41 protein-coding genes, 1 tRNA gene and 1 riboswitch are annotated in these 55,194 nt (G+C 47.1%); of the genes, 17 read left to right on the forward strand and 25 right to left on the reverse strand.

The window, feature by feature from the left end; genetic code table 11:
- The first annotated feature begins 472 nt into the window (after window positions 1-472).
- Window positions 473-1,168, forward strand: a complete 696-nt coding sequence (locus CIK88_RS01005; RefSeq protein ID WP_094389845.1) for a Sir2 family NAD-dependent protein deacetylase — start codon at window positions 473-475, stop codon at window positions 1,166-1,168.
- A gap of 993 nt (window positions 1,169-2,161) precedes the next feature.
- Here CIK88_RS01005 and nrdG read toward each other — a convergent pair.
- From nrdG to CIK88_RS01025, 4 genes are all read right to left on the reverse strand, one after another.
- On the reverse strand, window positions 2,162-2,662 hold the full coding sequence (nrdG, locus tag CIK88_RS01010; RefSeq protein WP_094434019.1) for an anaerobic ribonucleoside-triphosphate reductase activating protein: 501 nt from the start codon (window positions 2,660-2,662) through the stop codon (window positions 2,162-2,164).
- 56 nt (window positions 2,663-2,718) lie between these two features.
- Window positions 2,719-4,962, reverse strand: a complete 2,244-nt coding sequence (locus CIK88_RS01015; RefSeq protein WP_094434020.1) for an anaerobic ribonucleoside triphosphate reductase — start codon at window positions 4,960-4,962, stop codon at window positions 2,719-2,721.
- A 212-nt stretch (window positions 4,963-5,174) separates the two neighbouring features.
- On the reverse strand, window positions 5,175-6,329 hold the full coding sequence (locus CIK88_RS01020; protein WP_094389849.1) for an N-acetyltransferase: 1,155 nt from the start codon (window positions 6,327-6,329) through the stop codon (window positions 5,175-5,177).
- A gap of 29 nt (window positions 6,330-6,358) precedes the next feature.
- Window positions 6,359-6,430: transfer RNA gene (locus tag CIK88_RS01025), tRNA-Arg, on the reverse strand.
- A 94-nt stretch (window positions 6,431-6,524) separates the two neighbouring features.
- Here CIK88_RS01025 and CIK88_RS01030 point away from each other — a divergent pair.
- On the forward strand, window positions 6,525-6,989 hold the full coding sequence (locus tag CIK88_RS01030; protein ID WP_094389850.1) for a MaoC family dehydratase: 465 nt from the start codon (window positions 6,525-6,527) through the stop codon (window positions 6,987-6,989).
- Window positions 6,990-7,201: 212 nt separating this feature from the next.
- On the opposite strand, the gene secDF is transcribed toward CIK88_RS01030, so the two are convergent.
- The 3 genes from secDF to CIK88_RS01045 all read right to left on the reverse strand — a co-directional run bounded on the left by secDF (window position 7,202) and on the right by CIK88_RS01045 (window position 12,342).
- The gene (gene secDF, locus CIK88_RS01035; RefSeq protein ID WP_094389851.1) at window positions 7,202-10,231 is read right to left on the reverse strand and encodes a protein translocase subunit SecDF; all 3,030 of its coding nucleotides are present in this window, start codon (window positions 10,229-10,231) and stop codon (window positions 7,202-7,204) included.
- A 105-nt stretch (window positions 10,232-10,336) separates the two neighbouring features.
- Entirely contained in the window at window positions 10,337-11,431 is a 1,095-nt protein-coding gene (locus CIK88_RS01040; protein ID WP_094434021.1) for an endonuclease/exonuclease/phosphatase family protein, read from the reverse strand.
- Entirely contained in the window at window positions 11,428-12,342 is a 915-nt protein-coding gene (locus CIK88_RS01045; protein ID WP_094434022.1) for a rhomboid family intramembrane serine protease, read from the reverse strand. Before CIK88_RS01045 ends, CIK88_RS01040 begins: the two co-directional genes overlap by 4 nt.
- A 235-nt stretch (window positions 12,343-12,577) precedes the next feature.
- Here CIK88_RS01045 and CIK88_RS01050 point away from each other — a divergent pair, with 235 nt between their 5' ends.
- Entirely contained in the window at window positions 12,578-12,853 is a 276-nt protein-coding gene (locus CIK88_RS01050; protein WP_094434023.1) for an HU family DNA-binding protein, read from the forward strand.
- A 103-nt stretch (window positions 12,854-12,956) separates the two neighbouring features.
- On the opposite strand, the gene CIK88_RS01055 is transcribed toward CIK88_RS01050, so the two are convergent.
- The 11 genes from CIK88_RS01055 to upp all read right to left on the reverse strand — a co-directional run bounded on the left by CIK88_RS01055 (window position 12,957) and on the right by upp (window position 26,746).
- Window positions 12,957-13,751: a gluconate 5-dehydrogenase gene (locus CIK88_RS01055; RefSeq protein ID WP_094389855.1), complete on the reverse strand. Its 795-nt coding sequence runs from the start codon at window positions 13,749-13,751 to the stop codon at window positions 12,957-12,959.
- Window positions 13,752-13,762: 11 nt separating this feature from the next.
- A complete protein-coding gene (gene kduI / locus CIK88_RS01060) occupies window positions 13,763-14,605 on the reverse strand; it encodes a 5-dehydro-4-deoxy-D-glucuronate isomerase (RefSeq protein WP_094434024.1) in 843 nt (280 codons plus the stop codon).
- Window positions 14,606-14,921: 316 nt separating this feature from the next.
- On the reverse strand, window positions 14,922-15,548 hold the full coding sequence (locus tag CIK88_RS01065; protein WP_094434025.1) for an O-methyltransferase: 627 nt from the start codon (window positions 15,546-15,548) through the stop codon (window positions 14,922-14,924).
- Window positions 15,545-15,961 carry a type II 3-dehydroquinate dehydratase gene (aroQ, locus tag CIK88_RS01070; protein ID WP_094434040.1) on the reverse strand — a complete coding sequence of 139 codons (417 nt, stop codon included), beginning with the start codon at window positions 15,959-15,961 and terminating at the stop codon, window positions 15,545-15,547. The genes CIK88_RS01065 and aroQ overlap by 4 nt, the downstream gene beginning before the upstream one ends.
- A gap of 120 nt (window positions 15,962-16,081) precedes the next feature.
- Window positions 16,082-17,980 carry a HAMP domain-containing sensor histidine kinase gene (locus CIK88_RS01075; protein WP_144269557.1) on the reverse strand — a complete coding sequence of 633 codons (1,899 nt, stop codon included), beginning with the start codon at window positions 17,978-17,980 and terminating at the stop codon, window positions 16,082-16,084.
- A gap of 976 nt (window positions 17,981-18,956) precedes the next feature.
- On the reverse strand, window positions 18,957-19,958 hold the full coding sequence (locus CIK88_RS01080) for a TlpA disulfide reductase family protein (RefSeq protein WP_094434027.1): 1,002 nt from the start codon (window positions 19,956-19,958) through the stop codon (window positions 18,957-18,959).
- 3 nt (window positions 19,959-19,961) lie between these two features.
- Window positions 19,962-21,644 carry a lipopolysaccharide assembly protein LapB gene (locus CIK88_RS01085; RefSeq protein ID WP_094389860.1) on the reverse strand — a complete coding sequence of 561 codons (1,683 nt, stop codon included), beginning with the start codon at window positions 21,642-21,644 and terminating at the stop codon, window positions 19,962-19,964.
- 120 nt (window positions 21,645-21,764) lie between these two features.
- Window positions 21,765-22,406: a thiamine diphosphokinase gene (locus CIK88_RS01090; RefSeq protein ID WP_094434028.1), complete on the reverse strand. Its 642-nt coding sequence runs from the start codon at window positions 22,404-22,406 to the stop codon at window positions 21,765-21,767.
- Window positions 22,403-23,035 carry a nicotinamide riboside transporter PnuC gene (pnuC, locus tag CIK88_RS01095; RefSeq protein WP_094434029.1) on the reverse strand — a complete coding sequence of 211 codons (633 nt, stop codon included), beginning with the start codon at window positions 23,033-23,035 and terminating at the stop codon, window positions 22,403-22,405. The genes CIK88_RS01090 and pnuC overlap by 4 nt, the downstream gene beginning before the upstream one ends.
- A 2-nt stretch (window positions 23,036-23,037) precedes the next feature.
- Window positions 23,038-25,398, reverse strand: a complete 2,361-nt coding sequence (locus tag CIK88_RS01100) for a TonB-dependent receptor (protein ID WP_094434030.1) — start codon at window positions 25,396-25,398, stop codon at window positions 23,038-23,040.
- A gap of 43 nt (window positions 25,399-25,441) precedes the next feature.
- Window positions 25,442-25,548, reverse strand: a riboswitch (TPP riboswitch).
- Between the two features lie 541 nt (window positions 25,549-26,089).
- Entirely contained in the window at window positions 26,090-26,746 is a 657-nt protein-coding gene (gene upp / locus CIK88_RS01105; RefSeq protein ID WP_094389864.1) for a uracil phosphoribosyltransferase, read from the reverse strand.
- Between the two features lie 226 nt (window positions 26,747-26,972).
- Here upp and pckA point away from each other — a divergent pair, with 226 nt between their 5' ends.
- The 9 genes from pckA (at window position 26,973) to murI (ending at window position 37,188) form a co-directional block, all read left to right on the forward strand.
- Complete coding sequence (gene pckA, locus CIK88_RS01110; protein ID WP_094389865.1) at window positions 26,973-28,586, forward strand: phosphoenolpyruvate carboxykinase (ATP); 1,614 nt, start codon at window positions 26,973-26,975, stop codon at window positions 28,584-28,586.
- Window positions 28,587-29,072: 486 nt separating this feature from the next.
- The gene (locus CIK88_RS01115; protein WP_094389866.1) at window positions 29,073-30,431 is read left to right on the forward strand and encodes a DUF6242 domain-containing protein; all 1,359 of its coding nucleotides are present in this window, start codon (window positions 29,073-29,075) and stop codon (window positions 30,429-30,431) included.
- Between the two features lie 16 nt (window positions 30,432-30,447).
- A complete protein-coding gene (locus CIK88_RS01120; RefSeq protein WP_094389867.1) occupies window positions 30,448-31,119 on the forward strand; it encodes a DUF6089 family protein in 672 nt (223 codons plus the stop codon).
- A gap of 6 nt (window positions 31,120-31,125) precedes the next feature.
- Window positions 31,126-31,866 (forward strand): isoprenyl transferase, encoded by a 741-nt coding sequence (locus tag CIK88_RS01125; protein ID WP_094389882.1) that lies wholly within the window; start codon window positions 31,126-31,128, stop codon window positions 31,864-31,866.
- A gap of 47 nt (window positions 31,867-31,913) precedes the next feature.
- The gene (locus CIK88_RS01130) at window positions 31,914-34,577 is read left to right on the forward strand and encodes an outer membrane protein assembly factor (protein ID WP_371591464.1); all 2,664 of its coding nucleotides are present in this window, start codon (window positions 31,914-31,916) and stop codon (window positions 34,575-34,577) included.
- A 72-nt stretch (window positions 34,578-34,649) separates the two neighbouring features.
- Window positions 34,650-35,174 carry an OmpH family outer membrane protein gene (locus CIK88_RS01135; protein ID WP_254046600.1) on the forward strand — a complete coding sequence of 175 codons (525 nt, stop codon included), beginning with the start codon at window positions 34,650-34,652 and terminating at the stop codon, window positions 35,172-35,174.
- Between the two features lie 51 nt (window positions 35,175-35,225).
- Window positions 35,226-35,723 carry an OmpH family outer membrane protein gene (locus CIK88_RS01140; RefSeq protein WP_094389870.1) on the forward strand — a complete coding sequence of 166 codons (498 nt, stop codon included), beginning with the start codon at window positions 35,226-35,228 and terminating at the stop codon, window positions 35,721-35,723.
- A gap of 55 nt (window positions 35,724-35,778) precedes the next feature.
- The gene (locus CIK88_RS01145) at window positions 35,779-36,342 is read left to right on the forward strand and encodes an OmpH family outer membrane protein (protein WP_254046762.1); all 564 of its coding nucleotides are present in this window, start codon (window positions 35,779-35,781) and stop codon (window positions 36,340-36,342) included.
- Window positions 36,343-36,354: 12 nt separating this feature from the next.
- Window positions 36,355-37,188: a glutamate racemase gene (murI, locus tag CIK88_RS01150; protein WP_094434031.1), complete on the forward strand. Its 834-nt coding sequence runs from the start codon at window positions 36,355-36,357 to the stop codon at window positions 37,186-37,188.
- A gap of 101 nt (window positions 37,189-37,289) precedes the next feature.
- Here the strand turns inward: murI and CIK88_RS01155 are convergent, their stop codons facing one another.
- A complete protein-coding gene (locus CIK88_RS01155) occupies window positions 37,290-37,532 on the reverse strand; it encodes a hypothetical protein (RefSeq protein WP_094434032.1) in 243 nt (80 codons plus the stop codon).
- Between the two features lie 352 nt (window positions 37,533-37,884).
- Here CIK88_RS01155 and rbfA point away from each other — a divergent pair, with 352 nt between their 5' ends.
- Together rbfA and CIK88_RS01165 are read left to right on the forward strand one after the other, a co-directional pair.
- Window positions 37,885-38,220: a 30S ribosome-binding factor RbfA gene (gene rbfA, locus CIK88_RS01160; protein WP_094389873.1), complete on the forward strand. Its 336-nt coding sequence runs from the start codon at window positions 37,885-37,887 to the stop codon at window positions 38,218-38,220.
- Between the two features lie 8 nt (window positions 38,221-38,228).
- Complete coding sequence (locus CIK88_RS01165; protein ID WP_094389874.1) at window positions 38,229-39,458, forward strand: FtsX-like permease family protein; 1,230 nt, start codon at window positions 38,229-38,231, stop codon at window positions 39,456-39,458.
- Between the two features lie 81 nt (window positions 39,459-39,539).
- Here the strand turns inward: CIK88_RS01165 and CIK88_RS01170 are convergent, their stop codons facing one another.
- Entirely contained in the window at window positions 39,540-40,685 is a 1,146-nt protein-coding gene (locus CIK88_RS01170) for a glycosyltransferase family 1 protein (RefSeq protein ID WP_094434033.1), read from the reverse strand.
- Between the two features lie 424 nt (window positions 40,686-41,109).
- On the opposite strand from CIK88_RS01170, the gene CIK88_RS01175 reads away from it, so the two are divergent.
- From CIK88_RS01175 to CIK88_RS01185, 3 genes are all read left to right on the forward strand, one after another.
- The gene (locus tag CIK88_RS01175) at window positions 41,110-41,841 is read left to right on the forward strand and encodes a glycosyltransferase family 2 protein (RefSeq protein WP_094434034.1); all 732 of its coding nucleotides are present in this window, start codon (window positions 41,110-41,112) and stop codon (window positions 41,839-41,841) included.
- 122 nt (window positions 41,842-41,963) lie between these two features.
- Window positions 41,964-43,733: a phosphoethanolamine transferase gene (locus CIK88_RS01180; protein WP_094434035.1), complete on the forward strand. Its 1,770-nt coding sequence runs from the start codon at window positions 41,964-41,966 to the stop codon at window positions 43,731-43,733.
- Window positions 43,730-44,662, forward strand: a complete 933-nt coding sequence (locus tag CIK88_RS01185; protein WP_094434036.1) for a lysophospholipid acyltransferase family protein — start codon at window positions 43,730-43,732, stop codon at window positions 44,660-44,662. The genes CIK88_RS01180 and CIK88_RS01185 overlap by 4 nt, the downstream gene beginning before the upstream one ends.
- Window positions 44,663-44,718: 56 nt before the next feature.
- Here the strand turns inward: CIK88_RS01185 and CIK88_RS01190 are convergent, their stop codons facing one another.
- The 5 genes from CIK88_RS01190 to CIK88_RS01210 form a co-directional block, all read right to left on the reverse strand.
- Window positions 44,719-46,659 carry an LTA synthase family protein gene (locus CIK88_RS01190; RefSeq protein ID WP_094434037.1) on the reverse strand — a complete coding sequence of 647 codons (1,941 nt, stop codon included), beginning with the start codon at window positions 46,657-46,659 and terminating at the stop codon, window positions 44,719-44,721.
- Window positions 46,660-46,674: 15 nt separating this feature from the next.
- Window positions 46,675-48,492, reverse strand: coding sequence for an LTA synthase family protein (locus CIK88_RS01195; protein WP_094434038.1), 1,818 nt, complete (start codon window positions 48,490-48,492; stop codon window positions 46,675-46,677).
- Between the two features lie 64 nt (window positions 48,493-48,556).
- Complete coding sequence (locus CIK88_RS01200; RefSeq protein ID WP_094391571.1) at window positions 48,557-50,389, reverse strand: ABC transporter ATP-binding protein; 1,833 nt, start codon at window positions 50,387-50,389, stop codon at window positions 48,557-48,559.
- Entirely contained in the window at window positions 50,386-51,711 is a 1,326-nt protein-coding gene (gene miaB, locus CIK88_RS01205; RefSeq protein WP_094434039.1) for a tRNA (N6-isopentenyl adenosine(37)-C2)-methylthiotransferase MiaB, read from the reverse strand. The genes CIK88_RS01200 and miaB overlap by 4 nt, the downstream gene beginning before the upstream one ends.
- 666 nt (window positions 51,712-52,377) lie before the next feature.
- The gene (locus CIK88_RS01210; protein ID WP_094391569.1) at window positions 52,378-54,438 is read right to left on the reverse strand and encodes a M13 family metallopeptidase; all 2,061 of its coding nucleotides are present in this window, start codon (window positions 54,436-54,438) and stop codon (window positions 52,378-52,380) included.
- Between the last annotated feature and the right edge of the window lie 756 nt (window positions 54,439-55,194).

A 55,194-nucleotide genomic window follows, 5' to 3' on the forward strand; every position in this document is an offset into this window, starting at 1 on the left:
ACAAAAAGAAATACCAAATTTCTTTTGGATTCTCGAACGTAAGTACCTAAGATGCGAAGCATCAGAGGTACGATTAAGTGAGCAGAATACAAAAAGAAATACCAAATTTCTTTTGGATTCTCGAACGTAAGTACCTAAGATGCGAAGCATCAGAGGTACGATTAAGTGAGCAGAATACAAAAAGAAATACCAAATTTCTTTTGGATTCTCGAACGTAAGTACCTAAGATGCGAAGCATCAGAGGTACGATTAAGTGAGCAGAATACAAAAAGAAATACCAAATTTCTTTTGGATTCTCGAACGCAAGTACCTAAGATGCGAAGCATCAGAGGTAACTACAAAGCCTTTAAAGCCATACGAATAAGCGATAGAAAAAACATACGCCACAGAAAATTATATGCAGAAATGCTTTCGCAATTGCTGGAAATTTCGTACTTTCGCATCAACTAAACACTAAAAAAGCAATTGCCTTATGAAGAAAATCGTAGTTTTGACAGGTGCCGGAATGTCGGTAGAGAGTGGACTGAAAACTTTTCGCGATGCTGACGGATTGTGGGAAAACTATCCCGTAGCACAGGTGGCAACACACGAAGGATGGCTCGAAAACCCCACTTTGGTGACCAATTTCTATAATATGCTGCGAAAAAAATGTCTCGATGCCAAACCCAATGAGGGCCATAAACTTGTAGCAGAACTCGAAAAGAAATATGATGTGACTGTAGTGACACAGAATGTGGATAACCTTCACGAGGCTGCGGGCTCATCAAAAGTAATCCATCTGCACGGCGAACTCATGAAGGTGTGCAGCAGTAGGGATGTAGATAACCCGCGATATCAGCAACTTCTCACTGCCGAGAACTGTGAAGTAAAGCCCGGCACACTGGCTGGCGATGGATCGCTTCTCCGCCCCTTTATAGTCTTTTTCGGCGAAGGCGTGCCAATGATCAGTCGTGCAGCGGATGAAGCAGAACATGCGGACATCTTTATTATCATCGGTACATCGCTCAACGTCTATCCTGCAGCCGGACTTGTACAGTATGTCAGACCGGGAGTACCTGTATATCTCATAGACCCCCACCCCGTCAATGCCGGTTCCAACGTGCAGCAAATACAGGCTGGAGCCAGCGAAGGCATGCGCCAACTCTCAAAACTGCTTCTTTCAGACTAACGCAAGCTATGGATTATAGGATTCATAAGCAATAATGGTCGCGAAGTGTAAACAAGTGCTAAAATACTGATGTTTTCGCACACAGCAATTGATTCATATCAATAATATATGTTTATTTTGCGTAAAATATTCCAAAAAAGTTGCGTCGTTATGAAAATCATCGTAACTTTGCATCGTCAAAAAGAACAAGAGGTTCTTATCAGACATTCGGTTAATAGATTGTTTTAGGTTAGTAGTAATATTTATAGTTTTAGGTTTTTAGTTATTGGTAAAAAGAAAGTTTGAAATATGGATAACAGTGGTCGCCGTGAGGCTCCCATAACTTTCTTTTTTTTATAGAATTTTGTTTCATACAACATATACACGCCGCAAGGCAATCCAATCTTGAGGTTGGAAAACAAAAAGAAAGGATTTTTAGTTATACATAGGCTTTGGATGTCGCTGCTCGTGTTGAGTAGCGGCGTTTTTTTATATATTCACCCACTATATTTCTCTCGTAAACCACCATTTCATAGCCGAAACCATTTCTGTAAGTCTATGGTTTGTTCCCAGTTTGTATTCCAACATCCTCAAATAGAACAATACATGACACAAATCATGTATTATTTGAAGAGTCTGTCATAGAAGCCTCTGTTCCTATGCAGGATGGAGTCAACTTCACGCCAATACTTTTGTCCTTTCTGGTCTTGATTACAATTTTATACTAGATCTGGTTGGTTTCGTCCATTTGCATGCCTCTATGTTGATAGAGGCAAAGACTACCTATAGCCATGACTGATAGATTAAGGAAAACAAAGTACGTAAGCAAGCGTTTCTGCTTAGCGCACTTAATAATCACGTCCCAACGATATTTGAGCCAGTTTATTAAAGATGGTGGTTTCTGACATCGTCTTGCAGAGAAACAAGTTTCTTTCGATATATCGTCAACTAAGTATTATAGTAACAACAGAAACTCAGCAAAGTCGCCAAGGTTTTAATTTGTGTCTAAGGACATTATACTTCGACGTCGGGATGAAATTCCACCACCTCTCCTTTGGCAAGTGATGCTGGTACATCAACAAGGCGCTGGTTGCTACTTCCACGGAAAAGGAGGTCTTCGTCGCGCAAGGATTTCACAAAGGGACCATCAACCAAAACGTCTATTTCATCGAGCAACTGCCGATAACGCGGTATCTTCACGATGGCCTCAAAAGTAAAACCGGTATAACACCAAATGGTCTTTTGAGTCTGGCTACGAATGGCACGAGCCAACTCGGTAAAGCCTTCTGCCTGATACAGGGGGTCACCTCCTGAGAATGTTACGTTGGCATAAGGATCGGCTACAATGATTTTCATCACCTCGTCAGTGGTCATCGGATGTCCACCTCCTGGATTCCAGGACTGAGGATTGTGACAACCAGGACATTCGTGATGACAACCGGCACAATAGATAGAGGTCCGGAAACCCGGACCATCTACCATTGTGTCTTCTATGATATCAAGTACTTGTATCATGAGTGATTGACTGTTTGTTTCGTAGAAATCAATCCAACAATTATGTTGCTGATGGATTATTTCTCGTCGAAAAGATTCTGCTGTTGCGAACCTTCAATATGGGTCACACGATCATTCAACTCGCAAAGTTTGCCGTGATTCCAACGATCGGTAGTTCCTACGAGGTAACCGGTAATGCGCTGCAACTTATCAATATGCTTGCTACCGCACTTAGGACATACTTCCAGGTGTGAATCGGCATTCTCATATCCGCAGTCCATGCAACGGTTACGATTGTGGTTCACCGAACCGTAACCCATATTCAACTGGTCCATCATATCTACAACATTCATGATAACCTGTGGATTGTGGGTGGCATCACCGTCGATTTCAACATAGAAGATGTGACCACCACGAGTCATTTCGTGGTATGGAGCCTCTACTTCCGCCTTATGACGAGCTGAACATTTGTAATAAACGGGCACGTGGTTAGAATTGGTATAATAATCACGATCGGTCACACCAGGGATTGATCCGAACTCGGCACGATCCTTCTTGGTGAATTTACCACTAAGGCCTTCTGCAGGAGTAGCAAGAACAGAGTAGTTGTGCTGATAGTGCTCAGAGAAATCATTGGCGCGGTCGCGCATGTAACTCACAATCTTCAGACCCAGTTTCTGAGACTCTTCGCTCTCGCCATGATGCTTTCCTGTCAGTGCTACAAGGCATTCTGCCAAGCCGATGAAACCAATACCAAGGGTGCCTTGGTTGATGACGCTCTCGATAGTATCATCAGAATTCAGTTTGTCTGCACCAATCCAAAGACTCTTCATCAACAGTGGGAACTGTTTAACAAAAGCGGTTTTCTGGAACTGATAACGCTCATCGAGTTGCTTAGCAGCTATTTCCAACTCTTCATCGAGTTTAGCAAAGAACTTGGCGATACGAGCCTCCTGATCTTTCACATCCATACATTCGATGGCAATACGCACGATATTGATGGTTGAGAACGACAAATTACCACGACCAACAGAGGTCTTTGGACCGAAACGGTTCTCGAATACACGAGTGCGGCAACCCATAGTGGCAACCTCGTTCATATAGCGCTTGGGGTCATCGGCACGCCATGCATCACTTTGGTTAAAGGTAGCATCGAGGTTGAGGAAGTTGGGGAAGAAACGACGAGCGGTCACTTTACATGCCAGCTGATACAAATCGTAGTTAGGATCTTGTGGCAGATAGTTGACACCACGCTTCTTTTTCCATATTTGGATTGGGAAGATGGCAGTCTCGCCATTACCCACACCCTGATAAGTAGAGTTGAGCAATTCACGCATGATGCAACGACCTTCAGCCGAAGTATCGGTTCCATAGTTGATACTTGAGAACACAACCTGATTACCACCACGTGAGTGAATGGTGTTCATGTTGTGAATAAAAGCTTCCATAGCCTGATGTACGCGACTGACAGTTTTGTTGATAGCATGCTGACGCACACGGTCTTTACCCTTCAAACCATCAAGATCCTGCTTTAGATAGTCAATCAGCGGCTCATGATACAGGTCTGCAAAACTCTCACCATACAAATCTTCGAGCGCTTTCAGTTCCTCTATATACGATAGGCGTACGTAGGGAGCCAAATAGAAATCAAAGGCAGGAATAGCCTGTCCGCCATGCATTTCGTTTTGTGCACATTCCAGAGAGATACAAGCCAGTACGGCAGCAGTCTCAATGCGCTTAGCAGGACGGCTGGCGCCATGTCCGGCAACAAAACCTTTAGTGAGAATATTGTCGAGAGGATGCTGACAGCAGGTGAGGGACTTCGTGGGATAGTAGTCCTTGTCGTGGATGTGCAGATAGTTGTGCTCCACTGCATCGCGGCTCTCAGGTGAGAGCAAATAGTCATCGACAAAGGGTTTAGTGGTTTCAGATGCAAACTTCATCATCATACCGGCAGGGGTGTCGGCATTCATATTGGCATTTTCACGTGTCACGTCGTTGTTCTTGATGTTGACAATATCAAGGAACACGTCGCGAGTCTTAGCCTTACGGGCAATGGAACGTTGGTTGCGATAGGCAATGTAGCGCTGTGCAACATCCTTTCTCGAACTCTTCATAAGCTCCATTTCTACCGAGTCTTGAATCTGCTCTACCGTCATCTGAGCACTGCCACGTGCGGCAATGCGGTCTGTAATAGTCTGTAGAAGGCTATCATCTTCACCTTTCTCTGTACTGATCATAGCCTTGCGAATAGCGGCCATAATCTTTTGCTCGTTAAATCCCACGATGCGTCCGTCGCGCTTTACTACTGTCTGTATCATGCTTTTATAACTTTTGGAATTATGAATTGGTTATTGGGTTATTATTTTCCGTTTGCAAAGATACAAATAAATATTATAAGATTTTCGTTTTGGACAACTTTTGTTGTGTTAATAAATGTCAATTCGCTAACACACAATAAGTTATAAAACACAAATGGGAAACTTTTGAAAAATTCCCCATTTGTAAGTTTTCCGAAAAGAAAACCCTATACTTATACAAGTTGTTTACGATAGCAACGATGCCTACGGTGCTGTCTGGCATCAAGATACTGCCATTGGCTGCGCACATTCTCATTGGTTTCCATCTGTGGCATAGCCTCTGCCCACTTGAAGCCATAGCGTTGAATCTGCTGAATGAGGTCGTCAAAAATGAGCGAATTGGCACCCTTGGCACGATATTCTGGTAGCACGCCGATAAGCAAAAGGTCGGCAGTATCCGTCTTATGCCACTTCAATGCACGCAAAAGATGCCACCAACCGAATGGTAACATACGCCCATCACGCGTTTGGCGAAGTGCTTTAGTAAACGAAGGGAAAGCTATTCCGAATCCTATCATTCGATGATCAGGAGTGTTCCAATCCTCAATACTGGTCACCAATTTCAAGTCCGCAATCTTAATATACTGTTCCACAAGCTGGTCAATCTGCTTCTCTGAGAGTTGGCTGTAACCATAAAGGTCCTTGTAAGTGGCATTGATAATATCAAATACTTCACGTCCTTTACCTCCTTCAACAAGTTCCTTTCTTGTAAATTTATGTATTTGAAGATTGTAGCGCTTGCGTATCATCTGGGCAATTTTATGGAATTTCTCAGGCACCACTTCAGGCACTTTCACCCGATATTCCATATAGTCATTGTCTTTGACAAATCCTTCCAACTGCTCCATATGTTTTATATAATAAGGGTAGTTGTAGTTGATATACATCGTGGCATCTTCATCGAATCCTTCAATCAGCATACCTTCACGATCCATATCAGTAAATCCGAGTGGCCCAGCTATTTCATTCATGCCTTTCTGGCGTCCCCACTGCATGACAGCATCCATCAGTGCACGGCTCACGCAAGCATCATCGATGAAGTCGAACCATCCGAAACGCACCTCCTTGCGGTTCCATCGCTCATTAGCCCGATGGTTGATGATGGCTGCAACGCGTCCCACAACCTTCCCGTCTCGCATAGCAAGATAGTATTCCGCCTCGCAACATTCGAACGCCGTATTACAGTCATGTCGCAAAGTATTCATCTCTTCGGAATAAAGAAACGGAACAGCCTGCTTACACTCACGATACATCTCGTAGTAAAACTGCACAAACTGTTTCAATTCCTGACGTGTGGTTACTTTCTTTATTTCTATATTAGTCATCATCGCCTTATGCTTAGTAGTAGATTCGATAGTACCCCGACCGAGAATCGAACTCGGAACTAAGCTTTAGGAGAGCCTTGTTATATCCATTTAACTATCAGGGCAGCCGAAATGCGACCACAAAGGTACGAAATATAATTGTAATATGATTATTTTTGAGTACCTTTGTAGCATATTTCTAATACAAATATTGATATTATGGGAAAATTAGTCATCAACTCGTATGACGAGTTTGCCGCCCATCTGGGCGAGGAATTAGGTGCTTCCGATTGGTTGCAAGTAGATCAAGATCGCATCAATCTCTTTGCTGATGCTACACTCGACCACCAGTGGATACACGTGGACGTAAAGCGCGCAAAAGAGGAGAGTCCTTACAAGAGCACCATTGCTCATGGTTACTTGACGTTAAGTCTGTTGCCATACATGTGGGATCAGATTATTGAAGTCAACAATATCAAGATGTTGGTCAACTACGGCATGACTGACATGCGCTTCGGCCAACCTGTTATCACCGGCAGTCGCGTGCGCCTTGTCACTACTCTTCATGCTATTCAAAACCTTCGCGGTATCTGTAAGGCTGAAATTAAGTTCAAGATTGAAATTGAGGGACAGCGCAAACCAGCCCTTGAGGGTATTGCTGCCTTCCTTTATTATTTCGAGTAAAGTTCTCTATCAACTGCGGAAAGAAACCGCACTATCCCATACATCAGACGTACTCATTCTATTCGAGTGACGTTCTCGACAAAGACGGTTGTAGTGGTTTCGAAACTAAGATATCAGTTCTCGTTCGACCTTCTTTCCTATTGATGAATTGAAAAAGCGAGCCCGTTTCCATGTGGAAGCGGGCTCGCTATATATATTAATAAGGTGTATCCTTATGCTTTTGCTTCTCCGGCATTATCTTCACGGATGGTCTTACCCATTACAAGGAATGCAGTAGGAGCAGCTATGAAGATAGACGATAGCGTTCCGAAGATTACACCCAGCAACATTGCGAATGAGAATGAACGGATACTGTCGCCTCCGAGAACGAAGATACACAGCAATACGATCAATGTAGTCACAGAGGTGTTGATGGTACGGGCCAGTGTCTGGTTGAGCGAACCATTAAACAATGACTGCAAATCGCGCTTTGCATAGAGGCTGTGGTTCTCACGTACACGGTCGAATACCACCACCTTATCGTTGATAGAGTAACCGATAACGGTCAGGATAGCACCGATGAAGGTTTGGTCAATCTCCAACGACATGGGGAGAATGCCCCAGCATACCGAGTACATTCCTATAACGATAAGGGCATCGAGTGCCAATGCTACAGTAGCACCTACAGAGTAAGCGAGGTTGCGGAAACGCAGCAAGATGTAGAGGAAGATGGCAATCAAGGCGATGAATACGGAGATGATAGCACCGTGAGTAATATCCTTAGCAACAGAAGGACCAACCTTTGATGAGCTAATGATAGAACCACCCTTGCGGATATCCGGGTTCTTAAAGTCTTCAACGCTCTCCTGACTAACCAGTCCAGCCTTCTTCAATGAGTTATAAAGAATAGTTTCAGCCTTGTCGTCCACCTGAGGATTGTTTGATTCGATATCCCAGTTGGTAGAAACACGAACTGTCTTTCCATCAGTACCGAGTGCGATAACGCTGGTGTTTGCCTCTTTGCCTGCGTTCTCACCAACGGTGTTGACGAATGCGCCAGCCAATGTAGTGCGTACCTGCTCAACAGGTACAGACTTGTCGAGTGTTACCACGTAGTTTCTACCACCGGTGAAGTCGATACTCTTGCTAAGTCCGCGAACAGCGAAGCTTATGCAGAACAGAACTGCCACAACAGCCCAGATGGTGAATGACTTCTTATATGCACCCATGAAGTTGAACTTGGTATTCTGCATCATGTTGCGTGAATAAGCGGTGGTGAAAGTGAGATTCTGCCACTTATCCTTCTTCATCTTGCCGTCATAAACCAGACGTGTCATGAATACAGCGGTGAAGAATGATACACAGATACCGATGATCAAAGTAGTAGCGAAGCCTCTGATAGGACCTGTTCCGAATACGTAGAGGATGATACCAGTAATCAACGAAGTGAAGTTAGAGTCGAAGATGGCCGAGAAGGCATTCGAGTAACCGAGGTTGAGTGCTTCTTTCACGGTATGTCCCTTGCGGAGTTCTTCCTTCGTACGCTCATAGATAAGCACGTTGGCATCCACAGCAGTACCCAATGTGAGCACGATACCGGCAATACCCGGCATGGTCAGGGCAGCTTGGAATGACGTCAAGATACCAAGTGTGAAGAAGAGGTTGAAGAGCAATGCAATATTTGCGAGCATTCCAGGAATGAATCCATAGAGCATTACCATATAAATCATCAGCAGTACGAAAGCTACAACGAATGAGATAGCGCCCTGCTGAATAGACTGTGCACCGAGTGAAGGACCTACGACCTCTTCCTGTACGATACGTGTAGGAGCAGGCATTTTACCTGAGTTGAGGGTGTTGGCAAGGTCTTTAGTATCTTCAATTGTGAAGTTACCAGTGATAGAAGAGTTACCACCGTCAATCTGTGTAAGGATACGCGGTGCGCTATATACGGCATCGTCAAGTACGATGGCAACAGCACGACCGATATTCTGCTTGGTAATCTGTGACCAGCGGCGTGCACCGTCAGAGTTCATCTGCATAGAAACCGATGGGTGACCCATCTGGTCGAACTCATCTTTAGCCCCGGTGATAACGTCACCTTCCAGTGGAGCGCGTCCGTTTGGCTCAGTCACTTTCAATGCGTAGAGAGCGAAGATATCACCACGAGTATTCTGTCCACCAAAGTCTTCAGCTTTAGCACCCCAACGGAGTTTGCACTCAGCAGGCAACACTTGGTTGGCAATATCAGAATAGATAATCTTGTTGACCTCTGCAGTATCGCGTGCATTAGCGTAACCTACGATGGCAAGACCATCACCCTGCATGGGCTGGAGTACAGAGAAGAGTGGGTTCTGCTTCTTTGCAGCAGCAATAGCCTTTGCTTCTTCTTTGCTTGCATTAGCTTTTCCAGCATTGAGCTTTGCTGCCAAATCGTTGGTTGCGGCCTTTGCATTTGCAGTAGTATCGGTAGCTGTTGTGTCGGCTTCTGCCTCAGCAGCACCACCTGTTACGGCATATTTCTGATTGAGCTGGCTCAGCAAAGGTACAATTTCCTTGGTGTTGTAGGTCTCCCAGAACTCCAAGTTTGCACTACCTTGCAACAATTTGCGCACGCGCTCTGGCTCTTTGATACCAGGCATTTCAACCATGATTCGTCCGCTTTGTCCTTCCAGTTTCTGGATGTTAGGCTGTACCACGCCGAATTTATCGATACGGTTGCGTACCACATTGAATGAGTTGTCCACAGCAGACTGCACTTCAGTGCGCAGTGCGCGTTCAACTTCAGCATCGCTGCTGCTGGTGCTCACTTTGCCTTTCATCTGCTGTGTAGCAAAGATGGCTGCGAGTGGACGACCGTTTCCTTCTTTTTTCCAATGTTTCACGAAGAGTGTTATAAAGTCTTCCTGACTTGTTTCCTCTTCTTTTTTAGCTTCTTCCATGGCCTTTTTGTAGGCAACGTCTGTCTTGTGGTCAGCGAGTACGTCAACAACGTCTGGCACTGAAACCTCAAGAATCACGTTCATACCGCCCTTCAGGTCAAGTCCGAGGCCGATTTCCATTTCGCGGCACTGCTTGAAAGAGTAGATTCCGCAGTACACTTTCTCGTTCATGATAGAGTCGAGATACTCCTGGCCTTTCTCTTCAGTCATGGCCGCTGCCTTATTCTCGTGGTAGCGTGTCACGAAGGAGAAGGAGAGGTAGAAGATACACACGAGTATCAGAACCAGTGCGATGAATTTTACGATTCCTTTGTTTTGCATTTTTTTATTGTTTTATTTTATTTTGTATATTTTTTCCCAAATAGTTTGCAAATATACTTATTTTTCTTCACTTAGCGAAATTTCTCGCTGAAAAACGTGTATTTTTCAAGGTTTTCCGTTGATTTTAAGCCAACAGACTATGGGATAATGGTCGCTGGCATCTATTTTATTGTCTATCTTGCAGTTGTATGGTTGTATATCGTTGGAACAGAAAATGTGGTCTATGCGGAAGTAAAATCCTTTTTGATTGTACGACCATCCGAGTCCTTTTCCTGTTGTGGTGAAGCAGTCTTTGAGTACTGTAGATACTTTGTGGCGCGAGTAGGAAATGGGGTTGTCGTTGAAGTCTCCGCAGAGTATGATAGGATACTGCTTATGTTCTTCCACGTATTGACATACTGCATCAATCTGCGGAGCACGCCTTGCCGATGATTCCGCCAGTGTGATGAGCAGTTTTTTTGATTCATGTTTGGCCTCTTGTCCCTTGATATTGCCTTTAATGATGTTCTGGTAGTTATGTCGGTCTTCTGTTGAGAGGTGTGTTCCTTCGAAGTGGTTATTGATTACCAATAGTGTATCGTTTCCCACTTGCAGATACCAAGCCACACTACCATTAGCCTCTGAGCGATAGTTGATTCGTTCTTTTCGTATGATGGGAAACTTGGTATGTATGCCAACTCCATTGATGGCAGGTCCAGGATTGAAGTGGACAGTATCGTTATAGGCAAATGTCTTCTGAAATTCTTTAAATGCATATCTTCTCCACGTATCCACATCTTCTTGCAGACAGACGATATCTGGCTGTTCATCATGCAGATATTGGCACACGGTCCCAAATCCATCTTCATATTTATAGTTGCCCCCATAGGTGCATACGTTATATGAAATGAGCTTTATTGCGCCTTCATCAGGATCTGTAAATTGCATATTGAGTGGCATATAGGTGCTGATGGGAATATATGTTGCAACATATCCGAGGATAGGGATCCACACCATTCTCCACTTGAATGTGAGCCAGAAGAAGAGGAAACACAAGTTGATGAGTAGCAAGATAGGGAATGTCATTCCAACGCACGACAATACCGGATGGTCGGCAGGATTGAGTCTATCAGAGAATCCCACGGCCAGCATGATGAGTACCAGCGCCATATTGGCGCCTGCTACCATCTTTATAGTGAACTGTTTGAGTCGCTTAATCAATTTCTATTGCTTTGTTCAAACAGTTTCTTCTTTTCCTCTTTAGTCAGACTGTCATATCCGCTTTTTCTGATTTTGTCGAGTATAGCGTCTATTTCTGCCTGCCGTGCGCTGTCTTCTTCCTTTTCTTTATGTTCCTCCCAACGTGGTGTTTCGGTAGAAGGCTGATAGTGGAAGGTGTTGCGGCGCTTATTCTCATATTGTTTCTTCATCTGTTGGAAGAAACCGTTTTGGCCATTAAATCTCTGTTCAATGTTCGGATGTTTCCGCCAGTAGCGTATGAGCAGAAATCCGAAGAGCATACCACCAAGATGTGCCATGTGTGCTATTCCGTCGCCCGGAGTATTCAATGCCGACCACACTTCTATCACGATATATCCCCCGATGAGCCATTTTGCCTTGATGGGGAATGGGAATGGAATGATAAACATTCTCTCGTTGGGGAATGTCATACCGAATGCCAACAGAATGGCATAGACGGCTCCCGACGCTCCTACTGTGGTCCACAGATTAAGGTACGCTTCGGTTGTAATTCTTCCTGACGATGTCATTACGAAATCGTATGCCGCAAGGTTTTCGTTGGCATAGTTGATGTATTGCACACCTTCCTGTATGATACCTGCTCCTATTCCACATACAAGATAGTAGATAAGGAATCGTTTTGGTCCCCAAACTCGTTCCATAACGGTTCCAAACATCCATACTGCAAACATGTTGAAGAATAGATGCATGAACGAACCGTGCATAAACAAGTATGTGACGAGTTGGTAGAACGAAAAGTCTTTGGCCATGAAGAAATGCAAACCGAATGTTGCTGTGAGATCGAGGCCTTGTTTTTCAAACACCCATGTGGCAAAGAATGCCAGTACATTGATGATGAGCAGGTTCTTTGTAATACTTGGTATATTATTCATCGTGTTGTTCCTTCGTTTTATTATATGTAAGCTCTTGTTATTTCTTTTCGGTCGCAAAATTACTAAAAATCTTGCTGTTTCGGCATGAAAAGTGCCTTGTAAGCGGTTTTTTTTAGTAAAAAACTCACTTTTTTTGATTTTTTGTTTGTTTTTTGAATACTTTCCCCTATATTTGCCAAGAAATTAAATAAGAACCGACAAAAACTATTAATAATTTATCAAAAAAATCAGAATTATGAACAAGACAGAATTGATTGACAAGATTGCAGCCGAGGCAGGATTGACAAAGGCTGACTCTAAGAAAGCCCTTGAGGCCACCGTATCCGTAATTAAGGCCGCTCTCGCCGCAGGTGATAAAGTTCAGCTCGTAGGTTTCGGTACTTTCGCCGTTGCTGAGAAGCCCGCTCGCGATGGTATCAACCCCCGTTCAGGTGAGAAGATCACCATCGCTGCAAAGAAGGTTGCCAAGTTCAAGGCTGGTGCTGAGTTTGCAGAGGCTATCAACAAGTAATCTGTGTCTTTAGACCCAACAAAGAATAGGGGACTCCGTTTTGGAGTCCCCATTCTTTTTTCAGTCGTTTCCTTTTTGGGCTGATAAGTATCAGTTTCTGACATCAGGGCTGTTTTCCGATATATGCCAGAATACCTCCATCCACATAGAGAATATGTCCGTTGACAGCATTTGATGCGTCTGAAGCGAGGAAGACAGCAGGTCCCATGAGTTCTTCAGGTTCGAGCCAGCGTCCTGCAGGTGTTTTGGCGCAGATAAAGCTGTCGAATGGATGGCGGCTACCGTCTGCCTGACGTTCGCGCAAGGGTGCGGTTTGTGGTGTTGCGATATATCCTGGACCGAGTCCGTTACACTGGATATTGTATTCACCAAACTCCGAGCAGATGTTGCGTGTGAGCATTTTCAGTCCGCCCTTAGCCGCTGCGTATGCCGAAACGGTTTCTCTTCCGAGTTCCGACATCATAGAACAGATATTGATAATCTTACCATGTCCCTTCTTAATCATGCCTGGCAATACTGCTTTTGATACGATGAAAGGAGCGTTGAGGTCGATGTCAATCACCTGTCGGAAGTCTTCTACCGACATTTCTGTCATGGGGATTCGCTTGATGATTCCAGCGTTGTTGACGAGAATATCGATAACGCCCAACTTCTTTTCGATGTCGCTAACCATAGCTTTCACCTGCTCTTCATCGGTCACGTCACAGATGTATCCGTGAGCCTCAATACCCTTAGCCTTATAGTCGGCAAGAGCTTTATCAAGGTGTTCCTGCTTGCGGCAGTTGAAAGCAATTTTTGCACCAGCCTTAGCATAGGCTTCCGCGATAGAAAATCCGATACCATAGGCAGCACCGGTAACGAGGGCTACTTTGCCCTCCAATGAAAATAGATTTGTCATATACTTATGTTTTATTTCAGATCAGTAATGAGTGAGAAGTCTTGGTCACCATAGTCGAGGTTTTCGCCGCCCATACCCCAGATGAAAGTATAGTTGTGTGTGGCAGCAGCCGAGTGTATGCTCCATTCTGGCGAGAGCACAGCTTGGTCGCCTTTCATCCAGAGGTGGCGTGTCTCTTCCACTTCGCCCATGAAGTGGCAAACGGCCTGATCTTCGGGAATCTCAAAGTAGAAGTATGCTTCCATACGTCTTGAGTGCACGTGAGCAGGCATGGTATTCCATACAGAACCGGGTGCGAGTTCGGTCATACCCATTTGCAGTTGACAAGTAGGCAACACTTGATTGACGAGCATCTTATTGATATCACGCTCGTTAGAAGTTTCGAGTGCACCCATGTGAGCCACTACCGCATCCTTTTTAGTTACTTTCTTGCAAGGATATTGCTTGTGTGCGGTAGTAGAGTTGAAGTAGAATTTCGCAGGCTGCTTAGCATCTTTCGATTCAAACACCACGTCACGGTCGCCACTTCCGATGTAGAGTGCCTCCTTATAGTCGAGTTCGAAGGTTTCGTCGCCCACCTTTACGGTTCCGGCTCCACCCACGTTAAAGATACCCACTTCACGTCGTGTAGTGAAGAAAGGAGCTTTCAGCGGATCGATAGCTTCGAGTTTTAGTGGCTCGTTGACAGGCATTGCTCCACCTACGACCATGCGATCATACATAGAATAAACCATATTCACCTCGTCTTGGGCGAATACTTTTTCAATTAGGAAATCGCGTCGGATTCGTTTAGTGTCATAGCTTTTTGCATCTTCGGGATGCGCTGCATAACGAATTTCATAATTTGTTTTCATAAGTGTGATGATTTGTTCTAGTTAAATTCGTACTGCAAAGGTACGATTAAGTGAGCAGAATACAAAAAGAAAAATTAAATTTCTTTTTTATTCTCGAACGACAGTACCTAAGACCGTAAGGTCAAAGGTACGATTAAGTGAGCAGAATACAAAAAGAAAAATTAAATTTCTTTTTTATTCTCGAACGACAGTACCTAAGATGCGAAGCATCAAAGGTACGATTAAGTGAGCAGAATACAAAAAGGTTGCCGTTTCTGCCTCTTTCTACAGAGTTTTGGCGAAAGGGCGAAACCGCAGGCAAGCCTGTGTTCGCCGCCTATAGTTTGCGAATCAGGGTCAGTCCGTCGCGCAGCGGGAGGATGACACGCTCCACACGGGAGTCCTGTCTGACATAGTCGTTGAAAGAGACGATACCGTGGGTTTGCTGGTCTTTCCCGTAGGAAGGATCCACCACATGACCGTCCCACAGGGTGTTATCGGCAAGGATAAAGCCTCCCTTGCGCACCACCGAAAGTGCCATTTCGTAGGTTTCGCGATATGTGCGCTTGTCGCCATCTATGAAAGCAAGGTCGAAGCTGACGCCGAGTCGGGGCGCTTCGGTAATGGCATCGCCAATGAGAAAGGTGATGCGGTCAGCCCATGGCGACTGTTCTATCCACGGACGGGTAAAGTCCTCTTGCTCGTCGTTGATTTCGAAAGTGTAGAGATGTCCGCCATCTTCCAGTCCTTCAGCCATTGACAAGGCGCTATAGCCACTAAACGTACCCACCTCAAGCACATTCTTGGGGCGTATCATGCCGACCAACATCTTCAGCAGTCTGCCCTGGAGGTGACCCGATGCCATGCGTCCATGGAGCAGATGGATATTGGTAGCACGCCAAAGCTTATAGAGATAGTCGGGCTCTGGGTCTGAATGGGTCAATATATAGTTGTCGAGCGTCATCCGATGAGTGCTTCAATAGCCAGACGGTAGGAGTCGAGTCCGAAACCACAGATCACTCCGCGACAGGCTGGCGAGAGATAGGAATGGTGGCGGAATGGTTCGCGCTGATGCACATTGGAGATATGTACCTCTATCACTGGACTTTTCAGCGACCTGATGCAGTCGTACAGCGCTATAGAAGTGTGGGTGTATGCACCGGCGTTGAGCACGATGCCATCTACCGTAAATCCATCTTGCTGCATGCGGTTGATGAGTTCTCCCTCTACATTGCTCTGATAGTAGTCTATCTCTACATCGGGATAACGCTGCCGCAGCGTAGGCAGATAACTTTCAAACGACGAGGTGCCGTAGATGCCTGGTTCGCGCTGTCCGAGCAGATTAAGGTTGGGACCGTTCACAATAAGTATTTTCATCTGTTTCATCTTTTTTTGCGTGGTGCAAAGATACAACATTTTTTCAAATCCAGCCCCATTATCGCGATAAAATCGCACGATACCTGGCGGCACCATGTCTCATAGAACAGAAAACTTCGATTACTTGCTCTTAAGCGGAGAACTTTCGCTCATTTCTATGAGGAATGCCCATTTGCCGTCAGTAAGTTTCTGCAGCGTGATAGTGCCACCCATGGCTTCCATGATTTTGTGGCACAGGGGCAGTTCGAGATTGCTTCGGTCACTCTGTGCACAGGGCTGCCTGTCGTTGAAGGCATCAAACAGTTCGGTTTTGTCTTTATCTTGGAAGTTGGCATGTGCCATCACCCAGATTTTCACCTGCTTGCCATCGCCCTCACATTTCACTTCCACCTGCCCTTCGGTCTTACGACAGTCGGCATTGAGTATGGCGTATGTCAGTACTTGCGAAAGACGCTTGGGATCAGCATAGACATAATGCTCCCGTCCGGCAGGTATCAGCGTAAACTCAAGGTTGTTACACTGCTCTTGTGTTTCGTGGATATCTGACAGTGTTGTTTCCACATTGACATTGTCACTATACAACTGGAAGTCGTTCAGACCAGCCTTTCCGAGGTCGATGATGTCGTCGAAGAGGTTGATGAGCTGCGTTTTGTTGTTGGCTATGATTTTCATCATCCTGCGCTCGTCTTCGCTCAGATGGTTCGTATCAATCATGTCGATAGACATCTGGATGACATGGAGCGGATTGCGGATGAGTTTGCCCATATTGGCTATGAAGCGGGTCTTGCCGGCTTCGTTCTCTTTGGTAAGGACAAGCAGTTCTTTGGTTTTCTTCTTGAGTTTGCGTTCAACGACAGCTATGGTGAATAACACTATCAGGAAGAATGCCATAATGATGAGGCCAATAATGACATACACCTTGTTGCGCTCTAAGAAACTCACGGGTTTGCCGTAGTAAACGGCATCAGCGGGATAGAGTTCTTCGGGTATTCCGTAGGCTTTCAGCGTGTTGTAATTGAGGTATCGTTTGGCATTGTCGAGCTGTATCAGAGGAATATCCTTGGGTTGTGTGCCGTTCTCTATCTTCGAAAGCACTTCTTGCAACTTCTCTATGAATTCGTCGGAAGTGGGATATACGCCTCCTGCCAATGCGCCATCTCTGATGCCCAAATCGTAAAGTCCGAAAGCGGCATCGCCAGTCAACTGGCCCACAATCTGTCGCATGGCATTGTCGGGATATAATGCACGGGTGGCATTCTGGTTCTGACTGATCCACGAATCGAAGATTACTGTTGTGTTTTTGGGCAGTGTCATCAGTCGGTTTTGCAACTCGGCAGTAGTCATCTGCCTATTGTTGAGGTCGATGAAATTGATGTCGGGATGGTATTGCTCCAACACTTTTCGCGTTTTATATCTTGAAAGATAGCCTATCTGCCATGAATTAGTGACAAGGGCAAGATTCTTGGTATTCGGTTTGAGTTGTAAAGCCAATTCAATGGTCTCGTGTATAGAATAGGGATCGGTGATGAGTGCGGCATTGAAGCCGCGACGCGACTCTTCCAGTGGTATCTTCATACTTTCCACACACTCCTTACCACTGTCATAGTCCTTGGCACTGAAGGTGTATTCGCCAGAGAAAACAGCAACGCAAGGCACCTCTTTCCATGCGCCTTTCATGAATGTGCGATACATAATCCATGCTTCCTCACCTATCAGAATGACTATTTCCTTGCCTGTGGCATCATTGGTGTTCATGATAGATTCGGCTTTTTCCCGCATCAATACGCTGTCGCGCTGGGCTACAAGGTCAAGAAATTCCACTTCTACCGTCAACCGTCTGTTGACTGCATAACGTGAAACTACGGCACTGGCGAGGTTTTCCGCCCATGCATATCCCTGGAAATAAGAACTCAATACGAGCACTTCTTTCTTGCTTTGCGCCTCTTGTGACTGTGCTTGAACACTGGATATGGTTATGATTGACAGAAAAAATATAAACGCTATCGTTCTTTTCAGCATACTCATGTGGTGTATTATCATTTCCTATTTACTATCATTGGTTTAATTTTCTGCAAAGATACAACAATTTTTCAATTTTTAGAACTACAATGGTGATAAAATTACAGAGTAAATTGCAAAAGAAATATAATTGTCGCTCAGCAATAAAATGGATTGTTTTTTTTTTGATAACGTTTTGGCAAGGAGTTTTAGATGTTTGGCAAAAGTATTGCCCAACGTTTAGCAAGGGTATTGTCTAACGATTGGCAAGAGTATTGTCTAACGATTGAAAAAGGTCTTTTCAATGTTTGATAAGAATATTATCCAACGTTTGATAAAGATGTTATCCAACGTTTGATAAAAGTATTATCCAACGTTTGATAAAGGTGTTATCCAATATTGGATAAAGGTGTTATCCATCGTTGGATAAAAATATTATCAAGGTTTGAAAAAGTGCTGATAAACCTCACTAACCCTATTTATACATTGATATACGTGGGTCGTTTAGCAGTTTCATGGTTATGAGAGATGGAAATCCGGTGGTCGAAGTGTGGTCGAAAACACCTGAAAGAAAAGCATTCGACCACCGCATAACATTCTGTTTCGCTTGATGTTATACCGTCATGGTGGTCGAGTGGTCGATTTTTGCGACATCGCGTGCGCGTAGGCGTACGCGCGTATATAGAGAAAGAGGTTCGTCTGACCATATCAAACGAACCTTCCATTTTATGTCACTTTCTCTCGCCATGGCAAAATTTAAGCAAGCTTAATTCTGCTCATTTGGCTTAATACAAACACTCTTATTATCAAACGATGGTTTCTATAAAGTTTATGCTTCTATCATCAATAATTCTCTAAATGAAAGTGTGGCAACCATGGTCAGCAATACAAATAAAATTCTTTTCATAGTCCTATAAATTAAAAAAAGACAACTAATATTACATAGACTGATGAACAATATCCATATTGATTTTTTCACCCAACAATCACATAGTCTTCACTTCAATCTTCTCTCCAATTCCTGTTCCACCTTTTCGGGCTCTAAGTCGCGTGCCACTATACGTCCGCTATTGTCGGCAACAATCATGGCGGGGACTGCGGATATGCCCAACTGGGTTGCCATGGGAGAATGGAACATCTTACCATCGCACACTACAGGCCATGGGATAGAGTCGCGATCTACACGGTGGCGCACGTCTTTGATATTGCCATCGAGGCAGAGTGTCACCACGGCGAGTTTTGAACCGTAGGTCTTCTGGAGTTTCTGCAAACGGCGCTGTATGTCACCACTCTGATAACTCCATGTTGCCCAGACATTGACCACATTGACCTTAGCATTGAGCTGTGCTTTCGATACGGGACGACCTTTAAGATCGGTAGCGGTAAACGAAGGGAGGACAGCACCCTGTCGGCTCTTCTTCAGTACATCGAGTTGGCGGCGCAGCGTGAGCAACCGTGCATTGTTGGGTTGCGCCTTCAACATCACTGCTGCCAATTGGGCGGCTTGGTCGAAATCGGCATCTATGGTCAAGACAAAATAGCGATTGAGCAGATAAGTGCTAATGGGCGATTCGGGATGCTTACGGATATAGTCAGCCACCTCTTTACGCTCTTCAGGCGGTGTGAGGCGGTTGAGTTGTGAACGCAGATCGGTGAACTGCTCGTTGATCTTAGACCCTTTCACCGTAATCTCCTTCAGATGGGTGGCGTCGCCTTTGATATTGAGCGAAGTGCCAGGAGTGGCAAACACGGGCAGTTCGCTATAGTTGGGGAAGATGATGATAAAGGTATAATCGCCCTGCACGGCTTTCTCGTAAGAGAAACGTCCGTCGCGCACCTTGATGGTATCGGTGCCCGTCATGCCTCCATCGGGACTATACACATAGAATTCGCCTTGATTCAGGTTTCTGAGTCGGCCCTCAAGACGGAATTTGTTACCGCTGATGCCACACGAAACGAGAATCAAGACGAACGAAATATATCCAAGAATTTTTCTCATTCTTTATTTGCTAACCTTGCTCAGCTCCAAGTCGTTGGCAGCATACTGAGCCAGTTTGGGATCTTTCTGGATGGCGCTACGCAGATAAGAAGCTGCTGCGTCGTTGTTGCCCTGACGTGCATTGACAATGGCGTTGAGATAGTCGGTCATAGCGTCGGGATTCTTCACGTTAGCCAGTGTCTGAGTGGCACGGGCGTAGTCTTTATTGAGCAACTGTGCCAGAGCAGCGCTGTTAGAGTTTACACCTGCGAAGTCTTGCTGTGCCAGAGCGTAGTTGCCCTGTGCCAGATGCAGGTTACCCAGAGCCTCTGCCAGATTGTTGGCACCGGCTGCACGTGAGATATAATCCTCTGCGGTCTTAGCATCACCCTGCTGCAGAGCCAGCAGACCCATGTTGGCATTGGCCTCAGCATTCTTAGCATCGAGGGTGCGTGCCATGCTCAGATATTTCTGTGCCTCGGCATTGTTGCCCTTCTGCATAGCCAGTACGGCGAGGTTGTTGTAAGCGCGGCTGTCCTCACGATAGAGGTTGGTTGTGGTTTTGAGAATGTCCTCACGCTGTGCATCGGTATCGGCGATAGATGCTGCATAGAGCAGTTCCTCAACGCTGAGCTTAGAAGCATCTTCCTTATACTGAGCGAAAATCTGATCGTCATCGCGACCGATTGTCTCATAGTTGATGGTCATGCGGGCACGACGCAGTTCGGGCAGAATACCGTCTGCCAATTCGCGGAAACCCTGACTCATGTTCTTAATCTGCTGCTCACGCTCCTGTGGGTCCTGATACATAGAGAGAACGCGGAGGATAACATCCTTATCTTGAATGTTGCTGGCTTTAACCAACTCCTGGAAACCTTCCCAGTCCTGTGCGGTATATTGTGAAGAGAGGTTGGCGTCGATCTTGGCAGCCTTCATCTGTTTCTTCACGTATGACTCGGTGTTCTTCTGACGCTTGTTGGCGAGCTTCTCGTTGAGAGACACACCACCATCGGGCGAAGCATAGGCTGAGATTTCTACATTATTGATATTGAGACCTTCCTGATCCTGTGCAATGCGCTTGAGCAGACTGGTGAACTCCTGTACGGAATTGCTCTTCAACTCGCTCTTGCGAAGTTCAGCCTGCTGGATGAGGAACTTGATAGTAGCATCAAACTTCTGTTCGTTGACACGCTGGAATGCATCCTGCGATGTGCAGGGATTAGCACTGGTAATGGTAGAACGATAGAGTTCGCTGGTGGCAATCACACCTGTTGCAACCTTGACAGCAGGTACTTGCACCTCTTTCTTACCAACGCGTGCGTTGAAAGTGAGATAGAGGTCGCTCTTCTGCATGGCAGGCTGATAAGCGAAATTGGCTTTCATGGTATAGTGGCCGCCTACCTTATAGGAGATGGACTGATCGTTGCCCAACACCTTTTCGCCCTGGAATGTTGCACTCTGTCCCTTAACGGCAGTCTCTACGCCATTGTCGGTGAAGCGCAGTTCCGGTGTTACGGTAACCACAGCCTTCTTGGCCATATACTTCTCAGGGAACATACCATTGATTGTTGCAGGTACCTGACCCGACTCGGCAACCAACGGATTGGGTACTACCTTGAAGTTGTCGGCAGACAATTCTCCAAGCTTTCCACCACACGATGTCAGTGCGGCAACTGCCACTGCTGACAGAAATACTAATTTCTTCATTATTCTATCTGTTTTTTACCTGTTTTTTTAAGATATTGCAAAGATAGTCACTTATTCTGTAAAAGACCGAATAAGACTGGATTTTTAGTGATTTTTAAGGTATATTTGCCGTCATTCTATCTATTTGGCATCATAAGTGCGATATACCAAATAGCAACCATCGGCATCAAGGGTAAAACGGGCTCCTAAGGATTCGTTGAGCGTGCCTTGCCACAGTTCTTCATAGGAATAGGCAGACCAACGAAGGCCTTCTGACGTGAGTCGAGTGGTATTGAAACTGAAGATACTGACCTGCTGGCCTGCGAAACTATCAAAGGTTTGACGACCTTCTGCTGCAACAAACCATCCATAATCGGTCAACATCAGGGGTTCGATATTCATCTGACGGTAATAGCGCATCATCAAGGCGATATTGCCAAGGGTATGGTCTTCACGCATTCCAGTAGCACCAAGATAGGCTAAGCGCAAACGGCAATGATTACTGATGGAGGGCTGATAGTGGTCCAAGCAATAGCGTGTGGCTTTAGTGAGGTCGTTGTCTTCCTGTTCGGTAATCCGTGCCAACCGTGAGCGATACTGCGAAGGAATGCTGTCACCATCGCCCACTACAACATCAGCATCGGGCCAATGGGCAATGGATCCGTCGCAACAAACCACATGGGGAGCAGAACGAAGCACTCCGAGCGGTATGGCATGGGTGGGAAACACACCATTGGCAAGGATAACGGCATCGGGACGAAAGAGGAATTGCGACATCATCATGCTTCTGAGGTTGAGGATGACTGCTGATCTTGATACTGCTGGTCTTGATGATTCTGGCGATGCATCAGTTGACGCCACTTAAACCATCCAGCTACGGCAATCACAACATAGAGTCCATAGAGTCCTGCCTTAAAGGGAATGCCTTTGGTGACATAGAGGAACGTGCATACCACATCTACTGCAATCCAAAAGAACCATTGCTCCATATATTTGCGTGCCAATGCCCATAGGCCCACAAAGCTCAGCGCATTGGTGAAGGCATCGAGTACAGGAACGGTAGAATTGGTCCAGGTGATGAGTATATAGTAGGTAGCTCCCCACGCTGCAAAGAAGAACACCGCGGCTGGCAGATAAAGGCGTAGGGGCATGTGACTGATGGGAAGCGTACGCTTCTCGCCGTGTCCCCATTTCCATACGATATAGCCATAGACTGCTGCCAAAGTATAATAGGTAGCCATTCCTGCATCACCATAGAGTCCGTGCTGCCAATAGAGCCAGATATCGAGGGCGGGCATCACGATGCCTACTATCCAAAGAAAAATACTGGCCCGATACTCCAGCCAGATATATATCAAACCGAGTATCGTGGTCAGTATGTCAAGCCCATGTAGGGCAATATAGTCGTACATGATTAGAATTTCAATGTCAGATGGGTCATGAAGGTTGTGCCTGCCATAGGAATATAGCTGATGGCACTCAGACGATGATCCTTGGTATAGCCGGCACTCTCGCTAACAGCATTGTACCATACGAAACCAGAAGGAGCATAGCAACGACCGAAGATATTGTTGATATCGAAACCGATGGTCACATACTTGATACCACATGCCTTGGTAACCTTTGAACCATAGTTGATGCTGAGGTCGCTCTGTGAATAGCAAGGCAGTGAACGGTCTTTGCTCTCAGAGTTGTCGAGATACTGACTGCTGACGAAATTGGTATGCCATGTGGCAGAGAATCCTGCATAGTGGAGGTCGATGAAGCCGTTGAGGATGGCAGAAGGTGAGAATGACAAGGTTGAATTGTCGTAGTGGATCTTCAATGGATCACCGTCCCAGTTATCTACATACTCGTCGAAATCCTTGATCTTGTTCTTGCTCAGACTGGCATTTCCTTCCAACGACATCCATGACAAGGGTGCCCATCCTGCTGTGAGCTCTACGCCCATACGATAGGAGTCTTTCACATTGGTGGTGAGTGCCTCACCGATGTCGCTCAGCTGACCGGTCTGTACCAACTGGTTGTCATAACCCATATAGTAGAAATTGGCACCGGCATGCCAGTTGCTGCCCTGATACTGATAGCCAAACTCTACGTCGAGCAACTTCTCTTGCTCTGGGAATGGATAGTTGTAGTTGTCGGTATAGTTGTTGCGCTCAGGTTCGCGATTGCTGTAAGCTACAGAAGCATAGGCCTTATGACCATTGTTGGTATAGCTGATACCTGCCTTGGGATTGAAGAAATTGAACTTCTCGTTGATGTCCAATACTTGGTTCTTATAGGTACCGTCAGCCTGCTCCACAAATTTATCGTTGACACCATCGGTCTTGTATTCTACACGACGGAACTGCAAATCGGCAAATACATTCCAGTTGTCGGCAAAACGATAGTTGGCCTTAACAAAGGCGCTATAGTCATACTTATGGGCATCAGAATCATAGTATTTATACTGACCATTGCTGCCTAAGAACTGGTTTTCTGCTGCCTGATTGGCAATATAGGTGAGATAGCCCCAGTGGTTGCCACGGAACTGCTGAAGGTTCAATCCGCCAATAACATCCCAGTGTTCATCCTTGTAGTTGGTGTTATACACGATGCCATAGGTGTGCTGGGTCAGCCCCTTCTTGCGCACAAAGTCGGAACGCTTTACGAAATTGCCGTCTGCATCATAGAAGGTGAGACCAAACTTAGCAAATTTCGACTGGCTCTTGAACTCGTTGTAGTAGCCATAACCATAGGTGTAGTGTACGGCAAAGTTGTGACTCCAATGGTCGTTGGGAGTCCAAACAGCAGAAAGGATATTGTGGTTCTGATAGAAATTGTCGGTGGTCTTGTTCCAAAGACTACCATCACGCATGGTGTAAGGCACGATGGTATAGTCGCCCTTGCCGTTGCGCACCAATCCTGCTGTCAGGATATTGAACTTCCCGAGACCAGCAGCATCCATATCCTTATAGGTATAGATACCATCGCTCATCAACGTGAAGTTGGTGTCATAGTCGCTGGCGAGCACACCACTCCATGCCTGGCCGGTCTTTTCAAAGTTGCCGATATTCTTGTAGCTCACCTTGAAATTGTCAGCAAGCCATGTCAGTCCACCATAGTAAGAACCTGATCGTCCTGATGTTCCATCGATATAGCCATCGGTAGCGGTCTCATGATAGGCACCGTCGAAGATCAGGTGTTTGCCCAACAAACCTGTTGAGAAGCTGACACCTGTATTATAGGTGTTGAAGCTACCAAACGAACCTGTCACCTCTGCGGTAGGGATAAGCGATGGGAAAGCAGTAGCCATAGAGATGCTACCACCAAAGGCTCCATCACCATTGGTAGATGAACCAACACCACGCTGAATCTGCACACTACCCAAAAGAGCGGCATAGCTGTTCATATTGGCCCAGAACACGGTCTGATCCTCAGGAGAGTTAAGGGCTACACCATCGAGGGTGACATTGATGCGGCTACCTGCAGCACCACGAATACGCATATAGCTGGTACCAGTGCCCAATCCATTCTCACCCCATGCAAGGATGCCGGGTGTGCGCGAAAGGAGGAATGGGAGTTCCTTTCCTGTACGAGAAAATTGCTGGAGTTCTGATTTCTTAATGTTGGCTACGGCATAAGGAGCTTCCTTGGCTGCACGTACACCTTTTACTACTACCTCATTCAGCTGGTGCACCTTGACGGTGTCGATTGTGGCTTGTGCCCATACGGCTTGACTGGCAAAAACACAGCACACCACACTGAATGCAATCCTGTTTAATCTTTTCATTGAATGTTTGTTATAAACCTTAAACTATATAAAGGGGGAAAGAACGTAGTCCAAGGAAAATTCCTACGACAGCATTACCTGTACAGGTTCTATGGGTATGTTCTCAGCCTCCGTCTCTTCTACGAGTAGGTAGCACCCCTTAGTTAGCGCTCTGCTAACCGATTGCAAAATTACTATAAATAATTGAAACTGCAAAATTATTGTTATTTTTTTGAGCATGAGCACCTTGTGCGCAACAAAGAGGAACACACGACCTCCACCACTTCTTCCTGACAAAGCCTACAAGGAGAAACCGTTACCAAAGGAACTATAACGGGAGTTATCAGGATTGACCACGATTTGCTCTACTACGATTTCGGGAGCTATCATTACAAATCGGCAGATTGGGTAAACTTGAGTACACGCTTCTCACTTTTTGCGAATCTCACATACTGTTCGGCTGCATTGACATAAAGTCCACAGAGGTCATCAATACTTAACATGAAACTGTCTTACCATTCCAATAATCGTCAAAACTACACACACCACCCCCCCATTCTTATAATTATATAATAGGTGTAAGCAGTATTGCCACACCTCCCAACGTGTGGCAATACTGCCGATGCCATGAGTACGCACCTATCGGTTGCGTAGCACGCCAAACTATAAGATAGAAGCACCATTGTCCAATGCAGACAATGGTGCCAAAGGGTTATAATTTCTCACCGTAGCAAAGGTCGCCACAGTCGCCAAAACCAGGAATGATATATTTGTGTTCATTCATTCCGGCATCAATGGCGGCACACCAAACAGTGGCATCGTCGGGCAACACAGGACGAATGGTATCAATTCCCTCTTGTGTAGCTATCACACTGGCGATATGTATCTTGCGAGGCTTACCTGTTTTGCAAAGCGCTTCAATGGCAGCAGCCATCGAACCACCTGTAGCCAGCATCGGATCAACAAGTATCAAAGTCTTGCCCTTAATGCTGGGCGATGCCATATACTCGGTATGAACGCCCACTTCGGTATGCTCGCGGTTGGTGTACATGCGATAGGCAGACACAAAAGCATTCTCTGCACGGTCAAACACCTGAAGGAATCCTTCATGGAAAGGCAAGCCCGCACGCAATACAGTACCTACAACAATTTCATCTTTAGGCACTTGAATATCACAAATGCCCAACGGTGTGGTAACAGATTTCAACTTGTAATCGAGCGTCTTAGATATCTCATAAGCCATCAACTCACCCACACGCTTGATGTTATTACGGAACAACAGACGGTTGCGCTGATGATTCTTGTCGCGCAATTCAGCCATATAGAGGTGCATCACGCTGTTCTCTTCATCGAAATTGATAATTTTCATAGATTGCTTCGGTTTTTGACCGCAAAGATAAGAAATGTTCGCGGAATTTTGCAAAGTCAGCGTGACAATTATTTGCGAGACCACCCATTTTTAACTACTTTAACCAAAAAATGGCCCATCTAAACGCTAAAAAAACTAAAAGCCGACCAGTAAATTCGGAATTCTTTGTAACTTTGCGCCGTAAAACGGATAATAGTAATTTCAAACTCAAATATTTTTCATTATTATGGCAAAGTTAGATTTGACACAGTATGGCATCACAGGCTCAACCGTGATTGCTCACAATCCTTCGTATGAGTTTCTCTTTGAAGAGGAGACAAAGGCAGGACTGACTGGTTTCGATAAAGGTCAGAACACTGAGCTCAACGCAGTAAACGTAAAGACCGGTATCTACACCGGACGTTCTCCTAAGGACAAGTACATCGTTGACGATGCACAGAGCCACAATAAGGTTTGGTGGACCACCGAAGAATACAAGAACGACAACCACCCCATGAGCGAGGAGGTTTGGGCAAAAGTTAAGGATATCGCTATCAAGGAGCTCTGCAACAAGCAGCTCTACGTAGTTGATGCTTTCTGCGGTGCCAACGAGGCAACACGTCTGGCTGTACGCTTCATCGTTGAAGTAGCATGGCAGGCACACTTTGTTACCAACATGTTCATCCAGCCTACCAAAGAGGAACTGGAGAACTTCAAACCTAACTTCGTTATCTACAATGCCTCTAAGGCTAAGGTTGAGAACTTCAAAGAGCTCGGCCTCAACTCAGAAACTTGCGTAGCCTTCAACACCACTTCACGCGAACAGTGCATCATCAACACATGGTACGGCGGTGAGATGAAGAAGGGTATGTTCTCTATGCAGAACTACTTCCTGCCTCTCCAGGGCATTGCTTCTATGCACTGCTCAGCCAATACCGATATGGAAGGTAAGAACACCGCAATCTTCTTCGGTCTCTCTGGTACAGGTAAGACCACTCTTTCTACCGATCCTAAGCGTCTGCTTATCGGTGACGACGAGCACGGATGGGACGACGAAGGCGTATTCAACCTCGAAGGTGGTTGCTATGCAAAGGTTATTAACCTCGACAAAGAAAGCGAACCCGATATCTACGGTGCTATCAAGCGCAACGCTCTGCTCGAGAACGTAACAGTTGCTGCCGACGGCAAGATCGACTTCGCAGACAAGAGCGTAACTGAGAACACCCGCGTATCATATCCTATCGAGCACATCGAGAAGATCGTGAAGAAGGTGAACGGTCGTAGCGCAGGTCCTGCTGCCAAGAACGTTATCTTCCTGTCAGCCGACGCATTCGGCGTACTGCCTCCAGTATCTATCCTGTCTCCTGAGCAGACCAAGTACTACTTCCTCAGCGGATTCACCGCTAAGTTGGCTGGTACAGAGCGCGGTATCACCGAGCCTACTCCAACCTTCTCTGCTTGCTTCGGTCAGGCATTCCTCGAGTTGCATCCTACCAAGTATGCTGAAGAGCTCGTGAAAAAGATGGAGAAGAGCGGTGCCAAGGCTTATCTCGTAAACACTGGTTGGAATGGTACTGGCAAGCGTATCTCTATCCGCGACACTCGTGGTATCATCGATGCTATCCTCGGTGGCGCTATCCTGAACGCTCCTACCAAGAAGATTCCTTACTTCGACTTCGAAGTTCCCACACAGCTTGAGGGTGTTGACACCAACATTCTCGACCCACGCGACACTTACGCTGACGCTGCAGAGTGGAACAAGAAGGCTGAGGATCTGGCTGCCCGCTTCATCAAGAACTTCAAGAAGTATGAGGGCAACGAGGCTGGTAAGGCTCTCGTAGCTGCTGGTCCAAAACTCTAATAGACCCGTCTATTCATTCTAAATATGGCTCGTTTCCTCCGTGGAAACGGGCTTTTTTTGTTATACACCTTCTTTCAGAAATTGACAGAAGTCAAAGAAACATAGCAAACCGACAAAATAAAGACCTCTACACGATGGTCATCTGAAAGAAATGTAGTTACTTTGCACCCGCAATTGAGAGATAAAGGTAAAAGATTTATTTAGGAACTAATAGACAAGAATTCTAATTAATTATGTTTGATTTACACACAATGGCCATTCTGGCGACTGTGGCAATATCGGCTGTCATGTGCCTAATAACATTGACACACACGAATGTCCGTTAACAACAAGAGTGCGACTTGAGCTATTCATGTCACACTCTTTTTATGTTTAGAAATTCTAAAATATGTCACATTATCATATAATTTACTTAATAAAAGCACCAAATATGACGCTATTTGCAGAATTGTGAGTAAATTTGCATCCAAAATTGAAATATTTCAAATGAAAAAACTCGTAAATGCAGCATGCATGCTGTTGGTCATAGCTGTTTTGACATCATGTCTGAAGTCTAACGATGATGAGGCCGTATATTATAACGACGCCGCAATCACGTCGTTTACCTTGGGCACACTCAACCGCTATCTGCACACAACAACAGCAGCAGGAAAGGACTCTATCTACAAGACAAGCGTAGCAGCATCAAGCTACAAATTCAACATCGACCAGATCAATCACGTCATCTTCAACCCCGACTCACTGCCTTTGGGTATTGATGCGTCAAAGGTGGTATGCACCATAGGTACAAAGAACAATGGCATAGTAGTCATCAAAAACCTCAACAACGACTCACTGAAATTCTACACCTCATCAGACAGCATCGACTTTTCGCAACCACGCGAAGCCCGTGTCTATGCTACCGATGGTATGTCGTATCAGAAATACACCATCAAAGTGAATGTCCACCAAGAAGACGGCGATGCCTTTGGATGGAAACAAATGGCTGACAACAACCAGTTGGCAGCACTCTCTGGCATGAAGGCCATGGTATTGGGCAAGCGTATCTTCGTATTCGGCAACGATGGCGGCACTACCGTTGGCTATACCACCACCGATGGCAACGAATGGACTACACTCACTCCCAACATCAACACACCGCTGACCGCAGGAGCATACAAACAAACCGTGGCAAATGCAGATTCTATCTACATGATGAACGGCAACATGCTGTTGCGCACTGCCGACGGCAGCCAATGGGACGAGATTGGCGAGACAACAGCTATTGCCAAACTCATCGGTGCAAGCAAGAAAGAACTCTACGGCATGACTGCCGACAACAAACTCATGGTATCACGCGACGGTGGACACCAGTGGCAAGCCGATGCCATCGACGCAAGCGAATCACTCCTACCCACTGCAACAGTCGCCACGACATGCTATCCAATGAACATGGCAGACTCTACCGACTATGTCGTTATGGCAGGCAACAGTACAGCAAACGCCAAAGCTGCCGTGGTATGGAGAAAGATTGCAGAATTCAACTATCATAGCGAGCCAGGACAATGGGTATATATGGAAGCCGACGGCAACAGATACGAACTGCCACAACTCGACAACCTCACACTGGTGCCCTACGATGACGGCGTACTCGCCATCGGTACGGTGAATGGCAATTTTACCTATATCTACCAGTCGCGCGACAACGGTATCACTTGGAAAAAGAACAAGTACTACCAACTGCCAAACGATTTCGATACCAGCACCACACGCTATGCCGCCACATCAGACGGTGTGAATATCTGGCTCTTCGGCGGAGTAAACGGCGAAGTATGGCGTGGCAGACTCAACAAACTGGCGTGGTAAAAGAACGAAACTATCTTTGAGAAAGATACTGCAAACACTGGTTCTCCTCACACTGACCATACATGCCAGTGCACAGGAAGCTCCCGAATATCGAGCCGAGATAGGCGGGGCAATAGGACTGGTGGCCTATGAAGGCGATTTCAACGGCAATCCGCTACGCAACCAGCAACCCATGCTGACCCTCGTAGGACGCTATCGCCTCAATCCACGCATGGCACTGGCTGCCAATATCAGTTGGGGACAACTGAAAGGATCGTCAACCCATGCCAACACCTACTACCCGGATTTGGAGCCCATGAGCTTCAAACATTCGGTGGCAGACATAGGTATGAGGTATGAATATAACTTCTGGCCCTACGGCACAGGACATGAATATCGGGGAGCGCAACGGTTTACACCTTATATATATATAGGTATCGGAGCCACCATCGCAAAACCGGAAAAGACAGAAGCAGCTGTCAACATGCCAATTGGCGCAGGTGTGAAATACAAGATAGGCGACCGTACCAATGTCGCAATGGAATGGACCATACACTTCACAACCAGCGATAAAATCGACGGTGTGGCAGATCCATACGGCATCAAGAGCAGTGGACTCTTCAAGAATACCGATGGTTACAGCCACCTGCGGTTGTCACTGACATACGACATCTGGAGAAAATGCAAAACGTGTAACAACGATATATAAATGACTATGAACAAGCAACTGGATATGACACGCATCCCCGAGCACATTGCCATTATCATGGATGGCAACGGGCGTTGGGCACAACAGCGAGGTAAAGAGCGTAGCTATGGACACCAAGCCGGTGTAGAGGCTGTAAAACGCATCACCTCGGAGTCTGCCAAACTGGGAGTTAAGTATCTGACACTATACACATTCTCTACAGAGAACTGGAGCCGCCCTGCTGACGAGGTTGCAGCACTGATGGGACTGATACTCACATCACTCGAAGACGAACTCTTCATGAAGAACAATGTACGCTTCCGCGTCATTGGCGATGTCTCAAGAATGCCAGAGTCTGTCGTTCAGAAACTACGCGAGACCGAAGAGCATACTGCCAACAATACTACCATGACCTTGGTAGTAGCGTTGAGTTATTCGTCGAAATGGGAAATCACCAAAGCCATGCGTGATATCGCAACAGAAGTGAAACAAGGCACCCTGTCTGTTGATGCCATCGACGACACCACCATCAGCCAGCATCTGGCAACCAATTTCATGCCAGATCCCGAACTGCTGATACGTACAGGCGGAGAATTGCGCATCTCCAACTATCTGCTGTGGCAGATAGCCTATTCAGAATTGTATTTCTGTGATACATTCTGGCCCGACTTCGATGAAGCAGCGTTGCACGAAGCCATTGCCAATTACCAACAGCGCCAACGTCGTTTTGGCAAGACCGAAGCACAGGTGGAAAATGAAGAGAAATAACAACGGAAATAATTAGTAAAGTGAGAAATATATTCTATTCCAACAAATTGACAGACATGGCAAAGTGCATGATGCTGCTTTGCACCATACTCTTCCTTCCTGCCGCTGTTAAAGCACAGGATGTGATTACCAATCCCGAAATCTCCTATACAGGCACACCGCGTGTTTGTGAGATTGGCGGTATAGCTGTAAAAGGCGTAGAAGGTTACGAAGACTATGTGCTGACAGGTCTGTCAGGACTCTCCGTAGGTCAAGTCATCAGTGTACCAGGTTCTGAAATCACCGATGCCGTGAAGCGTTACTGGCGTCACGGACTGTTCTCGAAAGTGGCTATCACTGCCGACTCTATCGTAGGTTCAAAGATTTATCTCTGCATCCATCTCGGCACTCGCCCACGCGTAAGCCGCATCAACTATAATGGTGTGAAGAAGAGCGAACGCGAAGATTTGGAAAACAAGCTGGGTATTATGAAGGGAAACCAGATTACGCCCAACATGATAGACCGTGCAAAGATTCTCGCCAAGCGCTATTTTGACGATAAAGGATATAAGAACGCAGAAATCAGCATCCTTCAGCGCGACGATGTATCCAATAAGGATCAGGTGATTCTTGACGTTGATATCGACAAGAAAGACAAGATGAAGGTGCGTCACATCATCATCGAAGGCAACGAAAAACTCAAGAGAAACAAGATTACAGGTACATTCTTTAAGAACGGAGCCTTTGCCAAGATACACGAAGCCGGCAAGTTCAAAAACTTCTTCAAAGCCAAGAAGTTCACCCCTGAACGCTACGAAACCGACAAGAAAAACCTGATTGAAAAATACAACGAGCTCGGTTATCGCGATGCCACCATTTTGGAAGACTCGGTATGGAACGAAGACGAGAAGCACGTCAACGTATATATCAAGGTGGATGAAGGTCAGCAATACTACATCCGCAATATAGAATGGGTGGGTAACTCAGTACTCACCAGCGACTTCCTCAACAATGCCTTGGGCATGAAGAAGGGCGATGTCTATAATCAGAAACTGATGAACAAACGTCTGAAAGAAGATGAAGATGCCGTGGGTAACTACTATTGGAACAACGGATACATCTTCTATCAGCTCGACCCCACCGAAGTCAATATTGTGGGCGACTCTATCGACCTTGAGATGCGTATCACCGAAAACCAGCAGGCTCACATCAATGCTGTACGCATCTATGGTAACGACCGCCTCTATGAAGAAGTTGTTCGCCGTGAGTTGCGTACCAAGCCCGGTGACCTCTTCTCTAAAGATGCTGTGATGCGTTCTGCCCGTGAGATTGGTAACATGGGATACTTCAATGCTGAGACCATCAACCCAGATATCAAGCCTAACTATGAGGACGGCACCGTGGATATCAACTGGGAATTGGAACAGAAGTCTAACGACCAACTTGAATTCTCACTGGGTTGGGGACAGACTGGTGTAATCGGTCGAATCGGCATAAAGCTCAACAACTTCTCCATGCGCAACCTCTTTGGTAAGAACAAGATGCACCGTGGTATCATGCCTATCGGTGATGGCGAACAACTGTCACTGTCGTTGCAGACCAACGGACGCTACTATACCTCGCTCTCTACAGGTTACAGCACCGGATGGTTTGGTGGCAAGCGCCCGAATGCATTAAACGTCAGCGCCTTCTTCTCTAAGCAGAGCGATATTTCAAGCAGTTACCGCAACAACAGCTACTATAACAACTACCTCAACTACATGTATGGTTTTGGTTCGTACAACGACTTCGGTCACAACTACGACGCTATGCTCGACGACGATAAGTATATTGAGATGTTCGGTGTAGCATTGGGATGGGGTAAGCGTTTGCGCTGGCCCGACGACTATTTCCAATTGTCAATGCAGTTGGCATACACCCGTTATATGCTGCGCGACTGGAGTTACTTTATCATCAGCAACGGTAACTGTAACAACATCAACCTCGGTATTACGCTGTCACGTACATCTATCGACAACCAGCTTTTCCCACGTCAGGGATCAGAGTTCTCAGCATCCGTACAGCTCACTCCACCATGGTCTTTGTTCGACCACAAAGACTATTCCACCCTCGCCACCGACCGCTATTCAGCAGCCTACGAGCGTGAATTGCAGGAGAAATACCGTTGGATAGAATACCACAAATGGAAGTTTAAGTCAAAGACCTATACTGCGTTGACCAGCGGTCAGAAGTGTTTCGTGCTGATGACCCGTGTCGAACTCGGTCTGTTGGGCTCCTACAATAAAGACAAGAAGTCGCCTTTCGAAACCTTCTATGTGGGTGGTGACGGTATGAGTGGCTACTCTACTGGTTATGCCGAAGAGACCATCGGTCTGCGCGGTTATGAGAACGGTTCGATATCAAACACCGCAGCCTATCATGCAGGCACGAGTGCATACTATAATGCCTATGCCTACGACCGCTTCACCCTGGAGCTTCGCTATCCATTCATGTTGGGTAACACCACCATCTACGGCCTTGGATTCCTTGAAGGCGGTAACGCATGGGTAGATACCAAGAAGTTTAATCCCTTCGACATGAAGCGTTCTGCCGGTCTGGGTGTCCGCATCTTCCTCCCAATGGTAGGTATGATGGGTATCGACTGGGCTTATGGCTTTGACAAGGTATATAACAACGGCAGCTACCAGAAGGGCGGCAGCCAGTTCCACTTCATTCTCGGACAAGAGTTCTAACCTTATAAAACCTACAGAAAGGAGACTGTTGATATGAAGAAAGAATACAAGACAATGGGCAAAACCCTACTGATGGCACTCGCCGCCAAGGCACTATTGGTCGCAGCCATCATGATCTTCCTGCCCCAGAGTGCCAGTGCACAGAAGTTTGCATTGCTCGACATGGACTATATTCTCAAGAACATTCCAGCCTACGAGCGTGCTAACGAACAGCTGACACAGATTTCCAAGAAGTGGCAGGCAGAGGTGGAAGCCATCCAGACAGAAGCACAAAGCATGTACAAGAACTACCAGCGCGACGTCGTGTTCCTTTCAGAAGAACAGAAGAAGGAGCGCCAAGACGCTGTCATGAAGAAGGAGCGCGAGGCTGCCGAACTTAAAAAGAAGTATTTCGGACCCGACGGTGAACTCTTCAAGAAGCGCAACGCACTCATTGCTCCTATTCAGGAACTGGTATATAACGCTGTGAGCGATGTAGCAGAATCACGCGGTTATCAGTTGGTATTGGACCGTGCGAGTGATTCGGGCATCATCTACGGATCTCCCCGCATCGACATTTCCGACGATGTACTGTCGCGTTTGGGTTCCACACGCTAACTTCAAAATAAAACAGAAAGAAACAATAATAACTAAACAAACAATTAAACAATGAAAAAACTTATTTTAATGTTGTTGGTGTTTGCCCCTCTGGCAACATTCGCACAGAAGTTCGGTCACCTCAACACACAGGAAATCATCCAGGCCATGCCTGAGTTTACCAAGGCTCGCACCGAGATCGAGGCCCTCACCAAACAATACGAGGCTGATCTGAAGAGCATGCAGGATGAGCTTCAGAAGAAGGCACAGGCTTACGAAAAGGAGCAGGCCAACCTTCCAGAGAACATCAAGCAGCGTCGTGAGCAGGAGCTTCAGGAGATGTATCAGAAGATCCAGCAGAGCTATCAGGACAACCGTCAGGCCCTCGACAAGGCACAGGGTGAGAAACTTCAGGCTATCAACGTGAAGGTTCTCGACGCCATCAAGGCTGTCGGACAGGCTGGTGGTTATGTCTATATCATGGATGTTCAGGGTGGCGTGCCCTATATCAGCACAACCCTTTCTACTGATGTAACAGCCCAGGTAAAAGCCAAGCTCGGACTGAAATAAACAATGTGTGAGGTAAAAAAGTAAAAACGTAAAAAGATAAAAACAACAGAAACTTATGAAAAAGATGATATTTGACAGCATGGTAAAAAATGCGGTAAAATGGGTTTTACCTTTTTGCCTTTTTGCTTTTTTACCTTTAACTGTTTCTGCCCAGGATGTAGCAACAGATGGCAACACCCTGAAGTATGGCTATCTCAGTTATGATGCCGTGCTCCACAGCATGAATGAATATGCCACCGTTGAGACCAGCATGATGCAGCTCAACGAGAAGTATGCAGCCGAACAGAAACGTGCAGAAGACGAGTTCAACCGGAAGTACGAGGAGTTTCTCGATACGCAGCGCGATATGCCACTGACTATTTTGCAGAAGCGCCAAAGCGAACTTCAAGACTTGCTCAACCGTAACATCACCTTCAAGAAAGAGAGTCAGGCACTCTTGGAACAGGCAAAAGCCAAGGCAGAGGCACCTCTTCGCAAGCGTATTGCCGAAGCCATGGGTCGTGTCGGCATAGCGCGTCGCCTTGCCTTTATCATCAATACCGACCAACAGGCTGTGGCATGGACCCACCCCATGATGGGTGAAGACGTGACCGAGGCTGTGAAAACTGCATTGCGATAAGCGTCATTACCGATGTTGCCCAGTAATCCAGGCCCTATAGGCATCTTTGACAGCGGCTATGGCGGACTAACCATTCTGCATGGAATCCGCCAGTTGCTTCCCCAGTACGACTTTCTCTATCTGGGCGACAATGCCCGTGCGCCTTACGGCACACGTTCGTTTGACGTGGTATATGAGTTTACCCGCCAGGCTGTCATCAGTCTTTTCGAGCGTGGTTGCCATTTGGTCATCCTCGGTTGCAACACCGCTTCAGCCAAAGCCCTGCGCACCATTCAGCAGAAAGACCTGCCGCTGATAGATCCCAACCGCCGTGTCTTGGGCATCATCCGTCCCACTGCCGAAGTGGTGGGAACACTGACCAAGACTCGCCACGTGGGTATCTTTGCCACCGAAGGAACGATTAAAAGCGAGAGCTACAACTTGGAAATCCACAAATTATTCCCCGACATCAAGGTTTCGGGTGTGGCATGTCCCTTCTGGGTTCCTTTGGTAGAATACAACGAAGCCGATTCTCCCGGTGCCGACTATTTTGTGAAGAAGCGTGTCGATCAGTTGTTGCGCCTCGATGCCCAGATTGACACCATTATTTTAGGTTGCACCCACTACCCTTTGCTGCTGCCTAAAATCAATAAATTCATACCCCGTGGCGTGCGTATCGTATCACAGGGGGAATATGTGGCAGAGTCGCTCCGCCAGTATTTTGATCGCCATCCCGACATGGAACAGCGTTGCACAAAAGGCGGACATGTGCATTATCTCACTACCGAGAACCCCGATCGCTTCAAAGAGTCGGCTCAACTGTTTCTCCACGAACCCGTTGAGGTGGAGAATATCTCACTGGGATAAACAGCCCAGAGGCATGATCAGACGCTGCAATCTCCTATCATGCCTCATCCCGCAAAAGTCATCCTTCCAGATGCTGATTGCCGACAAAAGGCAATACCTCACTAATCTGCCAGCTGAACAGCCATTTGCCAGACATCACACAAACGCCATGTATCAATCTCGCGTTCAACACTTTGCACCGCAATTAACATCACTTTTCTCAGCAAAGTAAATTGATTTGCTGAGGAAATCAAATTGATTTGCCAAGGAAAACAAATTGATTTGCCAAGGAAAACAAATTGATTTGCTATCCAAAGGAATATCCGTACCACATCAAGAGCATAGCCACAGCATGCTGAAATCATATACGTATAAAAGGAAATTCAATGAGTTTGGTCAGCAAATTCATTGAGTTTACTCAGCAAATTCATTGAAATTGCAAAGCAAATTCATTGAATTTACAAACGGAAATAACGTTTTCTGCTGACAAACAGCTGTTTATACGCAGTCACAGAGACCTTCCATACCATTCACAAAGCGGTTGCCCACCCTACCCAACCATAGTTGCCACACTCTGACTTGCTGTTGTCCATGAAGGGTAGAAGCACGTTGCAATCCAGTTATCAGACAGCGATAGGATGAAAAAGTGTGCGTTTTCCTTGATGTTTTGATAGGAAAAGTGTAACTTTGCAAAAATAAAGGAATCAATAGATATATATGCAAGAAACAAGACAAAACAAAATTGCACGACTGCTTCAAAAGGAACTTAGCGTGATATTCCAACAACAGACACGCAGCATGCATGGTGTTATGGTCAGCGTCACACAAGTGCGCGTGAGTCCCGACCTCAGCATCTGCACCGCCCATTTGAGCATTTTCCCCAGCGAGCGTGGAGAAGAAATTATGGAGAACATCAACAAGACCAGCGCACAGATACGCTATGAATTGGGTACCCGCGTGCGCCATCAACTGCGCATCATCCCTGAATTAAGATTCTTCATCGACGATTCACTCGATTACATAGACCGCATCGACGAGCTGCTTAAGCAATAAGTGTCACTGTGAATTTCCCATTCTACATTGCACGGAGATACCTTTTCTCCAAGAAATCTACCAATGCCATCAATGTCATCAGCGGCATTTCGGTGGTAGGTGTTGCCGTGGCGTCTATGGCGTTAGTGGTGACGTTGAGCGTGTTCAACGGCTTCCACGACATGGTGGCATCATTTTTCACGCAGCTCGACCCACAGTTGAAAATCACACCTGCCAAGGGCAAGACTGCCGCCAGCAACGATTCTACGCTGATGCGCATACGCCAGTTGGACGAGGTAGCTGTTGCCACTGATGTGCTTGAAGACCAGGCATTGGCTGTCTATGGCGACCGCCAGCAGATGGTGACGATAAAAGGTGTGGATGACAACTACGACAAGCTGACCCATATCCGCCAGATTTTGGAAGGTGACGGCGACTATGCACTCCATGCTGCCGATATGAACTATGGCATCTTGGGACTGGGCGTAGCCTATCAGCTCGGCATCGGTTATACCTACCGCGAACCGCTGAAGATCTATGCGCCACGGCGCGAAGGTCAGATCAACATGGCTAATCTGCAAGACGGATTCGTGGAAGACGAGTTGTATTCACCGGGCGTACTCTTCAGCATCAAGCAAGGCAAGTACGACAAGCGGTATATTATCACCGCTATACAGTTCACCCGCAACCTTTTTGACCGCGACGGAGAACTCACATCGTTGGAACTCCGACTGAAACCCGGTAGCAATTTCGAGCATGTGAAAGCCAAGGTACAAGAGATGGCAGGCACCCGTTTTGTGGTGCGCGACCGCTATGAGCAGCAGGAAGACACCTTCCGCATCATGAAAGTAGAGAAGCTCATGGCATATATCTTCCTCACCTTTATCCTCGTCATAGCCTGTTTCAACATCATCGGCAGCCTCTCTATGCTGATGATCGACAAGCGCAACGACGTGGTGACCCTACGCAATCTGGGTGCCAGCGACCGCCAAATCATCCGTATCTTCCTCTTCGAAGGTCGCATGATTTCCGCCATTGGTGCCGTGATAGGCATTGCTATCGGCTTGTTGCTATGCCTGTTGCAGCAGCAGTTCGGCTTGATAGGCTTAGGATCTACCGAAGGTTCGTTTGTGGTCGATGCCTATCCTGTCAGCGTCCACCCGTGGGATATCGTCGTAGTGTTCTTCACTGTCCTCGCTGTAGGCTTTATCAGCGTGTGGTATCCCGTACATTATTTTGCCAAACGGCTACTCAACTGATATGTTCCGATAAACGATAAGGATGCCACAAAGGGGCGTTCAGAACACTAAAAGACAAGGGAGAACCGCCGAAAGAAACATTTAGGGGCGTTTCCGCAACAGTTCTTGATAGAGGTCATAAACCTGACTCGCCACCGTATTACCCTCGAAACGACGTATATACTGTTGACTGCCTATGATCCGCGCATCGCGTTCTGTATCGCCCACAAGCGACTTTCGGAGTGCATCTGCCATGCCCTGCACATCGCCGGGCGCCACATAACGGCAGTCTGGACCTCCGGCTTCCTCCAAACACGAACCGGAACATGCCACCACAGGCAGTCCCTGACGGATGGCTTCGATGATAGGAATACCGAAGCCCTCATATACTGACGGATATACAAAAGCCTCAGCAACAGCATAGAGGGCAGGCAAATCTTCATCAGGAACACCATGCAGGATATGCAGGCGGTGGGTCAGTTGGTGCGTTTCAGCATACTTGACGATGGTATCGGTATATGGTGTATGGCGTCCCACCATCACAAGTCCCACGTCTTCGGGCAGGTAAGGCAGTGCCTTGACCGCCAACAACATGTTTTTTCGTGCTTCTATCGATCCTACATTCAGTATGATGCGCTTCGGCAGGCCGTACTTCTGACACACCCGCTGACGCTCGTCGGCTGTGACTTCGGCTGCAAAACGATGGGCTGCACTCTGATATATGAGTGAGATGCGCCACTCATCGACGTCTCCAAGCTCCATAATATCGCGTTTTGTACATTCGCTAATGGCAATAATATGGTCGGCTTCACGGATTGTCTGACGGAATTTCCACTTGTAAATCTGCACGTCAGCCCAGTGATAGAACTCTGGATGGCGCATAAAGATCAGGTCGTGGATGGTGACGACAGTAGGAATACCACGGCGACGAATACCGATGGGCAGTTCACCCGACAGACCGTGAAACAGCTGCACTCCGTCACGTTGTAGGTCAGCCACCATGCCACGGCTTCGCCATAATGCCTTTCCCACCAATGGCAACGGTCGTTTGGGCAAGCAGAGTTGCACATTGTCATGGTCCATCACCTGTTGCCGGAGGTCGTCGCGTCCTGCGTCAGGAGCATAAAGGCGCAGTTGCAATGGACGTTCCGCCAAGTCGTTGACGAGCGTCCGCCCATAGCTACCCAGTCCTGTTCCGTTTCTCACGATGCGTTTGGCATCCAATCCTATGATGAGTTTGTCGTTCATGTGCCTGTTTCTGATGTCGAATAGTTTTTATATGACTCTTCCGCCTTCTTTTTGCAAAGGTACGATTAAGTGAGCGGAATGCAAAAGGAAAACTCGTTTTTCTTTTGCATTCCCGAGCGTGAGTACTTTAGAGGCAAAGCCTCAAAGGTACGATTAAGTGAGAGAAATGCAAAATAAAAGCGTGCTTTTATTTTCATTTCCGAGCGTGAGTACTTTAGAGGCAAAGCCTCACAAGTACGATTAAGCGAGCGAAAAACCAAAGAAAATGCACAACTTTATTTGGTTTTTCTTTGTATTCCTCTCGGTTTGCACTACCTTTGAAATCCTATTTCTTAGGTAGGCGGCACCTCGGGAATAAAAGAAAAACGGGGTTTTTCTTTGTATTCCTCTCGGTTTGCACTACCTTTGTACGAAAATAACACGCATGACAGAACTTAATATTCCAAAGGTAAGTATTATCACCGTTACATACAATGCTGGAGCTATGCTGGAAAAAACCCTCGACAGCATACAAAAACAACAATACGGCAACAAAGAAACTATCGTGGTTGACGGTAAATCTACCGACAATAGCTTAGCCATCATACAGCACTATGCTGACCAGGGAACGGTGACACAATGGAGTAGCGAACCCGATAAGGGAATCTACGACGCCATGAACAAAGGCGTGAGCAGGTGTTCGGGACAATGGGTGATATTCATGAATGCTGGCGACACCTTTGCTACAGATGATGTGCTCCATCAAGTTTTCTCCAACAAATGGGATGCAGCGGACATTGTCTATGGTGATGTGGTTAAAGACAACCATGTCAAGACTGCACCAGCGCACTACCGGCTCTACCACCGCATGCTCTTTTGCCATCAATGTGTGTTTGTCAGACGACAATGTCTTGTCGATATTCCATTCGACATACACCACAGACTGTCAGCAGACTATAAGTTTTTCATCCAACAGTATCAACAGGGGGCTCGCTTCCAGTATATCAATATGCCGATAGCCATCTTCGACACCACCGGTGTATCTAACAGTAAGCGATCGTCAGGACTGTTCGACAACATCAAAGTGGTATGCGAAACCATTCCTTTCCCACAGCGCATCAAGTTTGTTGCACGCTTGGCAGTGCCCTACATCATGTGTCGCTTGAAAGGAAAATAAAGGCTGTATTGTCTCGCCATCACTCCCTTACGACCACGTCGCTTAGGTAGGCGGCACCTCGGAAATAAAAGAAAAACGAGGTTTTTCTTTGTATTTCGCTCGGTTTGCACTACCTTTGTACTATGGTAACTATACAATTTTGGACAATAGCCATCGGACTATTGCTGACATTTGCCGCCAGTTGTGCCATCTATTATGGATGTAACAAGGGCATGAGCCATAGCGCACGCGGGCAACAGACCCGCCGCTTTGCTGCTGCCACCATATTGGTATGGCTTCCCATCGCCATCGTCGGAGCACAACCCAACATGCCTCTTGCACTTGCTGCACTGTCGGGAGCTGTATGGGCAATAACTTATCCGCTGATATTCCACCTCACCAACCGCAAAATATCACCCGACTACGAAAACTATGGTGAGATTTCATGTGGCATATACTTCTTCGGCCTCTTCGCCGCCATCGGTCTTTTAGGGGGCGGAGTGATTGCCGCCATTGCTGAATGGATGCTCCTGTTGATCAGTATATCCTTGTGGGTCTATTATATGCTCTATGGAACATGTATCGATGCCAATGGCATGAAGATCGTACAAGACTCGCATCCCAACGAAATCATTGAGTTTTCACGTTCCTATCCCTTATGGAAAGTGGTGCTGCTACTGATGGCCATCGTGGCACTGCTTGCTGGATTCATCGTCGGAAACCACAACACAACAGTACCAGAAACGCCGTGGAAGATTGCACTGCTTGTTGCCGTTGCCCTCTTTTTCGCTTGGTATATCTTCAAACCCCACCGCGGCATGTTCGTCCGCTCCGGCATTGTTCGCCTCTGGTTAGATATCCGAGAGTATGCAGCCAACGACCATCGGTATGTCAGCGAAATGGAGCGACGGTTGAAGGACCTTCACGTCAAACCCTTAGGAAAGGCTTTCCAACGTCCGTCAACCATCATGATGGTGATTGGAGAGTCTGCATCTCGTGACTATATGAGTGCCTTTACACCCATGGAACACGACACGACGCCATGGATGCGCCGCATGGCGGAGGACAACAGGCGTACCATTCTGTTTCCAAATGCCTACAGTTGCGCCATGCACACCGTGCAGTCGCTGGAAAAAGCCCTTACCGAATACAACCAATACAACGGACGCCAATTCTACGACTCCTGTTCTATCATCGATATTGCACACCGGTTAGGATACAGAGTACACTGGTATAGCAACCAAGGACACCTTGGTGCCAACGATACACCTATCACTTTGGTGGCAAACACCGCCGATGTAGCGAAATGGACGAAGCAGGATTTGGGAAAGGTGCAATACGATGAAAGCATGACAGCATTTCTCGAAGAACTCGATCCCAATGTCAACAACCTCCTCGTGCTGCATCTGAAAGGCAGCCATTTCAATTTCCTCAACCGCTATCCGGCAGACCGTACCGTATGGGGCGAACGTGGAGTACAGGACAACATAGCAAACTTTGAAAACTCCATTCGCTATACTGACAGCGTTTTAGAGCAGTTCTATGAGTATGCCAAGACACACCTGAACCTCCAGGCCATGGTCTATTTCAGCGATCACGCTACTGTTCCCGACCGCCATCGATCGCCCAATTTCTCTGGATTCGGCGCCACGCGCATCCCGCTCTTCATTCATCTCTCCGACGAATACCTGTCTTGTCATCCCGAACGCGTAGAGGCACTCAAAGCCAATAGCAACAGATATTTCACCAACGACTTAGTCTATGAACTGATGTGCGGTATCTTTGATGTGGAATCCAACCATTTCGACGAGACGTCATCATTAGCCAGCAAACAATATAAATACACCCGTGACGACCTGCTGACCTATGAGGGGAAGGCAAGAATTGCAGACGACAAATCCTCACAGATATGAAAAAAATCCTCTATTACATCGTCTTTACCCTGTGGTACATCATTTCGCTGTTGCCACTCCGCGTACTTTATGTTCTGTCAGACGTATTGTATCTGGTGCTCTACCGTATCGTGGGCTACCGTCGCCGCACCGTCTGGACCAATATTGTCACTGCTTTTCCTGAGATGACCGCCGAGGAACACCAAGATGTGGAACGCGGCTTTTACCACTTCTTCTGCGACTATATGGTGGAAAGTATCAAACTGTTGACCATGAGCGAGGCAGAAATAAAACGCCGAATGGTGTTCAAAAGCGCTGAACGCATCAACGAGGTGGTGGAAAGCGGACAGTCGTGTGCGATCTATCTGGGTCACTATTGCAACTGGGAGTGGATTACTTCACTGCCTTTGTGGGTTACGCCCAAGGCACATTGTGGACAGATTTACCATCCATTGGAGAATAAAGACTTCGATAAACTGTTTCTTCGCATGCGCCAAAGATTCGGTGCAAAGTGTATTGCCATGAATAATACACTGCGCGAAATGGTGAGATACCGCAAAGAAGGACAACCCGTTGTGATCGGCTACATATCCGATCAGGTGCCGATGTGGCAGAATATCCACCACTGGTGCAATTTCCTTCACCACGACACACCCGTACTTACCGGCACAGAGCGTATTGCCCGCAGCATGAACCATGCGGTGTTTTATATGGAAGTGAGCCGTGTCAAGCGTGGATATTATGAAGTAGAATTCAAACTCGTGACGCGCGAACCGGACAAAATGCCTGAATATGCCATTACCGACCGTTATTTCCAACTGTTGGAAGATACTATTCGTAAGCGCCCTGAATTATGGCTTTGGAGTCACAACCGATGGAAGCGTACACGCGAAAAGTTCAACCGTTTTTATGAAACAGTGGATGGCAAGGTGATTCGACGACGCGAATAGATACCCCAAAGGCACTTCTGAATAGTTTTCAATCGCTATTCATCTTCTCCTTCTGCTTAGAGTTTCAGCCTGTTTTGCGTCATTCGTTCCATGTACTGCTGTATGATGGCTTTGAGCTCGCGCACCATTTTTTGCTCCACATCAACACGACCTTTCAGATTTCGCTGCATCAGTCTGTCATCCAACCGATAGATGGCTTTGGTCTTCTGACCGTCAAACTGCAACACATAACCGTATTTGACATACTGATAGATGCCGTTGAGATAGTTCACTGCCCATGTGTCTTTGCCTGCTGTCTGCAACACATCGATGCCAAAGGCACAGTAGGGTTTGGGGTAATTCAACAGTCCCATGACTGTTGGCAGTATATCTATTTGCTGCGCCACCTTGTCTTCTATCGCCGGTGTCAAACTGCCATCGGGTGCATAGATGATGATGGGCGAACAGAAACCACCGAGGTCTGACTGAAATTCGGGATGGTTACTGAGATTGGTATGATCGCTCGTCAACACAAAAATAGTGTTTTTAAACCATGGTTGGCGCGATGCCGTTTGGAAGAATTTGCCTATCGCCATATCCGTATAGCGAATACATTTATGGATGACGAGCTGTTCTTCGGGGAAGCGCTGCTTATATTTTTCGGGAATGACAAAGGGATGATGGCTCGATGCAGTAAACAGTGCTGTCATGAACGGTTGTTTCATTTCTCCCATCTTCGTAGCATAATACTGCATAAAAGGTTCATCCCATATAGCCCATGTACCGTCGAAATCTTCATCACTGCCGAAGCGTTTGTCCTGATTGAAGTCTTCTCTGCCGTAATAGTGTTGGAATCCGGTCTTCGTGGCAAATGCCTGAAAGCCCATAGATCCGCGCTGTGCGCCATGGAAGAATGCTGTTTGGTAGCCTTCCCCTGCCAACATAGATGCCAAACCGCCCACATCGTTCATGGCTGATGGTGTGAGGAAGAATGGTTCTACAAACATTGGAATACTGGAAAGTACGCTGGGCATGCCGTCAATGCTCTTTCTGCCGTTGCAGAAACTGTATTTAAACGTGACGCTCCGACCTATCAATGAATCCACACAGGGCGTATATCCCTTGTATGTTCCCTGTTCCAAATCGCGGTTGAGCGCACCGATATACTCCCTGCCGAAGCTCTCCACGATGAGTACCACCACGTTTTTCTTCTTCATCGGACCTTCTGCAGCAGCATGCACCGGTGTATAGATAGCTGCCATGGTTGCCTCATTATGATAATAGGTGGGCACCACAAAGACCGATTTGCCTATCGTACGATAGAGTGAGAACGGCGTATTGAGCACCAGTGCTGCCTCGCTGGGCCGCTCAGCATATTGATTGGCATTGCTCACAGTGATGGGTCTCACAGCCTTTGTGAATCCTCCACGTATGCCACCGATAGCCAATGGAGTGACTACCGCCAGCGACAACACCATTGCCACAGCGTAGCGCCAGGGCGACAGCCACTTGGCTTCCATTCTTGGCGAACGGTATAAGCGCCACAATCCATAGATGACAACCACTGCGAGCACCACGAAATACCAGTGGTGGAGCAGTTCTTTCATGACAATGCCACCGAGGTTTCCTTCGTTCTGAAACTCGCTAAACACCGTTGTGGTAGTGCGTCGCATGGTAAAGGGGAAGTAGGCAGCATCGCACAGATTGGCCACCAGAGCCAAACCGTTGATGGTTACAAACAAGATGCGACACATGCGGTGATACCAGAAACGTTCCTTCAACCATAGCGGCAATAGCATGAGCACCATCCACAAGCCGTTGGTCACCAAGAGTGCAGCGGTGTCGAACACCAGTCCGCCCCTGCACAGACTGAGAAAATGGCTGAATGTCATGTTCTCAGCAAAGTGTGTCCAGTTGTCGAGCAAGTATGCCACACGCGCCAACATATAGACAGCGTATGCCAAAATCATATTGTATGCCACCGCCACCAACGGTGCTATGTATTTCAGTTGTTTCATTTTCAGTCCTTTCGTTTATCGTTTTTTCAGGTCCGCCGATGTTTTTTGCAACAGCGCCTTACCCATCCTGACGAGTCGTTCCTTATCTGTTGAGTTGCCGGCAATCACCTTTTCTGAGTTCAGATCATAGACCACATATCCCGTAGAATCCACCAGTGAGAATCCATTATTATAGGTATGATAGGCAAAGGGATAGCTATAGGAGTTGCTCAGCACATCGCGGCTGAAGCCAAAGTCAGCATGGTCGATGCCCAACTGTGCCAACAGTGTGGCAGCCAAGTCTGTTTGGTTGCATAGCTTACTGATGCGCTTAGGTGTTTTGACTGCTCCTCCCACCCATAGCATGGGTATGTGGTTTCTCACCTGATGCGTTTCGTCAATGTCTTTATAGTTGATGCCATGGTCGGGCAGCATCACCACCAAGGTGTTCTTCCAGCGTGGCGATTGCTTCAACTGGGCAATGAACTGACCGATACACTGGTCGAGATAATAGAACGCATTGAGCACTTTGTCATCGAAACGATGCACAGGCACATCCCATGGCTCATGACTGCTGAGGGTGCTATACCCGATGAGATAGGGTCTCGCCATGGTATCTGTCAGTTGCCTCAACGTTTCAAACGTGATATCATCGCGTACGCCCCACTCCGCCGACTGTTGTTCTTCCTGGCTATAGTCAGCTTTCCACGTCAGTTGACTGAATCCTCCGCCCACGAGATAACTTCTCATATTCGTGAAATTGATGTCGCCACCGTATAGATAGTGGGTATTGTAACCCTGTCGGGCAAGCGTTGCTGCCATGTTGGGGAGACTTCTCGACTTAGCCGGCATCTTCATCACAGAGGTGGTAGGAAACGATGGATAGCCGCTCCAAGTGCATAGCGTTCCTCTGTCGGTGCGCCACGAATTGGCGTAACAGTTGTCGAAATAGATGCCTTCGCGCGTCAGTCGGCAGAGATTCGGCATGATGTCGGTACGTCCACCGATATCAGTAAACTCGCCTCCCGCACTTTCCAGCAAGATGACGATGATGTCAGGACGCTGCGTGGTGAGTAGCGAATCTGTGTCTGTACTCGTTGTGGGAAAGAGTTGTGCAGTCAGTTTCTCACATGTTTCATCGTCCATATAGTGGTAGTCTGTCTGGTCGCTGGCAGTTCTTTCCATCGATGCCAGAAAACTAAACACCGGGTTGACCGCTGCGTGATTGAGGAATTGGTTCTGCGAGAAATACACCTGTCCGATATTGGTGGTCGATTCATCCAATCCGCCACGAATACCGATGACCATCAACGGCACCGTTGCCACCATCAGCAGCATGGCTATCCAGCGGCGGCAAGTCACTTTGAAATGCCATCTGTGACGCATCATCAGCACGGCAATCACCGTTGTCACCACTGCTATGATCACCACTCTCCACACGATATAACCTATGCTGACACTGGCAAAAGCGTCACCTGGAGTGGAAAGAAACTGTAAACAGGAGGCATCGAGCTTGAATCCCCAGAACGGATAAAGGCTCGTATCAGCCACAAATGCCAAGGCGAGGATGAAAGCCACTACGGCATAATAGCCGTTGAGAACTTTGCGCAACACCTCCGTGCGCTTCCACCACACCGATACCGCCATCACCAAGAAGGGCACAATCGTCAGATAGAGTGCCGTAGAGAGGTCGAGCGACAGTCCGTGCTTCACCACTTGCCAGACGTCAGCCCCTTCAAACGGATGGTTGCTGCGCAGTGCGAGCATGAAACAGACCTTCGCGGCTATAAAGATGCCTATCATCTTGATATAGTCGCCCAGCATGAGTTGGAATCTTCCTATGATACCTTTCATCGTTGTTACCCTTGTTTGTTGATCGTGTTGATGTTGTTTTCCTGTCGGATGCCACCACAGTGGCTTATCCTAAGTTCTGCATATCGTTGAGTCGTTTATAGAATCCATCCATCGCCAGGAGTGACTCGTGGGTGCCACGCTCTACGATATGTCCCTCATGGAGCACACATATCTCGTCGGCATTGCGTATAGTACTGAGCCGGTGGGCAATGGCTATGGTGGTGCGCTGCTTCATCAGTCGCTCCAGTGCATCCTGTACCAAGCGCTCACTCTCGGTATCGAGTGCCGATGTGGCTTCGTCGAGTATGAGTATTGGAGGATTTTTCAATATCGCACGTGCAATGCTGACACGCTGACGCTGACCGCCCGACAGGCGTCCGCCACGGTCGCCGATATTGGTATCAAACTGTTGTTCGCTCTGCATGATGAAGTCGTAGGCATTGGCTATGCGTGCGGCTTCCGCCACCTGTTCATCGGTGGCAGTCTCCACACCGAAGGCGATATTGTTGCGGAACGAGTCGTTGAAGAGTATCGCCTCTTGGTTTACATTACCGATCAACTGTCGCAAATCCTGTATGCCGAGGTCTTTCACATTGATGCCATCGATAAGCACTTCGCCCTCTTGCACGTCGTAATAGCGGGGAATGAGATCGACCAATGTCGATTTACCGCTACCGCTCTGTCCCACCAAGGCAATGGTTTTTCCCTTTGGAATGGTGAGGTTGATATGTCGCAACACCCACTGGTCGCCATAACGGAACGACACATTGCGCAGTTCAATCTGATGTTCAAACTGCTGGATATGCTGCGGATGGTCTGACTCCTTGATGCTGTCGTCAGCCATGAGTATCTTATCCACACGTTCCATCGATGCCAATCCTTTCGGAATGTTATAGCCAGCCTTTGAAAACTCCTTCAGCGGATTGATGATGGAGTAGAGGATGACCATGTAGTAGATGAATGTCGGACCCGACAGGGCGTGGTAGTTGAGCACCAATACACCGCCAAACCACAACACGATGACGATCATCACAGTGCCCAGAAACTCGCTCATGGGGTGTGCCAGCTGTTGGCGAATGTTCACGTGCATGATATCATTGCGGTAGCCTGTATTGATGCGGTCAAACTTCTGTCGCATCTTTTCCTCGGCACAGAATGCTTTGATGATGCGCAGACCGCCGAGGGTTTCCTCTACCACGCTCATCGTGTCGCTCCATAGCGATTGTGCCTTGATCGATTTGGCTTTGAGCTTACGGCCCACAAATCCCATGAACCATCCCATAACGGGCACGATGACGAGGGTAAACACGGTGAGTTGCCATGATATAAAGACGAGTGTGGTGAAGTATGCCACGATGAGTACGGGGTTTTTGAAAAGCATGTCAAGACTCGACATGATGCTCGATTCTATCTCTTGCACGTCGCCACTCATGCGGGCAATGATATCGCCTTTGCGTTCCTCGCTGAAGAATCCGAGGGGCAACGCCGTGATTTTCCGATAGAGCTGGTTGCGAATATCGCGCACCACCCCCGTGCGGATGGGCACGATGGTAGCCGATGAGAGGAAGTAGGCGCCCGTTTTGAGCATGGTGGTAAAAGCCAGAAACAGTCCGATGAAGAGCAGTGTGGTGGTCTGTCCATGTTCTGCCAACAGGGTGTTGACGTAGTAGTTGAGATTGTTCATCAATACTTCTTGCGCATTGCCCCAGTCCCATGCCATCCAACCGGTGGCAGCCTTACCGTCGCCGGTCTTGAATATGATTTGCAGGATAGGTATGAGTGCGGCAAACGAGAAGATGTTGAGTACTGCCGAGAGGATGTTGAACACCACCGACAACACCAGATACTTCTTATAGGGAGGCACGAAGCGCCTCAACACATTGATAAATTCTCTCATAGTATCTCGCCGAATAATGTTGCACTGGTACTTCCTGTGATGCGCACGCGTACGGTTTCGCCGATGTGATGTCCTTTCTTATCCATCACCACCGCCTTGTTTTGTTCTGTGCGCCCCATGAGTTGTTCGCGCGAACGCTTACTGAACGACTCTATCAACACGTCAAACTCCTTGCCCTCGTCTTTGCGGTTTTGTGCGGCGCTGACCTCTGTTTGCAGGCGAATCAGTTCGTTCAGTCGTTCTATTTTCACCTCTTCCGGCACATTGTCGGGCAGGTGTTTGGCAGCATAGGTGCCTGGGCGTTCACTGTATTTGAACATGAAGGCAGAGTCAAACTGACATTCACGCACGAGCGAGAGCGTTTCCTCATGGTCTTCGGGAGTCTCGTCGTGGTAGCCCACGAAGATGTCTGTGGTCAGTCCGCAACCGGGAATGATGCGGCGTATGGCTTCCACACGCTCTAAATACTGCTCGCGGGTGTATTTGCGGTTCATCAGTTTCAGTATCTTGTTGCTACCGCTTTGTGCCGGGAAGTGGATGTGTTTACAGAGATTGGGCTCTTCGGCTATGGCATGTAGGATATCCTCTGTCATATCTTCCGGATTGGATGTGGTGAAGCGCACGCGCATATCGGGCACCTCCTGCGCTACGAGATGGAGCAACTGTGCGAACGATGTGCTGCCTGGCTCGCGTTTTCCCGATGGCGACAGTCCGTAGCTATTGACGTTTTGTCCCAGCAGAGTCACCTCTTTGAAGCCTCTGTCGTTCAGGTCTCTCACTTCGCGGAGTATGCTTTCCACGTCGCGTGACCGTTCGCGTCCGCGTGTATAGGGCACGATGCAATAGTGGCAGAAGTTGTTGCATCCTCTCATGATGCTGACAAATCCTCCGATATGTGCGCCATGCAGTCGTTGTGGCACGATGTCGCGATAGGTCTCTGTGGTAGATAGTTCTATGTTGATGGCTTTATGTCCGTTTTCCGCTTGTGCTATGAGGTCGGGCAGTGTGAGGTAAGCGTCTGGTCCTGCCACGAGATCGCAATGGTGGTTTTCTATCAGATCGTCCTTCACGCGTTCTGCCATACACCCTATCACGCCGATGATCAGTGGTCGTTTGCGCTTGATGGCATCGAGTGCATCGAGTCGGTGATATATTTTCTGTTCGGCGTTATCGCGTATCGAACAGGTGTTCAGAAACACTGCATCAGCCTCATCGAGGTTTTCAGTGTGTTCGTATCCGGCCATTTGCATCACGCTGGCCACTACCTCCGAATCAGCTACATTCATCTGACATCCGTAGGTTTCAATATAAAGTTTCTTCATCTTTTTCGTATTTAGGGTACAAAGTTAGTGCAAACCGAGCGGAATACAAAAGGAAAACTCGTTTTTCTTTTGTATTCCCGAGGTGCAGCCTAACTTGGAAGCGTAGCTTCAAAGTTACGATTAAGTGAGCGGAATGCAAAAGGAAATACCTTTTCTTTTGATTTTCCGAACGTAGGCAATCCCCAATAAAATTCTCCCCAAAAGCGAGGTATTCGAGCGCATTTTCAGTTGGGATTTTCGTTGAAGATTATTATTTCTGGCCATAGGCCATATCTTATCAAAGATTTCCTCCAAAGATTTCTAGCCGTAGGCTACCCCCAAAACATCCGTTTAAATTCCGTCTAAATTCCGTCTAAATTCCGATGATTGATTTCCATGTGACCTTTTATATTCCGATGATCATAAAAACCAATGCAATGCGCATGACATAAGCATTACAAAACCCATCCATACAAAACCAAATTCAATGAAATTGCGAACCAAATTCATTGAAATTGCAAACCAAATTCAATGAATTTGCAAACCAATCTCAATGAATTTGCTCAGCCATCTGCCGTTCACACCACCGCTACACGATACAGAAAGGGTGTAAACCCAGCATGCACAACAGCGCTATGCAAGGTTTACACCCATGATAGCTGACGCTCCACAGGGGCAACAGCGATGTTACCACACCTGTGCACGCTTCTTCTTAGGAAGGAAGAGGCGATTGCCCTTCTTCACACCGAAAGCCTGATACCAAGCATCGATATGGGGCAGCGCACCGTTCACGCGAGCCATATTGGGCGAGTGAACATCCTGTGTCAGGAGCATATCCATATACTGCTCACGGTTGTTGCTTGCCCAGATGCGAGCATAACCGAGGAAGAAGAGCTGATCGGCAGTGAAGTCTTTCTGGTCTGACGAAATCACATGGCCCTCCTTCTGAGCGTTGTGGTAGGCACGCAGCGCGATGTTCAAACCACCGTTGTCGCCGATGTTCTCACCAAGAGTCATCTTGCCGTTCACCTTCTTGCCGTTCACCACCTCGATGGTAGAGAAGTGATCTACGAGCACTGCGGTACGCTTATCGAAGTTAGCCTTATCGGCAGCAGTCCACCAGTTGCGCTGGTTGCCGGTCTTGTCAAACTGGCATCCCTGATCGTCGAAACCGTGACTCATCTCATGACCGATCACCACACCGATGGCACCGTAGTTGATGGCATCGTCGGCTGTAGGATCAAAGAAGGGAGCCTGAAGGATACCGGCAGGGAAACAGATCTCGTTGGTGGTAGGATTGTAGTAGGCATTGATGGTCTGTGGGGTCATCAGCCACTCGGTCTTGTCAACGGGTTTGTTCACTTTACGCTGCAGTTCGTCTATCGTGAAGAACTCAGAGATGTTGGCAAGGTTCTCGCAGAGTGAGAGCGAATCGCTGATGTCCAACTTGCTATAGTCTTTCCATTTGTCGGGATAACCTATCTTCACAATGAAGTTAGACAGTTTGTCCTGAGCCTGGGCCTTGGTCTCAGCACTCATCCATGTGGCTTCGTTGATGCGCTGACCGAGTGCCACTTGCAGATTGCGCACCAGTTCGAGCACGCGCTTCTTGCTGGATTCGGGGAAGTATTTCTCGCAGTACATCTTACCAATGGCGTTGCCCATCACTCCATTCACCAGATTGGTGGCACGCTTCCAAAGGGGATCGTCCTGCTGCTGACCGCTCAACACACTTGAGAATGCAAAGGCAGCCTTTCGGAAGTCATCGCTCATATAAGAGGCTGAACCGCTGATGATGCGCAGTTCGGCATAGCTCTTCAGATCGTCGATCGATGTCTCTGCCAATACTTTCTCCACCTCGTGAAGGGGTTCGGGCTGACCCATATCCACGCTGTCGAAGGCTGGGAATCCTGATACCCAGAATACGGTGGTCCAGTCGATACCGGGGAACTGCTCGCAGAGTTCGTCAAACGACATCTTGTGATAGTTGGCATTGATGTCGCGCAGCTGCACTCTGGAATAGCTCTTCTCGGCAATACGCTTCTCTATGGCATATACCGCATCGGCTTTCTGCTTGGCTGTTGCCTCGTCATAGCCCACGAGTGTGAACAATTTAGTATTATAGTCCATATAGGCTTTGCGCACAGCTTGCGTCTGAGCATCATCGTTCAGATAGTAGTCGCGAGTGCCCAAACCGAGTCCTCCCTGACCTATGCCCACGATATTGCGGTCGGCTTGACGCTGGTCGGCTGACACACCGATGCCATACATCATGGTCGATTCGCCACGACGATCCAGTTCGGCTGTCACGCGCTGATATTCCTTACGGTCCTTGATGGCACGGATTCTCTCCAGGTTTTTCACGATGGGTTGGAAGCCTTCCTTATTGCGGCGCACCGAATCCATCATCTGATTGTAGAGCGTTCCTATCTTCTGACCCAACGAACCTTTCTGCTGTGGTGTGGTAGAAAACTGCAAGATGAGCTCCTGAATCTGCTTCTGGTTCTGCTCGTAGAGGTCCATGAAGGCACCGTTGGTCACTTGGTCGTCGCGCAACGGATGGTTTTTCAGCCAGGCACCAGTGGCATATTCCACAAAGTTGTCACCGGGCTTCACTGCCGTGTTCATGTTCTCTTTGGCATAGCCATGCACCTTGGTTGGCTGTTGAGCAAATGCCTTTTCAGCGCCCATGTTGCCTGCCAGCATCATTACTGTGCAACAGGCACTAAGAATTGTTGTTGACTTCATATACTTTTGTTTTTATGAATTGTTAGCGTCGATATTCCGATTCTATATCGGTTGGTGGTGCAAAGGTAGTGCAAACCGAGAGAAAAACAAAAGAAAACACCTTTTCTTTTGATTTTCCGAGGTGCAGCCTACCTTAGACAGCGCAGCTGCAAAGGTACAATTAAGTTATCGAATTACCAAACCATTTGACGTGACAAATGCGTGACCACCACATTCGGTGGTCGGTCGGTGGTCGATGGGTGGTCGATAGATATACCTATCAAGCACCAGCAAACCGTTATCGCACAACATGTTACAAAGAATGGTGGTCGAGTGGTCGAAAAATACGCAACTTGCGCATGTGCGCATATACACATGTGCGTACGCGAGAAGCATACACACCCCACCTGCCATACTTAGCATGCCACCCCGATGTCTCATTGCCCAACACTACACCATCCTTGAATGCTTTTTGGAATTTCAAATTACTCTAAACCTGAATTCGGGATAAGATTATGTCATAAAGTCAATTATGCGACAAGACATGATTCATCATCCCTCCACATGGGTGAATGGCTATTTATGTTTTACCCCAGTTCGGGATAAGAAATAGTTTATAAAAAAGCTGGTAGTCTCATAAATATTTTGTACCTTTATAGGTGAAAATCAAATAGTTACAAAAATATTTAATATGACTACCGATTGCAAAGTTACAGAATTATTTTGTATTATAGACGAGTTTTGCAAACATTTTGATGCAGAAAATTAAGCCAACTG

Origin of the sequence: Prevotella sp. P5-50, from assembly GCF_002251295.1 — a bacterium.
Lineage (GTDB): Bacteria > Bacteroidota > Bacteroidia > Bacteroidales > Bacteroidaceae > Prevotella.

Bases quoted from the DNA above. Each gene is read 5' to 3' on its own strand.
- CIK88_RS01135 (WP_254046600.1), top strand. From the start codon at position 34,650: ATGGCACTCGCCGCCAAGGCACTATTGGTCGCAGCCATCATGATCTTC.
- CIK88_RS01065 (WP_094434025.1), bottom strand. From the start codon at position 15,548: ATGACGCTCGACAACTATATATTGACCCATTCAGACCCAGAGCCCGAC.
- murI (WP_094434031.1), top strand. From the start codon at position 36,355: ATGTTGCCCAGTAATCCAGGCCCTATAGGCATCTTTGACAGCGGCTAT.
- CIK88_RS01185 (WP_094434036.1), top strand. From the start codon at position 43,730: ATGAAAAAAATCCTCTATTACATCGTCTTTACCCTGTGGTACATCATT.
- CIK88_RS01180 (WP_094434035.1), top strand. From the start codon at position 41,964: ATGGTAACTATACAATTTTGGACAATAGCCATCGGACTATTGCTGACA.
- CIK88_RS01200 (WP_094391571.1), bottom strand. From the start codon at position 50,389: ATGAGAGAATTTATCAATGTGTTGAGGCGCTTCGTGCCTCCCTATAAG.
- CIK88_RS01015 (WP_094434020.1), bottom strand. From the start codon at position 4,962: ATGATACAGACAGTAGTAAAGCGCGACGGACGCATCGTGGGATTTAAC.
- secDF (WP_094389851.1), bottom strand. From the start codon at position 10,231: ATGCAAAACAAAGGAATCGTAAAATTCATCGCACTGGTTCTGATACTC.
- CIK88_RS01115 (WP_094389866.1), top strand. From the start codon at position 29,073: ATGAAAAAACTCGTAAATGCAGCATGCATGCTGTTGGTCATAGCTGTT.
- CIK88_RS01195 (WP_094434038.1), bottom strand. From the start codon at position 48,492: ATGAAAGGTATCATAGGAAGATTCCAACTCATGCTGGGCGACTATATC.
- CIK88_RS01090 (WP_094434028.1), bottom strand. From the start codon at position 22,406: ATGATGATGTCGCAATTCCTCTTTCGTCCCGATGCCGTTATCCTTGCC.
- CIK88_RS01005 (WP_094389845.1), top strand. From the start codon at position 473: ATGAAGAAAATCGTAGTTTTGACAGGTGCCGGAATGTCGGTAGAGAGT.
- CIK88_RS01210 (WP_094391569.1), bottom strand. From the start codon at position 54,438: ATGAAGTCAACAACAATTCTTAGTGCCTGTTGCACAGTAATGATGCTG.
- rbfA (WP_094389873.1), top strand. From the start codon at position 37,885: ATGCAAGAAACAAGACAAAACAAAATTGCACGACTGCTTCAAAAGGAA.
- CIK88_RS01085 (WP_094389860.1), bottom strand. From the start codon at position 21,644: ATGAAGAAATTAGTATTTCTGTCAGCAGTGGCAGTTGCCGCACTGACA.
- CIK88_RS01050 (WP_094434023.1), top strand. From the start codon at position 12,578: ATGAACAAGACAGAATTGATTGACAAGATTGCAGCCGAGGCAGGATTG.
- CIK88_RS01140 (WP_094389870.1), top strand. From the start codon at position 35,226: ATGAAAAAACTTATTTTAATGTTGTTGGTGTTTGCCCCTCTGGCAACA.
- CIK88_RS01145 (WP_254046762.1), top strand. From the start codon at position 35,779: ATGAAAAAGATGATATTTGACAGCATGGTAAAAAATGCGGTAAAATGG.
- pnuC (WP_094434029.1), bottom strand. From the start codon at position 23,035: ATGTACGACTATATTGCCCTACATGGGCTTGACATACTGACCACGATA.
- CIK88_RS01080 (WP_094434027.1), bottom strand. From the start codon at position 19,958: ATGAGAAAAATTCTTGGATATATTTCGTTCGTCTTGATTCTCGTTTCG.
- kduI (WP_094434024.1), bottom strand. From the start codon at position 14,605: ATGAAAACAAATTATGAAATTCGTTATGCAGCGCATCCCGAAGATGCA.
- CIK88_RS01045 (WP_094434022.1), bottom strand. From the start codon at position 12,342: ATGAATAATATACCAAGTATTACAAAGAACCTGCTCATCATCAATGTA.
- nrdG (WP_094434019.1), bottom strand. From the start codon at position 2,662: ATGATACAAGTACTTGATATCATAGAAGACACAATGGTAGATGGTCCG.
- CIK88_RS01125 (WP_094389882.1), top strand. From the start codon at position 31,126: ATGAACAAGCAACTGGATATGACACGCATCCCCGAGCACATTGCCATT.
- CIK88_RS01075 (WP_144269557.1), bottom strand. From the start codon at position 17,980: ATGCTGAAAAGAACGATAGCGTTTATATTTTTTCTGTCAATCATAACC.
- CIK88_RS01175 (WP_094434034.1), top strand. From the start codon at position 41,110: ATGACAGAACTTAATATTCCAAAGGTAAGTATTATCACCGTTACATAC.
- pckA (WP_094389865.1), top strand. From the start codon at position 26,973: ATGGCAAAGTTAGATTTGACACAGTATGGCATCACAGGCTCAACCGTG.
- CIK88_RS01190 (WP_094434037.1), bottom strand. From the start codon at position 46,659: ATGAAACAACTGAAATACATAGCACCGTTGGTGGCGGTGGCATACAAT.
- upp (WP_094389864.1), bottom strand. From the start codon at position 26,746: ATGAAAATTATCAATTTCGATGAAGAGAACAGCGTGATGCACCTCTAT.
- CIK88_RS01100 (WP_094434030.1), bottom strand. From the start codon at position 25,398: ATGAAAAGATTAAACAGGATTGCATTCAGTGTGGTGTGCTGTGTTTTT.
- CIK88_RS01020 (WP_094389849.1), bottom strand. From the start codon at position 6,329: ATGATGACTAATATAGAAATAAAGAAAGTAACCACACGTCAGGAATTG.
- miaB (WP_094434039.1), bottom strand. From the start codon at position 51,711: ATGAAGAAACTTTATATTGAAACCTACGGATGTCAGATGAATGTAGCT.
- CIK88_RS01155 (WP_094434032.1), bottom strand. From the start codon at position 37,532: ATGATTTCAGCATGCTGTGGCTATGCTCTTGATGTGGTACGGATATTC.
- CIK88_RS01170 (WP_094434033.1), bottom strand. From the start codon at position 40,685: ATGAACGACAAACTCATCATAGGATTGGATGCCAAACGCATCGTGAGA.
- CIK88_RS01055 (WP_094389855.1), bottom strand. From the start codon at position 13,751: ATGACAAATCTATTTTCATTGGAGGGCAAAGTAGCCCTCGTTACCGGT.
- CIK88_RS01030 (WP_094389850.1), top strand. From the start codon at position 6,525: ATGGGAAAATTAGTCATCAACTCGTATGACGAGTTTGCCGCCCATCTG.
- aroQ (WP_094434040.1), bottom strand. From the start codon at position 15,961: ATGAAAATACTTATTGTGAACGGTCCCAACCTTAATCTGCTCGGACAG.